This window comes from Rhodococcus sp. 14-2496-1d, assembly GCF_002259365.1.
Lineage (GTDB): Bacteria > Actinomycetota > Actinomycetes > Mycobacteriales > Mycobacteriaceae > Rhodococcoides.
This window is the reverse complement of the sequence record NZ_NPFV01000030.1, coordinates 57,672-115,342: the sequence shown is the minus strand read 5'-3', so window position 1 is coordinate 115,342 and position 57,671 is coordinate 57,672. Positions and strand designations below refer to the sequence as shown.

Genomic DNA, 57,671 nt, shown 5'->3' with positions numbered 1-57,671 from the left:
TGCGAACTCTGGATTCGGCAATGCCTGCTTGTCTAACTTGCCGTTGACCGTAAGCGGTAGGTCATCGACGATCATCACCACTGTGGGGACCATGTACTCCGGTAGGTGCGCGGCCACATCACCACGCACCACAGCACCATTTACTTTTGGACCGGTCTCCGCAGGTACGACGTAGCCGATCAGCTGCTTGCCCGAACTCGAAGACCTCACCACGACCGCGGCGCGCTCCACCCCCGCGACACGGGAAAGAGCAGCCTCGACCTCACCCGGTTCAACACGAAAACCACGGATCTTCACCTGGTCGTCCGAGCGGCCCACATACTCCAGCTCGCCCTCGCGGTTCCACCGCACTACGTCACCCGTCCGGTACATCCGCGAGCCCGGCGGGCCGAGCGGAGAAGCAACAAACCGCGACGCCGTCAGCCCCATGCGTTTCAAGTAGCCCAGGCCGACACCATGACCTGCCACATACAACTCTCCGACTACTCCTACCGGCACGCGGCGGAGACCGGTATTCAATACGAAGAAGGCAAGGTCAGCAAGCGGACCGCCCACGGGACTGACATGGCTGTCGAGGTCAGAAGAAACGATCCTCCGGAACGATGCGTGGACGGTGGTCTCTGTGGTGCCGTACATGTTGATCAGGTGCGGCCAGGAATCCAGCTGATCTAGCCAAGGTCGCAACTTCGACGGTTCGAGAGCTTCGCCTGCGAAGACAATCGCTTCTAGACCGCTCAGCCGAGACTCGCCCGGCCGGCGCATGTCGACTGCCTGCAGAGCATAAAATGCTGACGGTGTCTGACTCAGAACGGATACGTTCTGGTCTCGCAGTAGTTGATGAAAGTCGTTGGCGGACTGGGCAATTTCTCCAGGTACGACAACCAGTCGGCCACCGTGTAGCAGCGCGCCCCACATCTCCCATACCGACACATCGAACGCGTAGGAGTGGAAGAGTGACCACACCTGGTTTGAGGACGGCACGAACCCCGGAGCCGTCGAGCTGAACAATCGCGTGACGCTCGCCTGGGTAACGGCAACCCCTTTGGGGACACCGGTGGTACCGGAGGTGTAGATGATGTACGCGACTTGGCCGGCCTCTGGCGCAGGCAGAGCCGTAACCGGCTGCACGGCAATCGCGTCGTCGTCGACATCCACAACTTCGATACCAAAACAGTCTACCCGGCAAGTCAGTTCGGCAGTGGTCACGAGGGCAGCTGGAGCGGCATCGCCCAAGATGAACGCCACCCGCTCATCGGGGTGCTTGATGTCAATGGGTACATAGGTTGCGCCCAGTTTCAACACTGCCAGGATCGCGATTACTGTCTTGTTGGAACGCGGGAGCATGAGAGCAACAACTTCTCCTCCGCGTACCCCACGAACGGCTAGTAGATGTGCCAGTTGCGTGGAGGCCTCGTCAACTTCCCTGTAAGTCCATACCTGATCCTCGAAAACCATGGCGTGCGCTTCCGGCGCTCGATTCGCCTGTGCTGCAAACAGTTCGGCTATGGATATACTGGCGGCAGTCTGAGAGTGCGCAGAACGATTGCCCAGGCGGTCAAGATGAGTGTGTTCGTTTCTGTCTAGTACGTCGATCGAGATGACTGGCTGGTCGATCACGGCGATCATCTCGGCGATGATTCGCCCAAGCCTGACGATCATGGTCTCGACCGATGCAGCGTCGTAGACATCAGAGCGGTACTCGACCACTCCGTCGATTCCCTGCGGCTCGCCGAACTCGGAGTACCGCTCCCGGAGACTGAAGGTCAAGTCCATCCGGGCCTGTCGAGAAATGGTGGGTACCGCCTCTGCCAGCACCCCCGGCAAGTCCAACTCCGTGGAGATCTGGTTCTGCCATCCGAGCATGACCTGGACCAGTGGGTGATGCGATTGTGACCGAGCAGGTTTGACGAGATCCACCAGCGCGTCGAACGGGACATCCTGGTGGGCCAATGCGTCCAAAACCGCGTCCCGTACTTTTTGCAAGAGGCGACGGAACGTCGAACTGGCAGACACATCAACGCGGAGCACTACTGTGTTGGCGAAGAAACCGACCATCTCCGCAAGATCAGCGTCACGTCGGCCCGTAGTTGGAACACCGAAAGCGACATCGGAGGTGCCGCTTAGTTCGGACAACAGCACCGCCAGCGCCGTCGAAATCACCATGAAGCCGGTAGAACGATGCTCCCGGGCCAACTGTCGCACCTGCTCTTGCATCGACACGGGCCATTCGATGGGGATTCGATTGCCTCGATAGTCGGCCACGACCGGATAAGGGCGGTCGGTTGGGAGCTCAAGCCGCCCCTCGTATCCGGCTAGCGTGTTCTTCCAGTAAAGGAGGTGCCGGCTCAGCGCACTGTCGGGGTCGGACTCGTCGCCGAGCGACTCACGCTGACGGAGCGTGTAATCCCGATATCGCAATGGCAACGGCACCCAGGCAGGCACCTCTACGCCCACATGGGCCCTGTACGCCAGCCCGACGTCGCGTACGAGGGGCGTGAGGGACTGGCCGTCTGACGCGATGTGATGCATCAGGAGCACCAATACATGCTGATCGGCCGATAGTCTGAAGAGCTGCGCTCGGAACGGAATCTCAAAGCTGAGGTCGAATTTGTATCCCACTGCCTGTGCGACTGCATCGTTCAACGCGTCTGTCGACCACCCTGACGCTTCGACTACGTCCCAGCCGAAGTCTGCGTCGGCCGAGCCAAGAACACGCTGCTCCGGCACACCCTCATGGGAGGGGAAAACAGTCCGCAAACTTTCGTGTCGACTCACGACATCGCCGATTGCCCTGCCCAGCGAATGAACACTGAGCTCACCAGTCAGGCGTAAGACCAGAGGAATATTGTAAGTTGACGACAATCCCTCCAACTGGTGGATAAACCACAGCCTACGCTGCGCAAAAGACAACGGGATCAATGCTCAACCCTTTCAGCGCCCAGCAAAACACTTCCTTGCGAACCACTCGGGTGACCACCCTCAGCGTTAGATTCAGACCCGAAATATTTCATCAGCAAGCTACAACAAGTCGACGAGCTCGGCCGACATAAATTCGCGCATCCCGATGGCCCCCGAAACCAAACCGAAGTACCGAGATGTAAGTTCGGGCGAATTGGCAATGGCATGCAGCATGCGCAACCGGGACTTCGTCGGTTGAAGCTTCGCCAGGGCGAGAGTACTCATGTACGGCTCCTCTAGAACAGCTCCTGTCGACAGTGCAAAGTGCACCATCGCCTCATCTACTGCGACCGAGTTCCCGACATCCACCCCGGAAATAGAATCGGTGAGCAGGTCGGCTTGAATCAGCGCATTGGTGATGCCGCGGGCGCTGATCGAGTCAAGGTGGTGAGCCGCATCCCCCGTCAATGCCCAGCCCGGACCGTGCGATTTACGGAAATAGTTGCGTTGGTCCCCCGTACCCCACCACCGATCCACTCGGTCGAGTGCCATAATTTGTTCGTATAAATCCGGCGCTGTCGATTCGATCGCGGACAAGTACGCCCTCTGCGGGTCCCGCCGAACGACCGAGAATTCGCTCTGCGGCAGGTAAGCTGCCACAATTGTCAGGTCGTCATGTGTTGGAATACGGGCTATCCAGCGGCCGACTCGCTCATGGAATCCGAATCCTGTTCGCAAGCCTTGCCAGAAGGTGTAGTACACGCAGCTTGCTATGGGTGCCGATCGGAGGATCGGTGCCTGAACAAGTTCCGCGACCTTTGATCGCATACCGTCGGCCCCAATAACCAATCGAGCAGACACCGATGTGGTCGAATTTCCACTCCGGAGGCGAACTCCGGCGACGCGTTCGTCGTGCCAAATCAATTCTAGGACCGACGTCCGATCCGAGAACTCCGCGCCCGCTGACACGGCAGCTCGAATGAGTAGATCGTCGAGTATGTACCGCCGTGGTGCGTAAGCGGCATTAACACCGTCCTTCGCCGGGGTAGCAGCGATCAGACTCAGTCCATCCACATCGTGACTAATAGTGCCCAAAGGCGGACAACCGGAGGCCACAACATCATCGAGCATCCCCCACTGTGCGAGTCTCACGACCCCAGGGTGCTGGATATACAACGTGGACATGGTGTCCGCCGGAAAGGAGGCCCTATCGACCAGCAGAACACTTCGCCCCTGTCTGGCTAACAGCAGTGCCACCGAAGCGCCGGCACATCGCGCCCCAACAACAACAACGTCGTAATCCATTACCAACCTTCTGGCTTTCTCTGGCGATGACACCGACTTGGTCACGTTCGCCGGTCGGCTCTTTTGCCGGATTTTGGTCCGGAAGCAATCCCCCGGAATCCCAACTTCATTCCGAAGGTAGAACGATTGACCTGCTCGACGAGTCGGAATGGCGGCGGACAAGGTGCGTGAGAGCAGTAGCACAATTTATAAACTCCGCTTGCATCCGTAAACCGATGAACAGACCAGGCCGAAATGGCTGAGCCGGTGCGAAATTGAAGGTTTACAAATGGCGGGCACGGAATGCTCTTTTGGCGCAAAAGGCTCCCGGGCCGTGGGTTCCGTCGGTGCGTCCGACATGTCCCCATCAGAAGTTGTTGTAGTCACCATGGCTGTACTCCCGCATGAACGAAGCTAGTTCTTTGCCTCGCCCGGCGTGGTTCGCGCTGAAGTGGTCCGCCACCCGTCGCCTGGTCTCGAGGTTCTGCTCCTGGCTGAGCTTGAACATGCCATCCGCCGATTCCACCTCAAAACTGAATGCACCCACAGCCGGACCGATCCTTCGGTAGTGGTCCAGCGAACTGTCCATCTCCCACCCGCTGCCGAATTTCTGCTCGTACGTACTGACTGTCAATTGAACGACCTTGAGCGTCTCCTCGAAATCGGCAACAGGTTGCAGCTTTCCTCGGAGATGTACCGAGACGTAGTTCCAGGTCGGTGCTACAGAATCGCGTTGGTAGACACTTGGGGTGACATACCCATGAGGCCCGGTGAAAATAAGTTGGGCATCCGCACCGTCGACGAGCGAGTCCCAGTGGGGATTGGCCCGGTTCATGTGCCCAAACAGTGTCGATCCTTCTAAGTCCTCGCTCTCTGAAGGGGCGCAGGGAGCACAGATGACTGGCAAATGGGTGGCGTACGGGGCCTTGGGGCCGTTTGAGATCAGAGCCGCAAAAGGGTACTGCGCAACCACGCGGCGCAGCCATGTCCGATCACTTGCCTTGTAGATCCGGGGGACGTACATGGTCATCTCCTGAGAATGGATTGGGCGATTTCACCGGATCTGACTGCAGTGTTGGACAGGAGACCAGCAGAAAGTCCATGGCTGTGTTCGGTACTGGCACCGTGCACATAGATACCGGCGCGCACCGCATCCGACGTCGTCACTCGGTAGTCGCGTCCCACGCTGAGCCGTCCCTGCTCGTCGTGCTTACATTCGCGCATCAGGCCCTGGAGTAGCGGTGCCGGGTCACTTGGCCGGTAGCCGGTGGCGTAGACGATCACGTCTGCTTCGATGGTATGGGTCAGACCGGTGGCCGAGGATGTGACCTCGACCCGTACGCCGTCTGTGTCCTCGTCGACGGATGTGACGCGCGAGGTGTTGATCATCCGTAACCGCTGTTTGCCCAGGACCTTCTCCTGGTAGCTCTTGAGATACAGCGACTGTGAAATATCGAGATCGACCACTGAGTAATTGGTGTTGGCGTGGTATTCGAGGAGCCTCTGCTTCTCGTCGGTCGGAGCGGAGAAGAACCGGTCAACTCCCTCCGGATCGAAAATTCCATTCGCATACGGGCTGTCATCGGCGACGCTGTAGCCGTAGCGGGACAGGACGGTGTGCACATTGGCGCGAGGGAAAGTCCGATGAAGGTAGTCAGCAACTTCGGCGGCACTTTGGCCAGAGCCCACGACGACAAAATTTTGAGGGACGTATGTAACTGCGGCTGCTCTGCCCAGCAGTTGGGAGCTGTGCCAGATCCGCTCAGATCTGTTGACACCATCGGGAAGTCGAGGCGTCAAACCCATTCCGATCACGATGTTCCGCGCCCGCTGAACAACGTCATCTGGGCCGACTACATCGACGTACTCCACCACGCCATTCTCGACTACTGGTCGGATGTCTTTGATCTCGGACCCGTACGAGACGTTTGACTGAAATTGGCTAGCTGCCCACTCCAGGTAGTCATGAAACTCCACCCGCAGTGGGTAGAGAGTTTTGCTGTTGATGAACTCAGCAATTCTCTCTTTCTCTCGGAGGTAGGACACAAACGTATACCGACTCATCGGATTGCGCATGGTGGCAAGGTCTTTGAGAAAAGAGACCTGCATGGTCGCATCCTCCATGAGCATCCCACGGTGCCAGCCGAAACGAGGCTGGAGCTCGTAGAACTTCATGCTGAACTTTGCCGGCACCGGTCCGGGCTGGATGGACTCTTGAAGAGCTATCGCGAGAGCGAGGTTGGAGGGTCCAAAACCGACCCCAACAACGTCCGCGACGGACGAGCCTGACTGTGCTCCCATCGAGCTACGACCTAATTTCGTTGTGGTAGGCATCGGCTGGGATGCCCTCAACCGAATTGGTCGTTCCCGGCCGCATAGTTGGTCCGACATTAGTTGTCTGGCTGCGGTTTTCGGCCTGAGCAATGGCGAGTGACTTGGGGCGCAAATCGGTCCAGTGGGTGTCGACGTACTCCAGACAAGCAGTCCGCTTGGCCTCGCCGAACACTCTTGACCAACCGGCCGGGACGTCGATAAAGACCGGCCAGAGAGAGTGCTGCCCCTCCTCGTTGGTGAGAACGAAATAGCTGCCGTCTTCATCGTCGAACGGATTGCTCATGGTCCTCGCTTACTCGGAGAGTTGCAGTACGCCTGCTGTGCATTTCGGTACCAGTCGAGTCTGCCTAGCAGCGAATACGTTGGTCCCCTTTGTGGCACGAAGGGAGTAGGTAATACCTCAGAAAACTACAACTTTGGATGTAGTTTTAGCGAAGACAAGTCCGGGCAGAAACCTTCGTGCACTGCGACAGCTAGGCTCCGGCTGTGTCAGATGGGTGGTCGTATCGGTGTGAGTCGGTCAAGCACGGCACACAGGTAGGTCGTCCTGGGGGCGCGTCGAGTCCCGCAAGAAATGCATGGTTGTGCTTCGTGGAGGCCAGACCGCAGGTCCAAGGTGTCTATCTGCTTCGATTCGCGGTTGGAATTGCCGGCGTATCAGCGACTGCAGGGCCTGTCGGTGTCGGACAATTAGCGGCCGGCGCGTTGACCTGGTGGGCCGTCGTGATATCGACGTACTTGTTCAATGGTGTGACTGACGTCCTTGAGGATGTGGCAAACGCGTCGCAGCGACCGATTGCGCGGGGGGAACTGGCAGTCCGTACAGCCCGGTGGGTCAGCGTGGCTACGGCGATCACAGCCCTGCTGATGGCTGCAGTTGCGGGGCGCGAGATGTGGTGCTGGACCTTCGCCTTCCTGACGCTTGGGTGGGTGTACTCGGCACCGCCACTGGCTGCCAAGCGTTGGAGTTTGTCTTCTTCTGTAGTGATATTCGGCCTCGGCTGGGCAAGTTATGCTGCCGGAGCGGCCGCCGGCGGCGGAGGATTTGGGCGTACGGAACAAGTCTTCTGCGCATCGATGGCAACATGGATGGCGTTGGTGGGAGCGGTCGTGAAGGACCTATCCGATGCCCACGGGGACGCCATTGGTGGGAGGCGCACTCTGGCAGCGCAACGTGGACTCAGCTCTGCACGGCGGCTGGCCATATTCGGAACGACTGTCGTTGGAGTATGCGCACCGATCGCCTCACTGCTATGGGCACCGCTCGCACTGTTCGGAACATTGCCGTTGACTGCTGGAGCTCTCTGGGTGATGGCGCTATGCGCGCGGGCGAACGACTATGACCTGAAGGCACGGCGCTGCGGGTACCGCGCTTTCATGGCCACCCAGTACGCAGCAAACCTCGCGATGCTCGGCACCCTCCTGGTGCGCGCGGTATGAAATTGCGGGCCGCTAGATGCGGCTGCCGAATAGCCTGTGCAACGCGTCCATACGGGACGACGCCCCAAGTTTCAGATAGGCGTTGGACAGATGCCGCTTGACTGTGAGCTCTGAAATATTCAGAGTGCGAGCGATCTGCCGGTTGGTCATCGCGAACGCCACAGCCTCCAAGACTTCAAGCTCCCGGTTGGTCAAAGATGCGTCTGACGCGGCCTCAAGCACTCGAAGTTGCCTGTCCCTCAAATGGCCTCGGGTCTCCTCGTAGCTGAGCATGCCCGTGTGAAGGCGGCCACCGGCAGCAAGGCGAAAAGCGGCGTTGATGCGTCTCCAGACCCCAGGTCGGTGTGTCAAGGGTGCCTCTTTGGCGGCCAGCTCTATTGCAGGCTCAAGGGATGACCACAGAATCTCCACAGCTCGCACGGACTCCGAAGCCGGTATTGCCTGTAGGGCTCGATGCGAGCCGAGCAACCGGGTGTACTCGTCTGGAATCGCCGACCGAGTAGTCGAAGACGTGGGAAGGCCTAATGCATCTACGCACTCGTTGAGGATTGCCAGTGCTTGGCGGCGGCACTGTGACCACACCCCCGGATTGATCCCGAGGGGACTATTCTCGCGTAGCAAAGTGGTTCTGTACGCCGTCACTACCTCTGGAATCGCGGCCCGTAGCGACGCCGCAGCCATTGCGTAAGGCATATGTTCCCCGAACTCCTGTTCCCTAGCCCAGGATACAAGACCATATGGTCCGTTGCCGTGCAATAGCGAGCCATGGATGCGTTGAGGGTTCGACCTACTGTTTCGTGTAGATGAATGTCAGGCTTCGTGAAGGTCTTGACGTCACCGGGTGGGTAGGCGGAGCAGAGCGGTCACTGCTTCCGGAGCAGAATCTATCGTGTTGGCCAATCGTTGCTGTACTGCTCAGAGACCGTCTCGTGGTCACGATAGAGCTGTTTACGTTTGCGCTTCGAGAGGCGGTCGCCGAAAACGATACCGTTGATGTGATCGGTTTCGTGTTGGAAACAACGCCCGAGCGTGCCGCCTGCGTTGAGTTCGATCTGGTTACCGTACTGGTCCTGTCCTCGACAGATAGAGAACTCTGGCCGTGCGAGGTCGGTGTATGCGCCGGGGAGGGACAAGCATCCTTCACCGAAATCGATGAGGTGTCGATCGTTTCCTTCGGCGAGTTCGACTACCGGATTGCAGACGACACCAGTTCGCCGTGTCCCGGTCTCGTCACTGCAATCGTAGATGAACACCGCAAGGTCGATGCCTACCTGCTGAGCGGCGAGGCCGGCACCGTCCGCAGCAGTATTGGTCGCGAACATATCGGCAAGCAGACTTTGCAGATCAGGACCGAAGTCGGTCACCGGTCGAGCCGATGTGTGCAGGACAGGGTCGCCCCATCGGACGATTGGTCGAGCATTGCCGAGGCGCAGAAGTTCAGAGACAGGCATGACTCGTATGCTCCACCCTGGCTACGTTAGAAGCAACCGATGAGGTTTGTTTTGGGCGCGTATCACGTTTTGTGGCCGTCATCATGGTGCGGAGTGGCTCGACGAGAGCATCCGATCGCGCAGGGCCCATGACAAGTGACCGTCTCTATTCCGATTCTTCGCCGGTGTCGATGGCTCCGTCGATGGGTCCGGTCTGGGGGTCTTCGGCTTGGACGGCGCGAAAGTCGGCGCGCGGCATGATGTCTGGATGAAATTGCCATGGTGCGCGGCGTTCTCGTCGGTGTGGTGGCGGTGAGGCCTTTTCGGTGGGCATGTCTGTTTGTTCCTTTCGCTGATGGTCAGTCCGTGTCGATGTCTTCGAGTTGCACGACGAGCCTTTCCCTGACCCTCTGACCTGGTCGCTCGTAGGGGACGAAGTGCGAGTTGACGACTCGGTAGCGGGTGCCCCGTGGGAGGAGGTGGCTCGTGTCGTCGCCCTTGTCCGATGCTCCGAGGTACAGCCCTCGTGTTGTTTGGATCTCGAATACGGCGTCCGTCGGATGGCTGTGTGCGTCGAGTTCGTGGATCGAGTGGCGGGCGCCGGTGAAGCGGTCGAAAGCTATGACCGAGCCGGGTGAGAGGGTCTCGGGTAGCTCGGATGGATGGATGACGGCGTGGGGCAAGCTCACAACGGTGTAGACCAGGTGTCCACGTCCGGACTCACGCTCGTATCGCTGGATTGCGCGGTCGACTCTCTGGATGTGGCGGCGCTGGTCGTCGTCGAGCCGAACTGCATCACCGTTGACATCGGACAATGCGTCGTTGGTGCGTTTCCAATTTTCTGGATCTCCGATCAGTGTGCTCATCGCACGGTGCTGGGCTCGGGGAACGCTCTGCTCGACAGTCCTTTTGGTGGCTGATCGCGCATTGCGCTGGCGGGCGCTGAGGCTTCGACGGAGTTCGATCGCGGCCGGCAGCGAACGTCTTTTTCGTTCGTTCGTGATCGGCGCGGCGGTGTTGCGGGGGAAGGCGCGTTCGAGGTCGCGGCGCGCGCGTGTCAGACCGGGCAGTCCTTCGATGTCGGTATCGAGGCCGCGGGCATGCTCGCGATTCGCGGCTCGGTCGGCGAAGGATGCGTGCGGGAGCACCACCCCTTGCTTCTTCTCCAGCTCTCCGCTGGATCCTCGATCGGGGTCGAACGCGCCCCCGTCTGGGGTGACGCGGTTACGACTACGGCGCGCGGAGGACATCGGACCTCACCCGGAGGGGGTCTTGCGGTCCCGGATACAGAGTCGGTACTGCGGCCCCGCGGGGGGCGGCGGTACCGACTCGACCTGCAGCGCCGCCGAAGTATTCGACAGCGCTGCAGCAAGTGCACGCTCGGCGGACGCCTCCACCGAGCAGTGCGACAGCTTGGGTCATCGTCCCGGCCGGCCGGGCAGGTCGGTTCCGGTTCCTATCGTCCATGCGACATCGACGACGTCGGACAGGGTCCGGCTCAGGTGGCCACAACTCGTGCATACGCCGGGCAGCTTCTGTGAAATCAGATCGAAGAAGTGCTCGTCGCACGCGAGGTGGGCCATGAGCTGTCCGCCGGCGCAGCAATCTTTCATGGCCACCGCCCACCATGCGCCCCGCGGTCCCGCTCCCCCGTCCCTGGGTTCCAGCGCGCAGACGTCGCAGGCCAGCTCGATATGGGTGATCGCGTCGGTTCGGTCGGTGCTCATCGCACAGCCCCCTCTGGTTGTCGACGGGATGTCATGTCAGCTCGCCATGGCGTCGTGCTCGCCGTGCTCGTTGTGGTGATCACTCCGGTGTTCCTCCGACGCCGGTGCGGCATGGTTCTGCTGCCCACTGTCGTGCCCGTGGGGTTCGCCGCCGGTGGCGGCGGTTTCTGCCGGCGGGGTCTGCGTGGGTTCTTTCTTGCTGGTGGCCGGTTTTGCGACTCCCTTCAGTGATGGCCGGACGTAGCCGCCCTTCTTCAGTTGGGCGGTGGTGAAGCCTGCAGCTTTGGCGGCGTCGTAGGCCACGATGAATTCGGCGGTCGAGTCGACATGTTCGGCCTGCGCTTTGGCGACTGCTTCGGCCTTCTGCCGGCTGTTCTCGGCTGCTTCGACAAGGTTGCGCATTGCGGTGAACTGCGGGCCGAGGATCTCGCGGGTGGTTGCATCGGCCTGGTCGGCGGTCTTGGGCATGAGATTCCTTCTTTCATGTTGTGTGCGAGGGACTTTCATTTCCTCTTGGGGAGGAGATTTGTGTGGCCGATCGTGTGGTCAGTTCGCCGGTTCGGTCTCGCCCGCAGTTGTCACCGCGGTGTTGCCGAGACCGCAGAGTTGCGTGGCCGCGACAGCATCACCGCGGGTGATGGGCAAGGCGTATGTCTGCGCCACACGAAGATATTTCGCCGCAAATGCACATGCGAGGTCGTCGTTGCTCGGATGCCACTGAGAAAGCCCACGTTGGGCTCGATGTTCAACTGCCTGCGCGCTGGCGACGATGATGTTGGTCTGTACGTCGCTGACAAAGCGTTGCTGCTGTTCGGGTGCCCATGCAGCAGCACCCAACGCCCACGCCGCGTCCAGCGGGTAGACGTAATCGCTTGCTGCAGCATCTTTCTCAGATGCTGCATCGAATTCGACGGTGACACCGGTGTATGGATCATTCAACACGCCCTGTGCCACAACGCAATTGTCCGTTCCGGCAGCGAATGTGACGGCCTCGAGCTCCGCTGCCAATGCGATGTTCCTGGTGTCGCATCCGTGATCGCTGCCTGGCGGCCGCACGAGAAGTTCCGCCAAGCGCTGACCGTCGGGCCACCTGGCCGTGCTGTCGATATCGTCGACGACGGGCAGGGCGTCGAGAAGGCTCGCAACGGTGATGACGTCGTGGAAGACCTGGGGTGGTGGTGGCGCAGTGTCGGCCTCGTGGTGATCCGTCGTGATCACCACGGCAGCCGCGGCCGCCACAGCGACCATCACGGCTGCGGCAATGGCTGTCCATGCGGTCTGATGTGTCTTCGCCATGATGGCAATCACCTCTTCGGGAGCTGTCGAGTTCGGGGAGGGAAGAAAAAGCAGGACGCAACTGCGCGCAGGCGGATCAGGATGCGACGAGAGTGAGCGCGGTGCCGAGTGCGAGGTACGGGCCCAGCGCGATATGCGACCGTGCAGGCTCGGATCTGATCGCTCGAAGGACCCGCACGACTATCACTCCGACGAAAGCCGTCAGGATCGAGAACACCAGCGCCGCACCGAGGGATGTCCAGCCGACGTAGCCTAGGACCATCGCGAGCGAGACCACCAGTCGCGCATCGCCGATACCGATTCCGCCGCGCAGAAGCACTGCAAGCGCGAAGAACAATATGCCGGCGGCCAGGCCGGCCAGAAGGGCGCGACCGACCGCGCCCCAGGTGCCGTGAACGACACCGGTGAGCAAGATCATTGCTGCAGTTCCGCTGGCGGCCAGATACGCAAGAGCAGTCGGAATCCGTTGCACGCGTTGGTCGATCCACGCAATCCAGGGCACTACCAGAGCCAAGAACAGCATTGCCGCCGGCGGCGCACTCGTCGGAGTACTGACGAAAGCGGAGATGACGCCCCACACGACACCGGAGACGATGACGGGAATTTTCGTCCCCAGCGCCGCCTCGTCGACGGAGATCTCGACCCGTGCACACACCGCGATGACGGTGGTCCGCAGCGCGGCCGACAGAGCTACCCCGACGATCACTGCTATCGCGACAATCGAGACGCGGCCGACAGTCGCAGCAGTTGATGCCTGAGTGCTGGCCCAGGATGCCGACGACGCCTCGATCAAGGCCCATAGGACGCCTGCCGCCAGAGCGACCACGACACTTCTGACGTAGTCGCTACGCAACATCGGCTTCTCGTTCACCATCGGAGCGAGCGGCGTGCACGGCCATCCGGGCACGGTAGCGGACCTTCTTTTTCACCGCTGAGTCGAGATCGATTCCGAGTACGTCGGCCAGGTGCTCGGTTGACCACCGCCGACGGAGCGAAATTCCTACGATCTCGGCTTGCTCTGCAAGAGTGAGCGGCAGTCTCCATTCGCCGCACAGGCGACGGTAGACGGCCGCCTCGTCCACGCCGCGGATGCCTCGGGGCGAATGTGGACGTGCTCGGGGGTCGTCGATTTCGTCATCGTCCCAAGCAAGAGGCGTCGCCCATCCCTGCTCACGGGCTGCATTCCGGACCTGCTCGTCGGGGCCGGGTGTCATGGAGATCTGGTCGTAGACGTCGTTGATGACGGACCAGAGTTCACTGGGGACAACTTGATCCGATGGCAACGTCGAAAGCTTGGGCACCGACAGCCCGGTCAGTTCGGACAGCGCTTGCACCGAGTAGCCCATCGCGACGAGGGCCCGGATCCGTCGCTGAGCTCCGACACCTAAGGTCATCGCCCGTCCCCGGGTGGGGTGGAAGGTGACGTCGAGAATAGCTTTCGAGATGCTTGCGGTGGTCTCGAAGCATTTGTGGTTGGCGACTGTCTCCACATCACTGAGGCTGAGCTTCGTGAGATCGAGGATCATTTGGTCGGGCATACCGCCGAGCCGCAACGACAGCAGGTGGCGGCGGGCGGGTCCGGAGGGTACCGACGAGGCACTCCCGCGGCGGGATGTTCTGTTAGATCCCGCCGCGGGAGTGGAGCGACGTCGCGCACGCGCAGCGTCACTGCCGTCGCTCGTCGGGCCGAAGGAACCACCCCTCGACGTCGTCGAGCGACTCCATGAACCGGTATTCCGGTCAGGATTCATTGTATTGCTATCGGGCACTGCATCACACAGTGCGGGGGAAAGATTGTTTTGCGTACGCGAAACCACGTCGACGTCAGTCATGGTGCATCCCTTTTCAGTTGATGCGGTTGGTCAGACCGCACATCAGATGTTGGGGACACTACCTCGCGGGAGTGCATCGCGTCCAGACCGTCGGGTCGTTTTTCTTCGGTGATGAGAGTTCCTCGGTCGTACAGTCCGCCTGCCGCGACGCCGGTATAGCTATCTGCCTCGGCTCTTGTGCGGCATGCGACGAAGGCCGCGAGCGGGCAGGTCTCGCACGATTCGAGGAGATGCGCTGCAGCGACGGTTGCTTTCCGGCGCCGTTCGAGACGTGGGATCCGTGACTGCAGCAGCTCTGCGACCGCCGTTTCGCGGGCGGCCCAGTTGCTGTCTCGGACACACTGACCGAGCGGCATCGTGAACGATTCTCTGCTCGCGATCGCGCGTAGTTCTGCGCGGCGACCACTGGTGGCTTTCGTTCTCATCCCCGGTCTCCTCGGTGCAGTCGAGCCTGTCGGGCTGAGTAGGCCGAGCGGCCGGCGCTGATCGCGACGGCACCGAGGGCGACGACGACGGCGAGAGCGATGATCAGTCGTCGACCGTCGAGCCCGGCACCGTCCGATGCTGGGATCTGCACCATCGGGGATGCCTCGCTGGCGATCAGAATGGAGTGCTCGACCAGCCAGGCGATTGCCGTCGACCACCACAGGCCTGCGGATCCGAGAGCCATGGTGGCTGCGAGTGGGGCGATCCAGATCAGCGCCATCTGATCGTCGTCGGAGAGGGCTTTGCTGTTGTTGCCGTGTTGGGACATGTGGTTGTTCCTCTTCTGATCGTGTGTGTCGCAGAGTGATTCAGGTGGCGAGGGCAAGGGGGCGACGAACTTGAACAGTCGCGTCGAGAGGAATGTCGAGCACCCCCTCGTCGTCGCCGTCGCCACGCCAGGTCAGCCCGACCATGTCGTCACCCGACTCGTCTCCGTAGATGTCGGGTTCGTTGTCGACGACGACCCAGATCCCGGCGTCCTCGTCGAGGAGAACTAGGTCGCCGGCAACGAGGTCGACCGGAGCAGTGTCTTCGGATTCGCCGTAGCCCTCCCAGTCGTCGACGTCGGTACCGGCGTCGGGGACCACCTGCAGGTGCGGGCGGTCCTTGTGCATCGGAGAGCCCGGGACGCCGGACACGGCTTTTTCTTTCGGCGTCTGCGCGTCGGGCTTGGGCTGGCGAACGGTGGGGGTGTCGAGATTGAGCATTGCCATCGGCGACGATGCGCGACGAGCTGAATCACTGTCCGCGCGCGTCTTTCGCCTGGCGACGGGATCGAGATTGGGATGGTCCGACGCGCGCGCCCAGGGCGCGCCGGAGACGTGATGGAAACGGATCTCTTCGTCGCCGTCCACGGTGCCGCCGGGATCCGGGTCGAGGATCACCAACCGCTCGTGCCGCACTTCGAGAGGACGCAGGCGGTCCAGCACCGCTGCGTCGTCGGCCCCGGGCTCAGTCTTGCGGGGGTCGGGAGTGAAGTAGGTCTGAATTTCGACCGCTTGGTTGTGGTCGTTGACACTGGTCGCCCGCCCACGACATCCGCGCGGGATACCGACTCCAGTGGTTGCCGATTCCCACATCATCAACGCGCCCTGCGGACTCAGACGGCCCATCGATACGCGCTGGCGAAAGTTGTCTCGCATGTCGCCGCCGAAGTACTCGGCATCGGGTCGCTGCGTTCCCAGCACCATGTGGCACTTCGCTGTGCGGCCTTTTCGTCCGATCGACGCCACTTCCTGGAGGGTCTTCGGCTTGGTGGGATCACCCTTACCTTTGATGCTCGAGTACCAGTTGAGCAGGTTGCCTCGGAAGTCGGCGTACTCGTCGATGAACAGAACGACGGGCTCAAAGTCGGCCTCGGTAGCTTCTCCGTTGACGATCAGCGAGTACCGGGTTTCCATGAGATTCCAGAACCGATAGATGACCGCGACCTGGTGCTCCATGTGGCTGGCGACGATCTGTACATTCGGCCAGTCCTGGAAGCCCAAGAACTCGACCCCTTTTCCGTCGACGACCCATACCGGCCAACCGTGCGCGGTGAGCTGTGTCAGCAGGGTGTGTGCGGTGACGGTCTTTCCGGTTCCGGATGCACCGACGAGCATGAAGTGTGGGTCGATCGCCGGCCGCCACACCATGGGGTTGCCGTCCTCGTCCTCGCCGTACGAAATCGCGACCGAGTCGTAGTCGGAGTGCGCGAGGTCGCCGAGATCGGTCGTGGATTCCGCGTCGCCGAGGCCGGCCGGGTTGTAGAGCTTCTTCGGAAAGGTCGGGCGCACCTCGAAACGCACCCAGTCCGTTTCGAGGTTCCAGCGAGCACGCCACCGACCGGGCAGATTGACGCTCACTACTCGTTGTACTCGGGCCCGATAGCCCTCGGACTCGAGTCGATGTCCGACCTCATGGGTGGCTTCGACAGCTACAAGATCCCCGGTGCTCGGGTCCGTCTCGTGTCTGGTGATCTTTCCGGTCGGCCCTAGCAGCGCGAGAATCGTGCGCGTGGCTTTGACGAGTTCGGGCGAGACATGCGTCTCGGAGACGGACCGTGTGTCCGGGACGAGAACGAGACGGCGTTTGCGTGTGTTGTGCTTCTGGATCCGGTACCGGCCCCAGCTCTGCTGGGAGAGCAATTCGACGACGCGGGGCTCCCACTGTTCGTCGAGAAGGAGCGCGGCCGACTGGTAGCGGACGGTGATTCTGCCCGGACGGCCGGGCCACTGGCCGCTCCACCGAGTCGCCGTCAGGACATCACGGGTCGGCGGTGACGCGGTCAGCCGGCAGAGCTGCTCGATCGCACGATCGGTCTCTTCGGCTCGGATCGTGGCGCGATAGCCGTTGTAGCTGACGGCCGCGCCCGCGCCGACGCCGAGTGCTGCTCCACCCCATGCGATCGCTGTGTCGAGGTTCAGGATCGGGCCCAGTGCTGCCGACACGACTCCACCGGCAACGTAGAGCACACAGTTGCGGATCCACGGATTGTTCTGGGGGTCGAGCGAGGGTGCATCACGTAGCGACCGGTATCCGTCGCGGGGTGCCTGAGTCGGGTTGGGTAGCGCGCACATCATGCATCCCGGGTGATCGTGATCAGGATCCCGTCACCGGAAGTTGGGCGCATCGTTGCGGTCAAGGCCACGCTGCGTCGGCCGACTTCGTTGTTGAGATGGGTCGGGTTGTAGTCGAGGGTGAAACGGCACGCGGCGTGAGGCTGGCAGTGCGCAGCGCGGAGAGCCGCATCGACAAGTCTGATCAATCGTTCGTCTTCGGTGTCGACGAGCAGGTTGCTCGAATTCCACTCGACGACGAGCGACCAGACCTCGTCGGTGGTTGCGAGGGTCACGATCCGGTTGGTGGGATCGTCGAGCCTGAGGGTCTCGATCCGAGCGAAGTTCGGCAGCGCTCCTCGATCGATGACAGGACTCAGGGGGCCGGCCGTAGATCGACTGCTCCTCGAACGTGCCCTCGCTACGTGTAGTCGTGTCGGTGCGCTCATGGGGACTCCCTGTCTCGTCGTGCCTTCTCGAGAACAGGTAGATCCAGGTGCGTCGACTTCTGTGACAGCCGCGGTGAATCTTTTTCCGACAACCTTTCATCTCGCGCTGCAGCGCATGCGTTCATGGCCCCATCAGTGGCGCACCGATCGGTCACCAGTGCTCTATCGGTGAGGGTGCGATTGGGGACGGGCAAGTCGCGTTCCGTGTTGCGACTGACCGTCGCGGGAACAGCTATGTGCGCTCGACACCCCTTGACATGGGGGGTACGCTGCAAACGGCGATGCGAAGCGAGTAAGGCTTGCAGCGACCTTCCCACATCCGGGGCATATAACCACCAATTCGCGGCAGCATCGGCGCCTCATCAACTGCTCATCGGATGCGGTTCGATTCCTCTCTTACGCACCCTCGGGCAACGTCCATCCGCCAACCCCAGCGTCGGCGTGACTGCCACGAGATTCGGTATACGCAAGCCACCCCGACCGGCCTGGGGTGGGGCTCCTCCTCGCGGATCCGCGAGCTAAGGGCCGACGGAAGCCGGTTGTCACGTAGCGCGACAGGGCTATGAACGGCGGCACCGATCACGGGAAATAGTGCGTTCCATGTTGCCTGTACAGGGCGATCGGTTCAGTGGCCGGCGACCCTCTCCGGGTCATGTGCGGCGAGGGTCAGAAATCGAGAGTGTCCACACTCCACCCGGCTGCGGTCGGCACTGCCGATACCCACACGGTCGTGGTGGAGTCGACGGGGACCGTGGCATCCGAGGTGACGGCCGATTGCGTTATCTCCGCGACTCGATAGATGCGCTCGGCGGTATCTGCCGGGCATCCGGAGCAGCCGATCGAGACGGTTGCGGTGATTTCGGCGTCTTCTTTCTTCCACTGTTCCCACTGGGCACCGGGGCCTCGCTCGGTCGTTGCAGGGGTGGAGAGTTTTGCAGCGAGGTTGTCGGTGAACCATCGGCGGGCGCGTAGAAACGCGTCGGTCGAGCTCGTGTCGGTGCTGGGGTACCAGGTGAAGGCGGTCGTCAGTGCTTGACGGATTGCGGTCTCCGCGTCTGTGGCGGCGCTGCTGATCGGAGCGGGTACAGCGGTTGTCTCGGTTGGCTGTGTGTTGATTTCGGGTAGCGACGGCGCGGTTGGCGCGCTCGTTGTCTCCGGTGCCGATTCCGGCTCATCGGTGGCGGGTGAGCTGCAGGACCAGGCGATGGTCACCACGGCTACAACGACGAGGAGGACGGCTATAAGACGTCGGCCGGCAAGGGACATCAGATCCTCCGGGCTTTCATTCCAGCCATGAGTGGAGCTTGTTTGACGACGTCTCCGGTGGTGGGGGCGTGGATCATCTGACCGCCGCCGATGTAGATACCGACGTGCCCAGGGCCGTTCGCCTCGAATGATCCGAAGACGAGATCACCGGGCATCGCTTGATCGATCGGGATCTCCGAACCCACTCCCCATTGGGCCTCGGATGTGCGGGGCAGGGTGATGTGCTTGCCCGCGAAGTAGGCGAAACTGGTCAGTCCTGAGCAGTCGAATCCTCCTCGGGAGGGGCCGTTGATATCTCCGCCGCCCCAGACGTAGGGGGTTCCGAGGTACTGGCGTGCAGCCTCGACGACATTGTCTCCGTCAGCTCCGGTCGGCACGAACCGGCCTGTGGAACCTTCGGATGTGTACTGCGCTTGGCCGGCCAGAATCTTCGCCACATAGGGCTGTGTTTGTGTGGTGTAGTCACCGCCGGATGGCATTCCACCGGCTGCGAGCACCGCGGCGGGGCCCGCGTTGTAGGCGGCAATCGTCAGTGCAGTTGGGTCGCCCTTCACTTTTCTCGCGGCGATGGCTGCGGTGATATCTCCGTTGATGGCGCACATGAAGTGGGCTTGTGAGATCACTGCATCTCCGATGGAGTTCGGGTCGGCTCGCCCGTCTCCGTCGTAATCCTTGCCCCACGTTGCCCAGGTTCCCGGCATGAATTGTGCGGGCCCCAACGCTCCGGTGCTCGATACCGGAGCGGACGGGCCGTAGCGGAAACCGTTCTCGGCGGAGAGTTGGGATGCGATCAGGGGAGCACCCACGCCTGGGCACACGGCTCCTGCTTTGCGGATCCACGGCTCGAACTCCGGCGGCACGGATCCGGTTCGGAGATCTCCGCCGGCCGTGCCGAAGCCACAATCGACAGCGGTACCGGCGCCGGTCGGTGAATCAGCGCCGGACGATTGGGGGCTTCCCGCCTGACCGAGTTTGCTCATCGGGTCGATAGCGGTTCCGCCCTGTAAACGGCCGCCTTCCCAGTACTCGAAGTGCAGATGTGGTCCGGTGGAGCCGCCGGCGTTGCCGATGTCGGCGATGTGGTCGCCGACCTTGACCTGTTGTCCCTCCTTGACGAGGACGCCGTTGGGATACATGTGCCCGTACACGGTGGAGACCGGTTTTCCGTCGACGATCGAGTCGAGGACGATCCACATTCCGAAGCCTTGAGCGGGTCCGGCTTTGACCACAGTGCCGTCGAGGGCTGCGTAGATCGGGGTGCCGATCGGGCCCGCGAAGTCGACGCCTTGGTGCATCGTGCCCCACCGCTGCCCGAAGGGGGACGTCATCGTGGTCGTGCCATCGCGGGTCGGCTTGCCGATGGGACCGGACGGGGTCAACGGCGATGCATCATCACCACCGGTACCGGACGAGACCGTGGGGGCACAACCGCTGGAACCTGACGATGTGACGAGTACGACGACCATCAATGGAATGACGACGAGTACACCGAGAGCGGCGATACCGACCGCCAGGGCGAGTTTCCACCATCGACGTGGCGCTTTCGAGTTCGGCGACACCGCTGTCTCAGGCGGGGCCACCAAGGTCATCGCCGTGCGCCTGACGCAGCTCGATGGAGGATTTCCGTCGGATTCGTGGTGGCACCTGGTTGGACGGTCGGTCGGGCACGACGCGGAGCACTCGACGGCCGCGTGGACCGGTCGGGAAGCAGAAGCGGCGAGCCCTCATCGGTGGAGTACTCACGGAATCGTCCGCCTCCAGGGCCGGTCACCGTGGCGCGGCTGGCCCGAACTTCTCGGTTTCCTGGAGTCGACAGTGCGGGAGCGGTGGCCACCGGCCGCTTGATACCGGGTGCGTTCGTTGTCTTGTCGCCGTGAGAGCGGACCGCCGATCGGTCTCCGACGGGGCTGGAGACCGGAGTGTGGGAGTGACCGGAGCCGACGACCGACTGCGTCGGGGGAAGGTCGATGTTGATCGGTTTGCGAAGGCTGGGGTGGGTTTCGGAAGCATTGGTGGTGTCGGTGGCCGCCTGGGTAGCTTTGGCGTCGCTCCGTCGACCGACGACCTTCTTGACGCCCGCGGTTGCAATCTTCCCGGCCGAGTAGACCACGGCAGCAGTTCCAAGTGTGGCTGCGCTGCTGGCGGCTGCCGTCCCGTCGACGAGAGCTTTACTCGCCTTGGCGGTTCGGGCCGTTGCATGGCTGGCTGTCTTGGCCAGTCCCTTTCCACCTTGATAGGCCTGGCGGGCCACTTGTCCGGCGTAGGCAGCTTGGGCGAGGGGGCTGGTCGGTGTCTTGGTCGATATCGCGGTGGGCGCGGCTCCTGGTCTGCTTCCGAGCTTGCGTGCGAGGGCGTCGGAAGCTTTGCGTAGTCCTTTCACTGCGCGGCGGTAGAGAATGATGCCCGCGATCAGAACGATGTCGGTCAGGATGAATTTCATCATCAGCGGAGAGTCGCCGTCTCCTCTGAACAACTGTCCGATCACGATCATGTATCCGACGAGGAACACCACCGCGAAGATAACGATGACCATCGACATCAGCACCGCGGCGAGGGTTTTCCACAATGCTCCGCGGCCGGATCCGGGCAGAATTCCAACGACGGTCACCACAATTCCCTTGACGGCCGATGCGAGGGCGGTGAGTACCGCGAGGATGAGGGTGAACGCCAGAATTGTGGCGAATCCGAGCAGGATGACACCGGCCAGTAGCATCGCGACCCCGGACCCGACCTGTCCCGGTCCGGGGTGATCGGCGAAGTCCTTCATCTGTTTTGCGCCTTCGCCGCCGCAGCCTTTGATGTTGTCTTTGAGGGTGTCTCGTGTGTTGCCGTCTGCTTTTTCGTGGCCGGCGTCCCAGGCTTGAGTGCAACGTTCTCCGTCGGGCGAGCCGTCGATGACTCGGCCGAAGTTCAGCAGTTGGGTGGGTTGCCTGATGAACGTGTCGGCCATCTGTTCCGAGATCTGGTCGATGAGTTCGTCGGAACTCGACGTCGTGTCTCCCTTGTTGGCCAGGCCTGCCGCAAGCTGCACGCCGGCGTCGCGCGCCTGCATGATCAGGCCGTCTTGTCCTGCGACCCGTTCGACTGGATTGGACAGGATCCCCACTGCCGCAGCGGCGATCGCTGCTGCCATCAGGAGTTCGTACACTCCCGTCGTCCACCGTCCGCGAATGACCCACCACGCTCCGATGCCTGCAGCAGCGGTGAGAAGAAGGCCCGTGAGCTGGAACTGATCGGTGACCGTTTGCATGGCATCGCCGATCGAACGGAACGGCGCAGTCAACAATTCGAGCCACTCGAACCGCAAGGCGTAGGTGACGAACCAAATCGCGAAGCCGGTCACCCCGCGGTACACCTCGTACTCGAGCATGATGAAGGTGGAGAACACGGTGTACATCGGGTGCCCGACCGAGCCTTCGTCGATGGACATGAAGTAGTCCCAGACCAGAATTCCGTGAGAGTCACGGACTTCCATCCAGCTGAATGTGCTGTTGGTGGGCAGGGTTTCACCCGGGTCGGCATGAGCCGGTGACGCCAGGGCGATCGCCAGCAGACCGATCATGTGCCAGACAGCGACACCTGTGACGATCGCGCGGCGGATTCGAGATGCCACTACCCACTTGAAGACAGGGCCGAGGAAGCGAGCGAGAACACTGCACCACGACCGCGGGATCCACGACCACAGCACGAGCTCGAGAACCATCTTGACGCCGCCGCCAATCGAACCTGGCCGGCGCACAACTCGTTTCGACATCACCATGTCGCCAACTCCGCAGCGCGCTCGGTAGTCGATTCTTTCGGAGTCGTACTCGCCGCTTGGTATCTCGCTTCCGATGCCGGAAGTAAGACCTTGATGCGGCCGACGTTGCCGGCGGGATCGCGCATGTAGCCCTCTCCGCGGCGATGCGGTGCGACGTATCCGTCTTTGCCTTCGACGGGCGATGTGTTCTCCATCAGCTCTTTGAGCAGTCCGAGATCGTCTTCCCCGACGCCGAGCCACTTCAACGATTTTTGCGCTAGTCGTCGATCCGTCTGCCGGAACACGAGCCGGGTGGGGATGAGCCCTCGCAGCGTCTCGGAGCCGAAGTCTGCTTCGGGGTCGTGCGATCCGAGCATCACCGCGGCGTCGTGTTTGCGGCCGTCTCGAATGAAGTCGATGATGATCTCGACACCTTCGCTCGAGCGCGTCAGGTGATGGCATTCGTCGAGCAGGAAGACCGCGAGGGTGTTGGGGTCCGCGAAGCAAATGCCGCGGGCGATCTGCGCGATGAGGGTGTACATCATTCGCCCTACCCGCTTCTGGAGCGACATCTGCTTGAACAGATGCTCGTTCTCCACTTCTCGCTCCGAGGGCAATTCCAGTGTGTGAGTGCGGAAGACGATGGCTCCTGCGCGTGGATTGAACGGCTCTAGGTCCGGCCGAAACAGCGCTGCTGCATAGGATTTGGTCGCGTAGACCTTCAACTTTCCGGCAAGCTCGGCAGCTCCGTCGAGGGTGCAGTCCTTCTCGAGGTGCGAAACCAGGCCTGGGGTAGTGAAATTGCCGAAGCGAGCGCGGTATTCCGGCTCGAGCACTTGAGACAGCAGTACCCCCAAACGGTCGTCGGGCTGAAGTTGCAACAGCGGCAACAGAATAGACACCGCAACTTCCCCTCCTCGTGCGGGCGAGAACAGCCGAAGAGGGTCCATCGTGACGTCCGGTGCTGCGGTATCGACGACCACCGCGTCGGTGATCGCTTCGGCCCACAGTGCGTATTCGCCCAGAGGGGTCCGGTCGACCACGATGACTTGGCCGCCGCGGTCGACGACCTGGTTACCGGTTGTTTTCAAGTAGCCGGACTTGCCTGATCCCAAGTTGCCACACACTCCCACCGAACCCGAAACGTCACGTGACGCTTTCTTGGCGATGTCGTGGTGCACGACGCCAGTGCGGGCCGAGGAAATGTTGAGTGCGATCAGCGGGCCGTCTCCGTCGCCGAGATCGTTGCGGGTGACCGGTACGTACGCGGCGAAATGTTCGGATGTGGTGATCTGCGCGAACTCGTTGCAGATCGCCGGCGTCGGCACGCCGGGTGTCATTGCCCAGAACAGCTCCTCCTGGAATCCGATCGGTGACTGCAACCTGTAGGTCGAACCCTCGAACTCCTTCGCCAGCTCGCGCTGATATGCGATGGCCGTCTCTTCGTCCGCGGCGGCGACACAGAAGACGGTGGTGGATTGCACTTCCATCTCCATTGCGTCCGCCTCCAGAAGCGCGTTGTATTCCGCGAGGGCGACGGCAGCGTCGTCGAGGACGCTGCCGGTGCTCAATTCGTCTTCTCGCTGGGTGTATTGATCGTTCATCTGCACCAAGGCGCGGCGGTTCTTCTTCAGAACCTCCGATGCAGCGGAGTTCTTGAACCGAATTGCCCAGTCGACATCGACGCCGCCCAGGTTGTCCGCGAGGGTCAGGTACTCCGAGCCTGGAAACAGCGTGCCGCCCGAAGGAGTGGCGGCGAGCACCAGGAAGCACTGATAGCTGGCCGGCGGTGGCGTTACCTCCCACGGCTGGTCGACTTTGAGCACACGCGACAAGGTCGGCGCCTTGGCCCGCCAGCCCGATTCGGGGCGATCGCTTTGAGCCCCTTCGTCGAGCCGCGCGGCAGTGAAGGATCCTCGAGCAGTGCCTGCCGGATGATCTAGAGCGGTGGGCATGTCGGTATCGAGGCCGAGGCCGCGCTGCAGAGCATGTTGGTGCAGCCACACCATCTGGGAGGGGGTTGCGGGGGTCGCATCGTAGAAGGCAGGGATGGCCGCGGCGATCTGCGCGGCCTGAGCTGCGCGGCGTTCTCTCTCCTCGACGGGAATCGACGAGGGCGGCATCCCCAGCAGATCGGCCACCGAGGACCATGCGGCGGACGTTGCGGCCTTGACGGTGTCACCGAAGCCGTGGTTGGCCAGGGGGATGGACAGCCAGTAGATTCGCTGGCCGGGTCGGATCTCCTCCAGGCGGTCGATCGTGGCGTCGCATTCGTCTGCCCACGCGGGATGGAGATCGAGATCGACACCCCGTTCCATGCGCTCGACGATGGTCATTGGGTCCAGACTGACCGCGACACTGAGCAGGAGAGATTCGCCAGGAAGAGCGCGCAGCAACATCTTGTGCATCGCCCGCGCGGTCTGTCGGTCTTCGATCGGCCGGTACCCGTACGGGATTCCGGTCAGGACGTAGTCCGCCCAGACGACTCCGGAGCGGGTCCAGCGCAAGTTCGAGGTGACGAGCCGGTTCGGTTGTTGCATTACGCCTTCTCTCGGGTCGGGGTGGGGGCCGCTGCAGCCATGGCAAGCAGCTGCTGAACGCTGCTCGCCGGTGCCAGGTTGGCGACGCCGAACGCTTCGGCCAGGGCTGGACTCTGCGAGCGCTGGCGTTCGCCGTCCGATCGCGGCCGGGCTGGCGCTGGTGCGATCTTTCGCTCCGGCCGCGGTTGGGTCAGAGGTCTGAATGCTGGTGCGGCCGGCGCTGCGTTGTCGTCGAGCTCCACCGGTGCCGCGGCGTTCTCTACTCGATCGCTGGATGCTCTGATGACTGCTGGTTCACTGATAGCAGCGTCGTGGCTTGGCGGGGTGTCGAGGATGATCACCGACCCCAGTACCGCGTGAGGGCGTTTGATCCGGATCGGCTCGCCATTGATCCTCGACGGTGACATCGCCCCGGTAGCCGCGCGCCCGACACCCCGGACTACTGAGATCGGATTCCGTGCTCCCTGCGGCAGCCTCCCCAACGCCCACAGGGTGCCGCCGGTGACACCGAGGAAGATGACACCGTTGGTGATGACACTGCCCTGCGCCCACAGCGACTGGGTCAGCCACAGCAGTCCGCCTGCAATACCCGCGCCGACGAACTGGGTCAGGGTGTAGGGGCCACCGGGGATCTTTCGGCCGTCTGGCGCTTTGCCGATCAGCTGCGGAAAATTGCGCGCTTTGGTGAACATCTTGACCACGCTCCGCGAGGAGGCCTGCTGTTCGGTCATGGTCGGTCACACTCCTGCGGGGGTCGTTGAATCGAGGTGTTCGTGAGTTGGCCGAGCAGTGTCAGATGAACGCCGCGATCGGATCGGGCACCACGACGACCTCGCTGCTTTGTGGCGAGGCGGAGCCGGGAAGCTCGTCGCCGACACTGTCTTTGACGGCGGTGATGTTCCACATCACCCAGATCAGTGCCCCGCCGACCACGATCGCCACCAGTGTTTTGGCAATGGCGAAGTGACTTTTGAAAGCAATCGCGGCGATGAACCCGGCGACGCCGACGCCCACGAGAGTGCGGATGAGGCCCTGCACCTCCGCACCTTTGTTGTTGGCCCATTCGATGATTCCTTCGGCGACGACGGTCGACGACGGATCGGCCAGGATCGAGGTAATGGTCATTGTTCGTACCTTTCGGATAGGGGGAGCAGAGCGTCAGTTCGGTTGAACGGGCGCTGCGGGAACGGAGGAGGTAGTGCTGGCACCAGTCGAGGTCGGCACCGCAATGGTTGGGGTTGCTGCGCTGAGTCCGGTCGAGTTCGCGAGCAACGGCATCGGGTCGAGCGCGGATACTTCCCACCGGCCACCCCGGGCGATCGCTGTCAGCGGGTATTGCACGGTCGAGGTCTGCGCTCGGTCCGTGGCTGTGACGGTCGCGGTGGCGAGCACCCGTACCGTCGCACCATCTGCCGGGGATCCGGACGCACCCGCCGAGAAGTCGGTGTCCGAGACGAGGTCGGTGATCTGGACACTGGTGTACGGCGCGGGGGTGACGGCACGGATCGGTGTGCCGGGTGAGGTGTAGCGAGAAATTTCTCCGGCACCGGCAACCATTGCCGAGAGGAACTGGCTGATCGACTGGGTGAGCGAGTGATCGAGGCCGACTCGGAATCGGTAGCCGAGTGTGAGGTCACCGCCGGTTGCCGGGGCCGCCACAGCAGCAGGGACTGCTGCAGCCCGCGCGTCGTCTCCCACGAACACGACAGGGACCGAGAAGTATCGACGTTCCGGCTTCGTCGCCGGGTCTGCCCCGATCGGAACCACCGAGACCGACACAACGATCGCGTAGTTCTGGCCGGCCGCCTGTAGCGGTCCTCCTTGCGATGTCGATCCTGTGGGACCCTGATTTCGCGCCGGCGGGTCGATTGCTTTCACGCTCGCGATTCGAGGTTCGGACGCGGTATAGCTCGCCTGAGCCGGAAGCGACATGCCGTCGGTGCGGACGAAGCGCGCGAGGGCTTTCTCGTCTCCTCGCTTGGATTGCAACCACGTCAACACGAAGTCCTGCGCGAGGTCGGTCGCTGCTGCTTCGCGGGCTGTGTCGATGACCGTCTGAGGGTTTGCCTTGCTCTGGATCGGCGTCGTGGACCCGACGCCGGCCAAGACGAGAACCAGTGCCACCACTCCGGAGCCGATCGCCGCGAACAGACCCCACTTCATCGCCTTGGTCGCGACCGCTTGCTTGCCGGCCCACTGATGAAGCTCGGTGGCCGGCGCAGCTTCTGTCGGCTTGTTCGAGCCCTTCTTACGGAGATGGATCTTCATGAGATCTCCTCGTGCCGAGACGGCTCGACCGTGGCGGGTACGAAGCCCTCGTCGACCAATCGCAGAGCGCCTCGACCCCGGGTCGCCATCATCCGTTCGAGCGCTGCCCGCGCCTGCTCGGCCGGCTCACCGAGCACGACCTCGCGGACGCGGCTGGCGATCTCTGCGCTGAGCGGATTGTCGCCGAGTTGCGCCGCGAGGCCGCGGATCTCTTCGGACACCGAGTGCACGCGAGCGGTGTCCGAGAGCAATGCGGCCGACGGATCGTGGTCGTCCATCCGGGGTCCTCCTGTCGGTAGCCCGCCGTGTACGGGCTTCTGAGAACAGGTAGATCCCTTCGCGGGCGGGTCTGTGACAGAGGCGACCGGAAATTTCTCGAACTTTTTTTCACCGCCCCGCTGCGATTCGTCGGGCTGTTATCACCGTCGCCGTGTAACCGCAGGTCACAGCGGTCTATGTCGAACGCGGGGCGCTGCCGTTTTCTGGTTCCGCCGGACCCGGCGGGTATAACAGCTCCGCCTTTTCGAGTAAGAATCCGCAGCTCAGCGGATATAAGGCGCTGTTTGTGTCAGAGGCGATCGAACTTCAGTTGCCTCTATCAGGAGCGCCCCAGTGACCTCGCCGCAGCCTTCCTCGCATTCCTCCACCCCACTCGGATACAGCACATCGCTGTTTACGACGATCAACGCCGAGTGGACCAATCTCTGTGTCGACGCTCTCGCAGGCCGCGAAGTCCGCACGTGGGCCGATCGACACCCCGCATGGTCGTCCGCTCGCTCCGTGGCCGACATCGCTGAGCTTGCCGCTCAGGACAGTGACGCCACCCTGTCCCTTCTGCTCACCGAGCACAGTGCAGGCAGCGCCCTCGCCGGCACAGTTTTGGTCCGGTTGATGCTCCCCAAGCTGGTCCGAATCCATCGCTACGCGCGGCTGGACGGAACCGATCACAGCCGCGAAGAACGTGCCTCGCGTACCATCGCCGCGTTCTACGAGGTGATCGCTTCGCACCGTCCCGGCGGCACTGGGATTGCCGGGGCACTCTCGCTTCGGACGCTGGGTCTGATCACCAAGACCTGCGAATCTGCGGTGGAAACGCCGGCCGAACCCGACCAGCTCCACCGGGTTGCCGACGGATCCGATGACCGCACGACCAGCAATCCGGGGGAGGTATCGGCACGGGAATTGCATTCGGTTCTTGCATGGGCAGTGCAGTCCAAGACCATCACTGCCGACGAGCACTCACTTCTGATCCGTGCATATCTCGTCACCGAAGGTGCCGATCTCGCATCGCTCGCCGTCGAGGAGAACTGCTCACCGGCAGCCCTTCGACAGCGCTTGAGCCGCGCTGTCGCGCGAGTCCGCGACGGAGTAGCAGCACGCACCGGCAACACTCCCTCGCCGGGAAAGCGGACGTTCTTCTACACCCGATCACACCATGAGTCCGCCTTGGCGAGCTGAAGTCCACCTGCACCAACCCCGCTCTCACCTACAAAGGACGCACATCATGACCGCATCTCGTACACGCAAGAGGATCGTTGTCAGCGCAGTCGGGCTCGCCGTCGCTGCCAGCATCGTCGTCATTCCCTCCGCCATTGCCGATCCGCAAGCCGGTGCTCCGGCATGCCCGGACAACATCTTGGTGGCCATACCCGGCACCACGGAAACCAACGAGCAGGCCGATCCGAATGTGCCGGTCGGAATGCTCCGCAACGTCGTGGACCCACTCGACTCCGAGTTCTCATCCCAGGAACTGCAGACATACACAGTTCCCTACGTCGCGACGATCGTGAACGACAAGGCCCAGACCTACGGAACCAGTAAGAAGGAAGCGATCGATCGCGCATCGCAACACATCTCCGAGAAGGCAGCCGAATGCCCGAGCACCAAGTTCGGGCTGACCGGCTTCTCCCAAGGGGCCGACGCCGCGGGAGATCTAGCCAGCAAGATCGGAAACGGCGAGGGCCCGGTGAGCGCCGATCGCATCTTTGCCGTGGGCCTGATGGCCGACCCCGGCCAGAGCCCGACCGCCGGCGTTCAACTCGGAACCAAGACCACCGGCAACGGCTTCGTCGGTGCGCGACCCAAGGGATTCGGAGCTCTCAACAACGTCACCGCCAGCGTGTGCGATCCCGACGACACGTACTGCAACACCCCCGACGACGCCATCGCCACACAGTTCATCGGGCAACTCGGATCGAAGATCGACGCCACCGATCCCGCGTCTTCGGTCGCCGGAGTCGTCACCACGCTTCTCGGTCTCGACGGCCAACCCCTGACCGACACGCTCGGCAAACTGAACACCGCAGTGACCACAGGCAACATGCTCACCGTGCCGCAGCTCGCACTCGACCTCGCCGGCAACGTCTCAACACTGAGCGCAAAGGTCGCAGAAATGACCATCCCCGGGGCAGACATCGCCCCGATGGCCACCACCGTCTCGCAGCTCACCGATGCAATCCACCGCGGTGACATGTTCGCCGTTCCGGCACTGCTGGCGACCCTCACACCCCAAGTCATCAGCTTCGCGAGCCAATTCAGTTCGATGATCGGGACCGTGGTGTCCAAGCTGCCTATCAACGAGTACATCGCGATCGGCACCACCGCAGCGCGGATCTCCACCAACGCCGCGGCCCAGAACTATGTGGCTCTACCGGCCGATCTCGGCAAACTCGTGGGCCAGGTCAACAACGCGGTCCGCAAGACCCTCCGCGCACTCCCCCTCGACGAGTTCCCCCTTTTGAACCGGCTGGCCGATAATCTCACCCCAGGCCGCGTGCTCGACGAGGTGCTCAACTACGCCACCTCGCTCGCCACCGATTCGCACAACTCCTACGCGAACGAACCGATGGCCGACAACGGTCGAACCGGAGCGGACGAGCTCACCAACCTCTTCCGCACCCGCATCACCAACCCCACGGCACAGATTGCTTCGTAGCCGACCCACCTCCCTACTCGAACACAAGGAACCGTCACGATGCTGACAGAGCTGGACGACCCCGACACCGACATCGCTGTCCGCATCGACGTGCACGACGCTGGGGGTACCAAAACGTGGCACCCCCAGCGCGACGGTCATCTCCTCCTGAACGCCGATCCCGCGGCGTCGACGCACCTCGCACACACCCTCGCCGACACCCTCAGCGGCCACTCTCCGCACGTATGGATGATCACTGGCCCGTCCAGAACCCCCACGTTCTCGACCACCGCGGACACCGACCCGGACCCTGTCGACATCATGGATTCCGTTTGGCGATTCACAACCCAACGCAAAACTCTGATCGACAACGGTCAAGCCACAACCCACGACTTCACCCCCGCATACCTCGTCATCGACTCCCTCGAAGGCGTCGTAGACACCCTCCGCCTCACCTGCAACCGCAGTCTCCAACTCCTGTCCGTCCTCGCTCACCGCGGACACCGCGCCAACGTCTACCTCGCCACGATCACCGATCTCAACGCCCCACGCATCTCCGAAGCGTTGCGGAATTTCGCTGAGCCTCGTCTGCGAGACCGGGACTGTCTGAATAACGGTTGATCCGCTGACCTTGCGTGGCGCGGCCTCACGGAACCGGTGCCTGGTCAATCACGCCACGGAACGAAGGTGGGATTCGAGCGTTCTGATCCGTTCCCGGCCTCGGCCGATGTCGTAGCGGGAAGCTCCGTGCGGCAAAGCAAACTCGATGTTCAGTCGACCGCCATACCCATGGACGATGTAAACAGGAAAGGAAAACCCAGCTGGCGCGGGCCGGCAGTCCTCGAGTTTGAGTCCTGCGGGCGATCGCAATGGTGGAACCGTGCCTCCATTGGTGCAACGAACCTCGTTGGGTTCAGGCAACAGCACTGCCATCTTCGCGGCTGTCAGGGCTTCACTTTGGAGGTGGCCGGCGGCGAGATCGATGTGCAATTCCTCATTTAAACTGCGAGCCAGATCCACGATTTCTACGGACTCGGCCGTAGCCCGATAGACGGGGAAGCCGACAATATTTGTTCCCGCGGTGGAATCCACTGCAGGTGTGACGTGAGGCCTGAGGTCCACAATAAAATGGTAGGCGATGTCGGCGAGCCGAACACTTCTCAGATCTGACTCGGTCCGCATGATAGCGGCAGATACTAGGCCGTTTACCGTAACTCCATGGTGACGTCCGAAGTCGATGAGCCCGGTCGTGACTCGCCTGCTCAAACGACAACGCAGTTGGGTCATCGCACGATGTGGCTCGGTATAGCCAGCCGTCGGCGGCCTGTTTAATGCCGACTCTAATGGTTCGTCATTGCCGACATCGGGTGTGTCGATTCCTCTCTCGGAGAACAGCTTTTCCAGCGACTCGGGATAGCCATGAACAACCGCGTCAGGGGTCTTTCCTTCCACAATGTCGGTGTAGAAAGACCACAGATCGCTGAGCAAATCTACAGAATGGCGACCGTCGGCTATGCAGTGGTGGGTTAGTAAAGTCACACTCGCGCAGGCGGAATCGCCGACGACGTGTAGCCCGGAAAGGGCGCGGCCCGCACTGAGGTTCACCCCGCTCAGCGGCTGACCGGGATCCCCTGTGTGCACGCTGAGGCCGGGCAGCGGACCGGATGGTTTGACGATCATATGGTCTCCATCGATCGTCTCCACGTGCGCAGCCAACACAGGATACGAGCGTCGCAATGTCGCAAATGCCGCCGAGAGCCCCGATATGTTCAAATCGCCGCGAGCCCGCACCGAATACCCGATGAAAACTCCCAAGTCGACGTAGAGCGCCTCACTGGGAGCGAGCCCCCGAATAGAGTAATCCACAGTCACCACAAATTCCTGTCACTTAAATTGCTGTTCGATAGGGGACGTGCAGCTCGATGATCACGAGCCCGGCACCACCAGGAGCGTTTCTGATCATGGGATGGCCTCGGGAGATGGCGCGAACGAGCACCAAAACTAGAACTCACGAAGGTTGTCACGTAGATACACCGACGAATATCCCACCCGCGTTCGCCCAATTCGTTGTAAAGCTGGCACGAGGCCGTCGGTAATCTCAGCGATGAATCGGCGGGTGAGCGAGTTCGACCCGGTATAAATCAAGAATCCGTCACCGCCTACCTCGTCGACGATCTCCCCCATGCGCTCCGCTACGTGATCAGGCGTCCCCACCAGTTCGATAGACGGAGCGAGGTAATCAATGGTCAGCTCGCGCAGAGTTTTACCGCTACCGTGCTGCAGGAAGCTCTCCAGTGATGACTGCTCGCCATTGGTTGTCAAGTCTTGCGGAGGTACTTCGTCGAGCGGAAACTGAGAGAAGTCGATGTCGGTGACGAAAGACAGTTGCAAAAGAATGTTTTCGATGGCCCGGTCGCTGGTCATTCTCCGTTTATTCGCGGCCTGAGCCTCATCCATAGTGGCACCGAGTACTGGCATCGCGATGAAGAGAACCTTGATGTCGTCAGGGTCTCGACCGTGTGCCTGCGCCCGGTTACGGACATCGTCACGAAACTCCCGCATCGTCTCCACGGTGTTGACGTTGGCAACAATCGAGTCGGCGTACTTCGCGGCGAAGTCGCGGCCCTTGGGGGATCCGCCAGCTTGGACGAAAACTGGTTGCCCATTGGGTGGGTGCACCGTGTTGAGCGGACCCGCCGAACGGAAATGCTCCCCAGTGTGGTTCACTGCCCGAACAGTGCCGGGCGCAACATAAGTCCCTGACTCGCGGTCACGGACGATGTTGTCTCGATCCCAGGAATTCCATAGATCTCGGACAAGGTCGACGTACTCATGTGCTACCTCGTAGCGCTTGTCGTGCGGCAGCAGACGATCCATGCCGAAGTTGCGCGCGGCCTGATCTTGACCGGTGGTGACGATGTTCCATCCAAAGCGCCCACCAGCGATGTGGTCGACCGTAGAGACAGTGCGTGCCAGCATGTATGGGGGATAGAAGGCCGTCGACATCGTAGCGATTACGCCTATGCGGTCGGTCGCGGCCGCGATCACCGACGCCAACGGCACTGGGTCGTGTTTCGGCACCCACAGGGCGTGTTTCAGGTACGCATCGAAGGATCGCCCGTATGCATCGGGTACCGACACCGTGTCCTCGAACATCATGTAGTCGAATCCTGCGCGCTCTAGCGACTTCGCCATCTCGACATAGAATCGGCCATCCCATGGCTCTTCAGGCGGCGAGAAGTCGCCGGTGAAATCGTTAGCAAAGAAACCGACAAACCAGCCTAGGTGAAATTTTCGTACAGACATCGACGTGCCTCCAAATTTCGTATACGGACGAACTGGGTGGAACGTGAGCGATATAGAATGCACCGAGGACGGAGCAGATCTACCGGCCAGGCAGAAGTCCCACTAATTAGGGTGAGCGAATGGCCGCGATAGCCCCCTCGATGTCTTTGCAGACGATTACGCGAGACCGGGTTGCGGGGGTGATAAATCCTTCGACGGCAGCGTGCTCGATGTAGGAGAGCAAGGGGCGGTAATACTCGTTGTCGTTCAGCAGTACACAGGGTTTATTGTGAAGCCCCAGGTGTGACCACGTAAGGACCTCGAAGAACTCTTCTGCGGTTCCGACACCGCCGGGGAGGGCAATGAATGCGTCACCGAGTTCGGCCATGAGAGCTTTGCGTTGGTGCATGTCATGGACGACGTGTAGTTCTGTCAGTCCATGATGCGCAGCCTCGGGTATCGCAGTGAAGCTCTCAGGGATCACGCCAACGACGGTTCCGCCGGAGTCCAAGGCCGCGTTCGCGAGGGTGCCCATGAGGCCGACTCGGGCGCCACCATAAACGAGGCGCAGCTTCGATCTAGCAATCGCACGCCCCATCCCCTCTGCGAGCTGTCCATATTTGGTCCCGCGCCCTGGCATAGCTCCGCAGAAGACCGTGACGCTCTTGGGGGTCGGGCGGGCCTGTGCCGAGACCGTAGTCGCGGGCATTGGTCGAAGGTTCATCAGTCGAATGACATTCTGTATCCAGGGGCGAGGATCCTGTATGGGTCGAAGCGACGCTTAGCCCGTGCGATGGCCTGCCATCGCGAACCGAAGTGCGTACACCAATCTCCCGGTGACATGGGGACAGCATTGACTGCGTAGGCCACCCCGCCTACATCCCGAGCCTGTTCATAGAGCAGGCGGTTGCTGGCAATCATTCGGGCTTCGGCCCCTGGGGATGCTGTTCGAAGTACGGCCAACATGAAGAATGTGTCGCAGTGAGGAATCGGAATGAACGGTGCGGTGATCGGTGTTGTTGGAATCGGGTAAACCATGATCAGCCCGGAGTTTCCTAGGTCATCCGTCAATGAGGAGCTGGTAGTTTCGATGAACTGCTCGATCTTGTCTGCCGGGATCAGCAGGCTGGCCCATGGATGTGGATAGAACCACTCACCTGTGTGCCGAAGATCAAGCTCCTGATCCGCCATACGGTTGATAAAGTCACCATAATCTACGTCCGAGTTGTATTCGGCGCACGAATCGTATTGGAGCGATGACAACAGCGCATCGTCGTCTGGCCTTCGTGGTGGGGTGAAGTACTTGGCTAGGTCCAGTCGATAACGTAAGTGGCCGTCGGCATCGACACGAATTCGTCCTTGTACATGGTCGAATAGTCTGTTGGACATGGCGCGGAGTTGGTCGCCAAGGAATACGCCGAGGTTGGAATACTGCAATTTGTACTGTCGAACCGACTCGTGAGCAGCGGTCAGACGGATTGTCGCGTTGACGATTACGCCGAATTGACCGAGGCCGCCGCGCACGGCGTCGAAAAGTTCACTGTTCGATACGGCGGAGCATTCCCGAAAATCTCCCGATCCGGTAACTACAGCAAGAGAGTCCACGTTGTCGGTTTGCAAGCCAAAGCCGTGACTCGATCCCCCGAAGCCGCCGACCGAAAGCGTTCCGCCGACGGTGGTCCCGAGATAGTCGGTGAGTACCGGAGGGGTTTGCTGGCGGCTGAGCGTGGCAGCGACCACGTCGCTCCATCGCACACCCGCATCGATCGTGGCCTGCCCCGATCGAACGTCGTGGACGGTGTTGAACCTTTTCATGTCCAGCACGACTCCGCCATCTGCCTGGCATTGCCCGTAAGTCGAGTGTCCGGATCCGCGCACCGCGAGCGATAGGTTCCGCGCCGCGGTGTAGCGCAGGGCTTCCTGCACGTCGGCCACGGTCCGTGGCACGACAACGACGGACGGTTTCGCATGGATGCAGTTTCCGAAATCAGCCCCGGCGGATGTCAGGTGCACGTCGTCGGTGTGCCAGATCCCGCTCATCTGGCGGTCACACCTGGGGCACCGAAGGTTCTTAAAAATATTTCCTGCTGAAGGACGCCGTGCTCGACATACCGGCCACCCATTGATGCCGCCAGTTCGTCGAGCACCTCCGTGGTGAGGTCTCGGTTGGCCAACTCCTCTGGTGTTACGGAATGCGTGGCGCACCAGTCGAGTACACAGTCCAGACCCGCAACCGAGGCTATGAAGTTGTGCTGATCGCCTAGAACCCACGCTTCCGCCAGTTCGGTGAGTAAATTCCTGCCCGTTGAATCTCCCCGTAACATTTGTCGTGCCCTTGCGCACTGCTGGGCAAAGTAGTGTTGCCTATCAGGAATAGGCATAACATTCACGACAGCTGGGAACGGTAGGTTGGATATCGTTTGCGCGAATCGAAGAATGAGCGATATCGAACCGCCCTCCATTACCACCGCTTCGCCGCGATCAACGTACGAGGTCAGTACTTTTATCAGCCGGTCAAAGGCCTCGTCCGGATCGAAGTTGCCCTGATGTATGGTCCGGTTGTCGAGCCAAACGCGGTTGAGCCCTTCCACTTTCGCGTCGAACGCTCGACCACTGGTGACCAGGAGATCGGAGTAACACTGGATACGGTCGGCAACAACAATCGGAGCCGAGTGACTCAATGCCAACTTGCTCGCTTCGGCGCTCTTTCCAATTCCGGTGGCACCGACGATTGCGTATACGCCGGGTTCCCATCGCACCCGATCAAACCTTGCTTGCGTCTGTGCCATGGTTGATTCCTTCATCCCGATTCCTTTCTCTCGCGGGTCGTGCTCAGCCGAGGAAGGAATTGATCGAATTACTCAGGGAACGGGCGTCAAGTCCGTGAATGTGGTCGTGGTCGTCGGGGGTTCCGTAGTGGCGATCTTCCATCTCACGTCGAACGCCCAGGGAGAGCAGCCGATGGGGATGGCTGACGAGACTGGACGAGACTTGGTGCGCCGAGGTGCCTGCCAGATAGGGCTCGACCAACACGACGTTCGGACGGTTCACGGCTTGCACCGCGGCACACAGGCCCGTGGCGTCGAAGGGGCGAATCGTCGCCGCGTAGAGGATGGTTACGTCGAGCATGGAGGTTGCCGACAGCACCGCATCTAAACAGGGCCCGACTGCGAGGACGACTCCGCGGGTGCCGTACTTGATAGGTGTGAACGATGTCCCTCGGACCGCATGGGGGTAACGGTTGACCTGACTCGACAGCCGTAGGTAGACCCGTCCATCGCCTGGTAGCGATTCGAGGAGAAGATCGGCGGCCTCCTGTGGATGGCCTGGCACGTGAACTGTCCAGTTGGGCATCGAATCGATGACGGTGATATCGCCCGGGGTGAAATGGGAGAAGGCGAACTCCGACAAGTCGTAGGAGGCTCCCCAACTGACCAGGACTGCGCCGACATCTTGCTGGGCGAAGTTCAGCTTTATTTGTTCAAGAGGCCGCTCGACGAGAAAGGCGGCGACTGTGTGTACCACGGGTCGCATGCCACACATGGCGAGCCCGCCGGCTACCCCCATCATCAGCTGTTCCCTGATCCCTACGTTGATCACGCGGTTGGGATCTGCGATCGCGGCCGCTTTGAAGAGGTGGGCTCCGATGTCGGCCAGCACAACTACGGCGCGGGGGTCTGTTTCCAATGCACCAGACATGGTCGTTCCGAATGCGGTCCACATGTCAGTGTGGTTGAAGGACTTTGGTTCTTGCGTGTCTGCGGAATTCATGGCGATTCATCTCTGCTGAATGGACGAACGGGCCGATTGCCGAGTCACGGTGGCGACCACCGCGAGCGGTCTGTCGTTGTGATCTCGATTCAGTGCCGCAGCGATCTCCTCATGGTCAGCACCGTTGATGTTGATTGTGTCCCAACCCTCACCGTCGAACCGTTTATCGATTCCATGCGGCCAACCCATACTTGCCGTGCCGTTGTCCAGGACGATGACCGTCAGTTGGTTCAAGCGCGCGCGTCCTGCAAAAGCCATCGCCTCGTGGTTGCTGCCCTCATCGAACTCTCCATCGCCGATGAGCACGAAGACTCTCGGTGCGTGACGATTTTGTATACGGAGTCCCATCGCGACGCCCACTGCGAGCGGCAAGCCATGGCCGAGCGAGCCACCCGACATTTCTACACCCGAGATTTTGGTTCGATCCGGCGCGAAGCCGAGTGGTGAGTTCTTTGTCGCCCAGGTATCGAGGAGCTCTGGTCGGAGGAACCCTTTGGCCGCAAGTACCGCGTAGTAGGCCATCGGGCCGTGACCTTTGGACAGCAAGAAGCGGTCCCTGTCGTCGTCGTCGGGGCTCTCGGGGGATACGTTGAGGATTTCGTCGTAGAGTACCCACAGCACGTCCATCGTCGATGAGGATGAGAACGAGTGCCTTTCGTCTCCCCGCATACGGGAGATCAGAGCAGGCAGATCGTCATAGCTGAATTCGGTTGGCTCTTGTCGCATCGCATTCTCTTCGAAGCGGATAGCAGTAGCTGGGCAGGAACGTGCAGCCGCGCGTACCAGCGAATGGTTGTCTGGGGAAGGTTTGTCCACGAGCAATGTGACTGTGCCGTCGTTACTCTGCTCGAAGACCTCGGGCGCGACGAGCACGCACTGACCGGAGCCGAAACACCTCCGCTCGTTCACGACGACTTTCATGACCGCTCGCTTCTCACCACGTCAGCTGTAGTTCTTCGAGGCCGAGAACAATGCTGGCGGAGCGGAGCCGAACGTCGTGCGAGGGTGAGAGGGCTAGGTCGGGAAAGCGCCTCAGTACCGCCGGCACGGCCGTGCGCAGGGTCATCCGAGCGAGTGAATGCCCAAGACAGAAATGGACGCCATGCCCGAAGGCGAGGTGACCGGCTACTCCCCTGGTGATATCGAGGTCGTCGGGTCTGTCCGTCAGATTGCTGTCGCGATTAGCGGCCAATAGGGACGGGATGACGAAAGATCCTGCCGGAATGGTCACCCCGGCGATTTGCACCTCGGTTACTGCCATGCGCGGTGGCTGCGAATGGGCGACCGACAACCACCGCAATAATTCCTCAATTCCGGAATTGACGCAGTTCGGGTCCTCGATCATCATGGCGGCTTGTTCCGGGTGATGCAAAAGGGCCAGTACACTGAGGCCGATCATGCTTGCTGTGGTCTCGTGTCCACCGAGCATGATCAGACTGATGATGCTGATAAGTTCGTCGGTGCTGAGGTTGTCGCCAATCTTGCGCGCCAGAATTCCCAACAAGTCGTCACCGGGTTGTTCCTGCGCACGGGTAACCAGGGTGGCCATGTATCGACGGTCTTCTCGCTGGGCAACCGCTCGTTGTTCTGCAGATGCCGACAGATCCAGGAGGCGTGCTGTTCGATCTCGCAATTCGTCGCGATCGGCATAGGGCACTCCCAACAGCTCACACAGTACGAGCAAAGAGACTGGTAGCGCGTAACGGTCCATAAGGTCGGCGGGTTGCCCGGCTTGCTCGAGACCATCCAATGCACTGTCCACTATCTCTGCGATGCGCGGCTGCAGGCGACTGAGCCGGTGCACTGAGAACTCCGCAGCAAGGATATGACGCAAGCGGGTGTGGTCGGGGGGATCGAGTCCGATGAGGTTACCGGCGCGCATGGCGGCTAGTTCATCTTCAATCACATCGCCGCCGCTGGGTATTGCGAACATTGGCGTGTGGGCGTTGCTGAACCGGTTTGAGTCTGCGAAGATTCGCCGGACGTCTTCGTAACGGCAGACGAGAAAAGCCGGGGCCCCGTAGAGTTCTCCTACTGGGATAACACCGTCGCGGTCACGGACCTGGGCGAGCTCTTCGGTCGGGTTCAGGCCGTTGCGTCGCATTTCTAAAGGTAAATCAGCCGTTCCGGCCATACCGGAATCCCTTCGATTGTTTGTAGAAGGACGAAGTGGCGCGCCGATGCCGAGGATCGCTGGCGCGTGGATAACTCGGATATCTCAGGCCACCGCTACAGACGCTCGCACGCGATAACCAAGTAGTCGATGCTGCGTTCGCGGAAGCCCTGGAGGAATGGTTCCTCGACACCTGTGCGCAACGCTGCCTGGTTGCGCAGGTCCCAGTACGGGATGGCTTCGTCGGTGTATCGCTGAACGTGATACGGCACCAGACCATTTGCTGCCAGAGTTTGGAAATAAGTACTGCGGGTGTGCATAGCGCACTGATATTCTTCGTCGATCAACCGTGATGCCTCGGAACGCTCAGCAACTACGTCGTTGCGGCACCAGGTGACTGCGACATAGCGGCCGCCGGGGCGCAGCAACCGGGCGAACTCGGTGAACGCCTCCCCTAGGTCGACACACATCGTGGTTTCGTTGGAGACGATGTAATCGAAGGTGTTGTCCTCGAAGGGGGCCTGAACCATGTTTGCGAAGTGGAATTGCACACGGTCCGAGCTCCCGCGTTCACGGGCCAACTTCTCTGCGAACTCGACATGGTGAGCGCAGTAGTTCACCCCGTCTACCCGGCAGCCGAATCGATCAGCGATTGTGAAGGTCGTTCCGCCTCGCCCCGATCCCGCGTCCATGACACGAGAGCTCGGTGAGACCTCCCCTAATGCATCGACGATAAGGTTGATTTCCAGCGACTCCATCCGGTGAAGTTCGCGCAGGATCAGTGACTCCCGCAGCTCCGCAGGTGCAGCGAGTACAGAGTGATCGTAGTCACCGATTCCGTAGTGGTGGTGGTACAAGCCGTCTTCAGTGCCCAGCAGCAGGTTGATATCGTCGGATTTTTTGGCATCCCAGTAGCGGCGCTGCTGTACGTCATGCTGGCCGAGGACTGCCACGTCGAGGTTCGGCATTTCAGGCTCCTTCAAGTTTGTGGTTTCCGGGTGGATGTCTCAGATGCGTTCGGCCGCAATCACTAGGTAGTTCAGTGAACCGTCGCTGTAGCCGCTGAGGAACGCATCCTCAACGCCGGTGCGGAGTTTGCTGTTGTTGCGTAGCTCCCAGTACGGCATAGCTTCGTGTGTGTACTGAGCCACGCGGTACGGAATCAGGCCGTTTGCCGCGAAGGCCTTGAAGTAAGTGCTTCGGCGGTGCATTCGGCATACGTAATGTTCATCGATCTGCCTTGTCGCGTCCGAGCGTGGGTCGACTGCGTCGTTGCGGCACCAGGTGGTCATTACGTAGCGACCGCCCCGTCGCAGTAGGCGGGAGAACTCGGCCATTGCTTCGTACGCGTCGGCGTACATCGTCGTCTCGTTTGAGACCACGAAATCGAAAGTGTGATCAGGAAATGGTGCCTGCAGCATGTTCCCGAGGTGGAATTGAACGCGGCTATCCCAACCGCGTTTGCGTGCGATCTGCTCGGCGAACGCGACGTGATGTTCGCAAAAATTGACGCCGTCGATTCGGCTCTCCGTCGCTCCAGCGAGACGAAAAGATGTTCCCCCGCGACCTGACCCGGCATCCATGCCGCGAGAGTTGGGCGGCAAAGGACCGAGGGCGTCGAGGATCAGTCCGACTTGATCATTCTCCATTCGATGCAACTCTCGCAAAATCGCGTTCTCTCGCTCCTCACCTACGGAATCCAGAATAGAGCGGTCGAAATCGCCAATCGCGTAGTGATGGTGGTAAAGATCATCATCAGCGCCCAGTAGGAGATTGATGTCATCGGTTGTTTTAGCGTCCCAGTGAGCTTTCAACTCACGTTCATAGCTATCGCGCGCATATTGATCTGCCGAGATCATCACAGTCTCCTTCTTCGGTTCTCCCCATCATTTCTGTATCTCAAGTCGACATGTCGAATGAACCATTGCGACCTGCAAGGTCGGCGACTTGATGATGTCTTCGACGCTACTTATCGAAATTAATTGCGGAAATACCTCCACAGCTCTTCGTCGCGAAGCGACAAAACTTTGGCACCGTGCGACAAGTGGGGTCGAAGTCCCCTACGGGGTCCAGTGCAGGTAGGCACCCATCTGCGCCGGCCGTGAGGAGACCATGGAAGCCGCAACCGGCCAACGATCAAGTCCTCGGAGTCGGGCCCTCCAAAGTCGACAACGACTACAGCCACGTCTACCGCGAGAACCCGCAGATCAATCGTCTTATGCCGTGAAGGCGATGCCCCGATCGGCGCGAGTGCGCGCGGACGTGACGGAGTTGCGTGGTAGCTACCGTGGACGGATAGCCGGACCGTCACTACCTCGAGCAAGGTCAAGAATTTTGTCTTGATGAATCCGTCACCCGGTCGTGTACTTGTTGCCCAGCGAGTTCGATCACGTCGACGCGGCGCGCCGGTACGAGAACCTTCGTTCCGGTCTTGACCACTCGGAATTGATCGGTGGATGTGTTCTCGAATTAGCTGGGTTCCGCGTAAAACCTTCTGAATTCCGAAGGCGAGCAACCCTTCAACTCGCGAAATAGCCGAGAAAGTCTCGACTGGTCACTAAGCCCCCACCGCGCACTGATGTCGCCTATCGGTATCTGTTGTAAGCTTGGGTCGATCAAATCGGCAGCGCACCTTTCAATGCGCTCATATGCTATATAAGCGGACAGAGTTCGCTCCTCTCGCTCGAAAGCGCGATGCAGCTGACGAACCGATACATGTAGTTTGCGCGCGAGTAGGTCGGGATTGAGCGTGGGATCAGAAAGATTCTTCTCGATCATCAAGCGCGCCGTCGCTACGAGGCCGGATTGCTGGTCAGGCGGTGCGTGGCCATGGGGCGGGTGCATTCCTTCCCACGCCAGTAATCGAACGGCTGAGATGACATTATGAGCCGTGAACGTGTTCAGCATTCCAATTTCTCTCGAAGTAGAATGTAAAGTATCTGAGAGTATTTTCCCCGTACCTTCAGCGTTTGGCACAACGCGAAGACCTCGACCCGAGGCGGCGTCGAAGTCTTCTCTTGAGCCCACCCTCTGCCGTAACGTGACTACCGCTAAACAGCTGGCACGGGTTACAGTCATTGTATAACTGTAATCGCTATAGTATAGGCCAATGCCTCCACTCTTCAGCGATATTTGGACGCCGTTCTGCGACAGAATTACTTCGCCCGATAAGACGTATTGAATCCTCACGGAGAATCGTGGATCGGCTTCGAGATCAACCTGTCGACGAGTAATTTCTCCTGGTCCGCACCGAATCGACGCTAAGCTGTCCCCATCGACTATTCGCGCAGTGAGTCGTGTCATACACTGTCGTTCAGGCGCGTGACACGCGGTTCCGTACACGGTGTACAGCTCGTGACTACGCTCTTCGCTAGATGCGTGGTCGGAAGTTTTGATCAGAGTTGTGGCATTGCGGTCGTTATGGGCATTGTCTCGGAACCTTTTTGAAGGTTCTCTATCGGTTGCAGCCATTTTCGCCCCCCGGCGCGAATCGTGTTCGGTCTTTAATTTGCTCATGTCCAGAGTCCGGCAGAACCGGCAACATCAACGGCCACAGGCGACGTGCTGTAACGGCTTCGACAGGTCGAGGCGTCGAGGCCGGATGCCCACTCCACGTTACTGCGGCCTGTTGGTGAAGTGATTGGAGTGATCTCTATGTGGTGTAGTCCGCGTTTATTCGAATGTATTCATCGGTGAGGTCGCAACCGAACACTCTCCAGGTGTCGGTGCCGATTCCGAGGTCTACGTTGATCTCGACGGTGGCAGTTGCAAGGTGTTCACGAACCACCTCGACGGTGTCGTGCTGGTCGAGTGACGAGCTCGGATACACATCGATGTCCGCGAATGCGACTCGGATTCTGTCGGGTTCTATGTCCACCTCGTTGCTACATTTTCCGATAGCCATGAGAACTCGACCCCAGTTGGGGTCTTCACCGTGGATCATCGTCTTGACCAAGGGAGAGTTGATGATCGACTTCCCGACCACGCGCGCTTGGCGCTCGCTCGATGCACCCGAGACCGTAGTGACGATCAGCTTGGTCGCACCTTCGCCGTCGCTGGCAATCATTTTCACCAGATCCGTGCACACTTCCTCGAGAGCCTGCTCGAACTCGGTATCGGGTACCGGGCCGGCGGCACCATTGGCGAAGACCGCCGCTGTGTCGCTGGTGGAGGTGTCGGTGTCGATCGAGACCGAGTTGTAGGTGCGGTCGACAACGTCACGAAAGATTCGGTTGAGCGTGTCCTGGGGGACGTCGGCGTCGGTGAAGACAAACGACAGCATGGTCGCCATGTCCGGTTCTATCATCCCGACGCCCTTCGCGATTCCAACGATGGTGCTGGTGCCGACGGCTCGTTCGGAGACCTTGGCGCGGGTGTCGGTGGTCATGATCGCTCGGGCCACCGCGTGCGCGTCGAGTGGTGTTCCCTGGCCGAGCCCGTCGAGTCCGGCGCGGATGGTGTCCATCGGATATTGCACTCCGATGACTCCGGTGGAGGCCATTATCAGGGCATCGGGTTCGATTCCTACGGTTCGTGCGACGGATGCGCGTATCTCGCTGGCGTTGCGGAGCCCTTCCGCGCCGGTCGCGACGTTGGCGTTCTTCGCCAACACGAGGACCCCGCGCGGACTGGTCTGCTCGATCGAGGTCTTGCTCAAGGTGACGCAGGGGCCCGCGAACAGTGACTTCGTGAAAACGACCGACGAGGTGCACGGCCTGTCGGAGATGACCATGGAGAAGTCGTCTTTACCTTCGTCTGCCAGTCCTAAATGGGTTGTCCAGCAGTGAAACCCTTGTGGGGACGCGGCGCTCATGTCTGCCCTTTCTGATCCGTGTGATGTCGAACTCAGGACGCTCTGCACCATGCCAGCAATGCGCGCCGGTCGGGCTTGCCGACAGACGTTTTCGGCCAGTCGGACATCAGAGTGATCTTTCCGATGAGACCGCAGCTGTTCATCACTTCGGTGACGCGAAGGTGGATTCGTCCGAGGTCTGCCCCGGTGGGTGCCAGGCGGCACAGTACTGTCGTCGGTGTGTCTGCTCCTGTGGCCGTTGGGGCGAAGACGACGACCTCGTCGACCTCGTCGAGTGCGGTGATCTCGTCGACCAGGACGCCTGCCGAACAGAGTTGACCGTGGTTGTTTGTCCATACGTCATCGATGCGGCCCAGGACGTTGATGGCACCGTTGTCGTGGACCATCACCGCGTCCCCGCTTCGATACCAGCCGTCCGTGAATGCGCTCTGTGTACGGTCCGGGTGTCCCCAGTAGCCTTCGGCTCGGTGCGCTCGGCGGAATTCGGGCTCGCCCACTCGATAGGTATCTGCGTCGATTCCGTGGATGGGGCGCACTCGCATCTCCACCCCGGGTAGGGGCCGCAGTTCGGCCGCGCTCTGCAACTGTGGCCGCAGATCTGCGCACATGATGCCGCACTCGGTGGCCCCGTAGAGCCTGCGTAGGTGGACCCCGCACCGCTGGTGGATCAGTCGCGCAGTGGTCGGCGTCAGGAGAGCCCCGCCCGTCAGTGCGGTGGTCAGGTGTTCACCCATTCGCTCCGATGCCGCCGGTGACGCTGCGATCGCGTCGTAGTGCGAGGGAAGGGCGCTCATATAGGTACCGTTCCAGTCGCAAATCGCTCTCGCGTGGGCAGAGGCCGGGAGACCGGCGTCGAGGTGCACCGTGGGTGCTCCCGAGAGCAAGCCCGCGAGAACGTGAACGTCCATCCCGTGCGCGAAATCGAGGGGGTGGATGTTGATGATCACATCGTCGGCTGTCAGACCGAGCTGCTGGCACCAGTCGGTGCGGTCGGCGAACAGCGATTCCTCGGTCCAGTACACCCATTTCGGCTCACCACTCGATCCGGATGTTTCGAGGATTCTTCCTCGCACGGTGTCGTGCTCGGTCACGTCGCATTGACGCGTTGGGTTGCAGTATCGGAGCTTTCGGGTTGCTGCATCGAACACGGAGGCCAGTTCGGGCAGGTCGGGGTCGATGTCGTGGTCGGTAATGGCGTGCCAGCGGCGGCCCAGTGCGCTCAGTCGGTCCCATGCTGGATGCCGCGTCCGGCTCGCCAGGTGCACGCCGCCGGCGGCCATCGTTCCCAGTAGTGCTGCAACGAAGTCTGCGGCCCCGGGGTGATGATCGACGACGACCACGTCGCCTTCGTCGATCACCGGTGCCAGTGCATCACGCCATGCCATCGCCGCGGCCGACAGCTCCCCGAACGTCGTATGGCGTCGTCCCTGGTGAAGTGCGTCCTGATCCTGTTGGGGCATGCTGTTCAGTGCGGCGAGGAACCCTCGCGCGTCAGACATTGATCTGTCCTCGGAACAAGTGTCTGACGCTGCCCGGTTCGATCGTTGTCCGCCCGTGCAGAACCTGTTCGTTGTCGAGGACGAGAAGATCACCCGGGGCCCAGTCGTGCGAGTAGAAGCTGGTACTGCCCCGCAGGTAGGAGTCGAGCCGTGCGAAGACGGCCCGGCTGTCTTCTTCGGTCGAGCCCGCCAGACGGACCGACCATCCTGCGGGGGTGGTCCGTTCCTCGGTGAACGGGAGTGCCACGTTCAACCGCGTTGTCCCCGTTGCTGATCGCACTGCAGGTGGAATCGACAGCCAGCGGTGCGCGACGTCGGGAAAGTGGGATTGGTCGGTGACGTAGTACTCCCAATCCACGTCGGTCACCGTGCTCAGGTCCGGTGGGAGTGTTGCATCGAGTAGATCCGATTGCAGACAGAGTTCTGTGCGTCCGGATCCTGTGGGCTGATCGACTGCATTGCAATACAGCGCAATGTATTTGGGACAGGTCCCGACAAGTGTGCCGTCGGTGTGCAGAGGCAGGGCACTGCGCCCGGTGACGACGCGGTCCGGTAGCGGGCTTGCGTCGAGATCGAGCAGACCTGCGCTTCCGGTGCCGAACCGATGTGTGGCGAGAGTCCCGAGCCCCTGCACGAAGACCTCGAAGTCGCTTCTGCCGAAGTCGACGTCGCCGACCAGAGCGAATCCATCCCGGGTGGCCACTGCCGCGAGATCTCCGGGATCGGTGGCCGTCACCGCTGCTCACCGCCGACCGCAACATCGTGGTTTCCCAGAGGGACCTCATCGAGGGTCTGTGCCCGGATTTGGGCACAGACGGCAGCCAGTTGTTCTCCGAGCGCGCCGTCCAACCCTGCTGACAAACCCGCCCCTTGGTGGATTGCGACTTTTCTCCCGAACGCAGTCTCACGGGGCAGTTGGTAGGCCGCGAGCTCGCGGAGGTAGTACTTTTCGATGCCGTCGACGGTCTTCAGCTGAGCGGGGACACTCTGTTGAAGGTGCAGTAGAGCAGGACTCCAGTACGGGTGGTACATGCGCGGCCCTGGGGTGAATTGGCCGGTCACCATCATTCCTGATGCGCTGGCGTCGTCGATACGTTCGTTCAGATCGCCGGCGACTGCGCCCATACCGAAATCGCTTCCGGCGTTGAGCAGATCGCTGCCGAGTCCGGTCACGAGGTCGGCACCACATGCTCGCGCCAACTCGAAGGCCACTGTCACCAGCAGATGCACGGTGATGACTTCTGCATCATCGGATTGAGTGTGCTGCATGCACGGGTAGATCGCCGCTGTCGATTCCTGTGCGGTGACGTCGATGACGTCGAGCGGCAGACCGACGTGGCGCGCTGTTCGAGAGGCACCGTCGATTTCGTCACCCCAGGGTGTGCGGAGGGTCAGTGCACGGACGTCGGCACCGGCCCTCCACAAGTAGGAGGCGAGGAGTCCGGAGTCGACACCACCGGAGAGCAGTAAGCGAATGGGACGACCCGACGATGCGATTTCCGTTGCTGCAGTGCGTAATCCATGGTCGAGCCACCCCATGGCCTGTTCGAGCGAACACCCTGGGACACCGCCCGACGGCGACGATCGGGGGACAGCGCGGTGCACCGACAACTCTCCGTCGGCGGAGCAGACCAGAGTCGTCCCGGGGCGAAGTGCCGTGGTGGTTCCTGCGCGGTGACCGACACTCGCGGCGGTCGCCGCGAATTGCGCTCCCACCGCCCATGTCCGTGCATCATCGGTGCGGGAGAGAAAGACTCGGCATTCGCCGTGCAGCGGCGTCGTGATCATGACTGTTCCGTCGTTGCGGTTCAGAACGGGGCCGGTATGTCCGCCAACACGGCGGATGCGGCCGCTGTGCGAAAAGACGACCCACCCATGATCGGTTGGGGTCATGGGTTGTCTCCGACAATTGTGCGCATCTTCTGTTGGGCCGCATCGCCTGCAGCGAACCCCGCTCGGTGGCCGGCTATTGCTGCAATACGGGCTCGTTCCATGTCGAGCAGCAGATCGTGGTTGACGAACGCCTTGGTGCGGGCAAACGGCACCGATTGGTACTCGGCCAGTGCCTGTGCTCGGGTGCATCCTGCAGCGAGCGGGTCACTATGGGCTGCAACGAGTTCATCGAGGAGGCCGTCGGAGAGTGCGGTGGTACCGAGCCATCGATCGCACCCGATGATCATTCGATTCGCCACGGCAGGCCCTACTCGGCGTTGCAGGAGCGGAGCTCCGAGTATGCAGGAGATACCCAACTTGAGCTCGGGCATACGGAGGTCCGACGTCGACGTTCCGATGCGCCAGTCGGCGCACAGTGCCAACTGAAGACCGATGCCGATGCAGTATTTGTCGATGACTGCCACGGTCGGTTTCGAGATCGACAGAACTGCTCGATACATGTCCACGCAGGCGTCGATCCATCGGTTGACCTCGGAGCCTCCCGTGAAGTCCTTGACTTCGTTGAAGTCACCGCCGACACCGAAGGATCGACCGTCTCCCCCGTACAGAACCAGCCCCTCGACATCCGGGGTGTCCCCTAGCTGCCAGACCAACTCGGTGATGCCGCGCATCTTGTCTGTGGAGAACGTGTTGTGTCCTTCACCGTCGAATTCGATGATCGCCAAGGGGCCGTTGCGAACTGCAGTACCGCCATGGGCTTCGGGCGACCTGGGCCGATCGTGGGGCTCGTGGGTGGCGGAGGGTGAGTGCAGTGTTCTCACGCTTCGACCAGCTCCCCACGCTTTCGGCGGTCTGCGTCGAGGGCGCGGCGTGTGTAGAGACGTTGTCCCCATTGTTCGCTGTGATCGGCGCTGATAGCGGTGCCGTTGCATATTGTGGTGACGATTCGATGGAATTGAGCCAGTGCGGCGGCGGCGGTGCGTTCGCTCAAGCTCGTCTCGGATTCGCCTGGGACGATGTCGAATCGGTCGACTGCGATGATCGGACCGCCATCTACCTTCGGGGTGATGATGTGGCAGGTGGCCCCGAATTGCGTCTGGTTGTCGTCGATCGCGTAGCGATATCCGCCGATCCCTCGGTAGTTCGGGGTCGCCGGGTGGAAGTTCACGGCCAGTTCCCGCACTCGATCGAGTGTGGCCTCGGACAGGATGAAGTCCGATTTGAAGGACAGAAGCAGGTCGCACCCGTGCCACTGATCGAACGATCGAGTTACTGGATCGCCGTAGTCCCAGGCAAACCAGTCGACGTCGGCGAATCTGCGGCGGAGAAAGTCGTGGGCGAGTTCGCCCCACCGTGATCCGTCGGAGATGAGCAGAACAGAGCGGGTGTCTTTCATCGAGTGACAACTCCTTCGGTGAGTGGGAGAGCCCAGCAGTACGCGAATCCGGCACCTGCTTCGTGTAGAAAGGTGTCTGCCTCTTCGTAATCGGCCAGAGCCGAGCTGTATCGGCCGTATTTCGGGGACGTCCGGCCGATGCATCGAGCGGAGCCCTTGTACAGCTCGACGGTCACTGTGCCCGTCACGCGGTGAGCCAGACGGGCGCAGTAAGCATCGAGTGCTGCACGCAGATCGGTGAACCAGTAGCCGTAGTAGACCAACTCTGCGTACTGGTCGGCGATGGACCGCTTGTGGTGGAGCGTCTCTCGGTCCAGTACGAGTGCTTCGAGATCGGTTCGTGCAGCGAGAAGAACTGTTGCAGCGGGTGCTTCGTAGATTCCGCGGCTCTTGAATCCGACGATGCGGCTCTCGAGAATTTCGGTACGCCCGATACCGTTCGCGGCCGCTGTGTCCCCGAGTTCGCTGACCAGGTCGATCAGGTCGAGCTTGCGGCCGTCGAGAGCGACGGGGATGCCTGCTTCGAACTCGATCGTGATCGTTGTTGGACGATCCGGTGCCTGCACCGGCGCGGTCGTGATCTGCCATGCATCGGGCGGTGGAGCGTGGTCGATGAGGTCGAGATCCCCGCACTCGATGCTGGTGCCCCAGATATTGGTGTCGATGCTGTACGGCGTCGTCTTGCTGACACCCACATCGATACCGTGACGATCGGCGTAGGCAATTTCGCTACCGCGGGAGGTCATTTCCCAATCGATGACAGGTGCGAGGATGTCGAGCTCGGGAGCCAACGCCCGCACGGAGGTGTAGAACCGGACCTGATCGTTTCCCTTGCCCGTGGCACCGTGAGCGACTGCGGATGCACCGCGTTCGCGAGCGATGCTGACCAGCCGCTCGGCGATCAACGGTCGAGACAACGGTGCAGCCAGAAGATATTTTCCCTCGTATGCAGCGCCGGCGGCGAGAGCCGGGATTGCATAGTCGTGGAGGAACAGGTCTCGGACGTCTTCGACGATAACTTCCGACGCGCCGGCCGCGGTTGCGCGCTTCGAGACGGCCTCGAGGTCCTCGATTTGGCCGAGGTTCGCGCAGTACGCGATGACCTCGGTCTGATAGCGCTCTTTGAGCCAGTGCACGGCAACGGATGTGTCCAATCCGCCGGAATATGCCAGGACGATGCTCATACCCCGACCTCCATCGCGAGTTCGGGCACGCTCACGCCGCCGACGACGGATCGCGCTGCTCGTAGGCATTCCGCCTTCGCCTCCCAGAGGCGGGTTCTGGCTTGCCGGATTTCGGCGAGTCTGTCGGTCACGTCGGCCAGGCCTTGCTCCTGCTGTTCGGAGACCCGCGTCGGTCCGGTGGATCCGGCAGAGATGTAGCTGCGCAGTGTGTGGAGCGGATCGCATATCTGCTTCATGTCGACCTCACTGATGTCGATGTCGTGTTCCTCGCGGAGGAAAGTGGTGGTGAACGCGACGTTGCGCAGGGTGTGACCGGCTGCGAGGGCGGCGTTGACGAGGTCACCGGTGATGCGGTGGGCTGTGCGGAAAGGAACGTCGAACCGAGAGACCAAGATGTTGGCGATCTCTGTCGCGGTCGAGAAGTTGTCCCAGCACAGGGCTCTGCCGCGAGCACCGTCGAACGCGGTGTGCAGGTTCTGGCGTCGGCACAGGCGAATGGTGTCGAGGTACGTATCGAGGGCGCCCCAGTAAACCGGTTTGTCCTCCTGCAGGTCGCAGCTGTACCCGAGACCGACCGACTTCTCCATCACCAGCAGTTGCACCAGCGCACCCACCGCGCGACCGGACTTCCCTCGCGCCAGTTCTGCAACCACCGGATTCTTCTTCTGCGGCATGATCGAGCTACCGGTCGCGAACGAATCGTGCACTTCGGCGAGAGCGTATTCGTTCGAGCTCCAGGTGACGATCTCTTCCTGCATGCGAGATAGATTCACAGCACCGCTGGCAGCTGCGCCCGCTACTTCGACTGTCCAGTCCCTCGTCGACGTCGCATCGAGCGCATTGACCATCGGTGCATCGAACCCGAGAAGCCGGGAGGTGTAATCGCGGTCCAGGGCGAATGTAGTTCCGGCGAGCGCACACGCGCCGAGCGGATTGATGTTGATGCGCTTCCAGGCATCCATCAGTCGGGAGGCATCACGCAGCAAGGCCTGTGCGTGCGCAGCCTTCCAAAATGCTACCGAAATCGGTTGCGCTGCCTGCGAATGCGTGTAGCCGGGTAGAACTGCTTCTCGTTCCGACTCGGGGCACCCGAGCAGATCCTGCACGAACATGAGCAGTTCTTCGCTGGCATCGAGCAGCCACTCGCGGGTGACCATGCGTGCGTCGGTCTGCACCTGATCGTTTCGGGACCGTGCGGTGTGCATGCGGCCGCCGACGGGTCCGATCCGTTCGATGAGCATGAATTCGGTGTTGAGGTGCACATCTTCTTGTCGGACGTCGAGCTGCAATCCACCGTCGGCTCGGCTGCTCTCCATGTCGAGCAGCCCAGCGAGAAGCGCTTTGGTGTCGGGTTCGGTGTTGATTCCCGCGCGACCGAGCATCAGAACATGAGCGATGTTCTGCCACAGGTCGTGTTCGAGCATTCTGCTGTCTACCGATGCTGTCTCTGTGTAGCGAAGTACATCGTCGGTGATATCGGTGGAGAATCTTCCACCCCAGAGCTTTTCGCTCATTGATCGGTACCCCTCTGTGTGCGTGATGGTTCGGTTTCGGTACAGGAAAGTTCGGGTTAGGGCACGGCAAAGCCAAGACCTGGCGGGATTGGACGGCCCGGGGCGCGGACCCGGGCCAAGGCGTCGTTACACAATCAAGTCAGGTCGGGCTCGGGTCGAGTAGTTGAAAGAGCGAAGGGAGAAGGGCTCGGACGGCGGGGGTGTTTACTCGAAGGCCAGCCGGACGCCGAATCCCACCAGAACAACACCCAGTCCACGCTCGAGCCACGCCCCCAAGCGGCCCTTCTCCAAGAACCGGCGAGCGGACGAGGCAAGAAGTGCGTACGAGGACAGACATATCAGCGCCACCACGAACTCGATCGACATGAGCAGCATGGACCAAACGAAAACGTTCCCGTCGCGCGGAATGAACTGCGGCAGCACCGCCAGGTAGAACGCACCCATTTTCGGATTCAACAGGTCCGCGACGAAACCGGTCATGAACGCTCGCGACCACTTCGGCTGGTGCGCGTTGTAAGTCGCGGCATCGACGTCGGTGAAGCTGCCCTTGCGCTGCCAGATACTCTGAATTCCTAGAAACACCAGGTAGGCGGCACCTGCGATACGTACCGCGTCGAATGCCCCGGGGACGCTGGTGAGCAAGGACGCCAACCCCACGGCCGCAGCGATGCCCCAGGCCATCGACCCCGTCGCCGCACCCAAAGCTACGGCGATGCCGTGACGCACACCGCCGGTAAGCGAGTGCTTGACCGCCAACATGACGTCAGGACCTGGGATTATTCCGAAGACGATAGCGACGGGGAGATAGGCCAGAACGGGGTTGTTCACGGCAAGAACGGTACGACCGCTCCAGCATCGATGCACGTTTCCTAAGTATCGCTGATCTAGGTTTAGTATTTGTGGATGTACAACCACGATCAGCTCGCCACACTTGCCGCGATCTGCGATTCAGGGTCGTTCGAGGGAGCTGCAACGGCGTTGCACATCTCGTCTTCTGCAGTCAGCCAACGCATTACCGCGCTCGAACGAGCGTCGGGGGCCGCGCTGCTACAGCGAACCAGGCCGGTACTACCCACCAGAAACGGGCAAGCCCTGCTCCGACTCGCGCGGCAGATCGAAGTCCTCACCGTCGACGCCGACGCTGAGCTACGCGGCGGCTCAACGACAACGAATACTGCTGCACCGCTGCGCTTTTCACTTGCTATCAATGCCGATTCGGTCTCGACGTGGTTCCAACCGGTGATGAAAGCGATAGCCGTCGACCGACGGATACTGCTGGACCTCCACATCGAAGATCAGGACCATACAGACGCTCTACTGCGTCAAGGCGCGGTCATGGCCGCCGTGACGACCTCACGCACCGCAGCACCTGGCTGTACGGTCGAACCGCTCGGAGCCATGGTCTATTGGCCCGCGTGCGCACCCTCACTCATTCGCGACGCCGACTCCGACGGTTGCGATCCCAGCCGCCTCCCGATGCTGCGATTCGACAAAAAGGACGACCTGCAACACGCCTATCTACGCAAGATCAAGGCGCACCGTGAGCCCCCGATCCACTACCTCCCATCGAACCGCGAATTCCTGACTGCAGCTCGACTCGGACTCGGGTGGGGCGTGCTACCGGAAGGACAAATCGCACGCGACCTCGCCGACGGGACACTCGTTCACCTCGACCCCGACCACAACGTCACCATTCCCCTGTATTGGCAACGATGGCACCTGCCATCCGAAACCCTCGACAGAATCACAGGCTGGGTACGCGATGCTGCACATAACGCATTGATCGACACACCCAAAGAACGAAAAACAGCGAACCGTCCCCCAGGTCATGCGGTGACCGGCGCGGCAACACCGGAACCTGCGTGAGTCCGGCGGTCATCGGTCCAGCTGTGACGGCTAATTGCACACCCTGATTGGACCAAAGTTGCGGCGATGCACGCCGGTCGCATGGTCCGCCGCCGGGTGCGCGCCTAAGGTCGCCGATCGCTGACCGAGCATACGACGCGGGGCGTTGAGCCTCGACCGAATGCTCCACCACGCATCGAAGTATCGATCGGCGCGGATCCCATAGTGTACGAAAAGCAGTGATTGCTGGCAGCACAACTGAAAAACGTCAAAACAGCTACTGCTGCAGCTTTTTTCAGACTGGGAGTACGCACGGCCTGCGGCGGCGCGGGTCTCTGTTCCGTCAGGGTGAGGCGAGTGCCTCGGACAGGTAACGAATCAGTGCCGCCTTGAGCTCGGTCACGAGCTGGTCCTTCTTGTTAGTTTTTTCTGCGGCGATGACGGGCATCATTCCGCGGGTGATCTGCAAGGCCACCAGCGCGTGGAGGTCGATGCGTTCGCTGGACAGGGTCGGTGCGAGTGCGGCCAAGGTCTGGGCGACCCTCTGGGAGAGTTCGCTCTGCAATGGTACGACTGCGGTATACAGGGCAGGCTGGGTATCTGCTCGCGAGAACAGTTGCAGGAAAGCCGGATTGGCCGCATTGAAGGCGACCATATTGTCGACGGCCCGGTCGATGAACTGCGGTAGAGATTCCACGAAGCCGTCCGGTCGCGGATCGACCGCGGCCGATTGGGCGTCGGTCAACTCCACGACGTAGCGTTCCGCCAATGCTGCGGCGATGTCTTCCTTGTTTCTGAAGAACTGGTACAGCGAACCCGGTGACATGCCCGATTTGCTGGCGATAGCGTTCGTGGTCGCTGCGTCGAACCCGACTTCTCCGAACAACTCCTCCGCACCGTCGAGGATCGCAGCGATGCGCTTGAGTCCGCGATCCTGACGCTTGGGTGCAGGAGAGGTAGTTGGCGTCGAGGTATTCGGCATGTGAACTCCAGGCTTTCCGGTAGACAAGACGAGCTTTCGCTCGTATTCTCGCAAATCACGAGCAATCGCTCGTATCCACGGTAGCAGGGGGACCCGCGATGCCCACCCGATTCGCCACAACTCGACCCGGCCTCACCCTCGTAGTGGCCGGCGTCCTCTTCCTCGTGCTCGCAGCAGTCGCTGCCGGTGCGATGAATGCACTGTCCCTGAACAGGTTCGAGGCGACCAACGCCCCGTCTGCGGCAGCCGAGGCGCTGCTCAACGACACCTTTCAGACCGGCACACCCAACATCACCATCCTCGTCACCGCGAAGACCGGCGACGTCGACAGCTCGGCCGTCGCCGCGGACGGGTTACGTCTGACCGAGTTCGTCGACACCTTCCCCGGCATCGACGACACATGGTCCTACTGGACCGAAGAGGTTCCGACCCTCGCCGCCGGGGACGGCAGCTCGGCGCTGATCCAGGCGTGGGCACCGGGCGACGCCACCGAAATCCGGCAACAGGTCCTTCCCGCTCTCGACGAGGCACTCAGCCGGTCGGCTACCTCGAACATCGACATCGCTCTCGGCGGCAGCGACGAGGTGTTCCGCTCCGTCGCAGAACAATCCAGGACCGACTTTCTCCGAGCAGAGCTGATCATCGCCCCGCTGGTGATCGCACTGTTGTGGGCCGTCCTACGGCGGCTCCGTCTCGCCGCAGTGGTCTTCGCAACCGGACTGTTCTCCGTCGTCGGCACCCTGGCCATCATGCGCGTGGTGGCAGCCTTCACCGAAGTATCGACCTTCGCGGCGAACATCGCGCTGGTGATGGGCATTGCACTCGGCGTCGATTACGGACTGTTCCTGATCTACCGCTTCCGAGAGGAAGCCCGCCGCACCGCTGACCTGACGTTGGCCGTGCAGCGAGCAGCGCAGGCAGCCGGACGCACCATCATGTTCTCCGGCGCCACCGTCGCCGCGTCACTGGCCGTTCTGCTGGTCTTCCCGTTCCCGTTCCTGGCCTCGTTCGCCTACGCCGGGATAGCCGTCGTCGCCACCGCCGTGCTCGCCGCTACGGTCGTACTCCCGGCCGCATTGGTGCTGCTCGGGCACCGCGCCTTACGGCGCAAGGAACCGGACACCGACGGAAGTACCGTGTGGCGGCGGATCACCGTGGCCACGACCGGCCGACCTGCAGTGTTCGCGATCGCCGGTGTGGTGATCTTGATACTGCTCGGAGCGCCGGTACTAGGCGTTCGGTTCGGCGCACCGGACGATCGCATCCTGCCGCAGTCGGTTCCGGTCCGCGCCCTGTACGACACCATCCGCGACGACTACGCCAGCGAGGATGCAGACGCAATTCTGCTCGTCGCACCGACCATCGCACCGGACGGCCTCGCTCGGTACGCCTCCGATCTCGCAGCACTGCCCCAGGTGCTACGAGTGGACAGCGCACTGGGCACCGTCGAACCCGACAGGGCGCTCACTGCTCCACCGAACGGCGCCGTCCGTTTCACTCCCGACACCGCAGGCAGCTACCTCTCGGTGGTACCGACTCGCGAATCACTGGACGACAGAGCCGGATTCGTCTCCGCGGTACGGTCGGTGGAGCCTCCCGGCCAGGTACTCGTCGGCGGCTCACCCGCGATGCTCGACGACTACACCGACGGCGTCACCGCCCGGCTCCCGCTCGTGGCCGTGCTCATTGCACTGATCACCTTCGCCATTCTGTTCGTGATGACCGGATCGATCATCGCCCCCATCAAAGCCACCATTCTGAATCTGCTGTCACTGACGGTCATGTTCGGTGTCCTGGTGTGGGGTTTTCAGAACGGCAATCTTGCTGGGCTGCTGGGTTTCACCCCTACCGGTGCCATCGAGCCGAGCATCCCCATCCTGATGTTCTGCATCGCCTACGGCCTGTCGATGGACTACGAAGTCTTCCTGCTCTCGCGCATCAAAGAAGAATTCGACCGTACCGGAGACAATCGCCAATCCATCATCGATGGCATCTCACGCTCCGCACCCGTCGTCACCGCAGCAGCTCTCATCCTGGCCGCATCCTTCGCCACCTACGCCACTTCCGGGGTGACCTTCCTTCAGCAACTCGGAATCGGCATGGCACTGGCGGTCCTGATCGACGCCACCGTCATCCGAGCGATCCTCGTCCCCTCCATCATGGCCCTGACCGGCCGCTGGAACTGGTGGGCACCGCGCCCACTGGCACGCCTGCACCAGCTCATCGGCATCACCGATGCTCCACGCGTCGATACACCTGGTACCGAAGTCGACCCTGGAAGACCCAAAACCCCTGTATGAGCACTGCACTCGCACGCTCCCAGCCACCACATCCCCGCCCCGATCGGAGTACCCCATGCTCGACAGCCGCCATCACCCCCTCTCACGGCTCCTCGCCGCGATTGCGATAACCGTCGCGTCGACCGCCATCTTTCTCGGTGGAACGGCCATCGCCTCCGCGCAGCCGACCCGATCGGACGTGATCGACGTACCGGTGTCCTTCACAGTCCGCAACACCAACGACACAGCCGTCCCGTGCACCGCCGACGGCGGAACCTACACCATCCGTGGCCATCTCACCGCTCCCGCAGAGGGTTTCGGCAACGCCATCACCCTCTACGAACACGGCATCGCAGCCGGCGAATGGTACTGGCGTCTTCCAGTCGAGGGATACCACCACACCTACGAAATGGCCGCTCGCGGACAGACCTCACTGACGATCGACAGACTCGGATACGACACGAGCGACGCTCCGGCAGGCGGGGCCATGTGCGTGGGGTCCCAAGCAACGATGGCCCATCAGATCGTCCAAGCGCTGCGTACCGGCACCTATCAATGGGATGCATCCGGAACGGCCCCCACCTTCGGGCACATCACCCTCGCCGGCCAGTCGAACGGCGGGCAGATCGTCCAGATCGAGGCCTACACCTTCGACGA

53 protein-coding genes (2 of these 53 cut by a window edge) are annotated in these 57,671 nt (G+C 61.4%); 7 read left to right on the top strand and 46 right to left on the bottom strand.

Annotated features, from left to right (window positions below; all coding sequences use genetic code 11):
- From CH296_RS26060 to CH296_RS26040, 5 genes are all read right to left on the bottom strand, one after another.
- Positions 1-2,910 carry the 5' end (the start) of a non-ribosomal peptide synthetase gene (locus tag CH296_RS26060; RefSeq protein ID WP_256980577.1) on the bottom strand. 8,703 nt of this gene lie to the left of the window's left edge, so 2,910 of the gene's 11,613 nt are visible here — the first part of the coding sequence; it begins with the start codon at positions 2,908-2,910; its stop codon lies beyond the left edge, outside the window.
- Positions 2,911-3,018: 108 nt separating this feature from the next.
- Positions 3,019-4,203, bottom strand: coding sequence for an NAD(P)/FAD-dependent oxidoreductase (locus CH296_RS26055; RefSeq protein ID WP_015586168.1), 1,185 nt, complete (start codon positions 4,201-4,203; stop codon positions 3,019-3,021).
- A gap of 346 nt (positions 4,204-4,549) precedes the next feature.
- The gene (locus CH296_RS26050; protein WP_202902192.1) at positions 4,550-5,212 is read right to left on the bottom strand and encodes an FMN-binding negative transcriptional regulator; all 663 of its coding nucleotides are present in this window, start codon (positions 5,210-5,212) and stop codon (positions 4,550-4,552) included.
- Complete coding sequence (locus CH296_RS26045; RefSeq protein WP_015586166.1) at positions 5,209-6,483, bottom strand: lysine N(6)-hydroxylase/L-ornithine N(5)-oxygenase family protein; 1,275 nt, start codon at positions 6,481-6,483, stop codon at positions 5,209-5,211. Before CH296_RS26045 ends, CH296_RS26050 begins: the two co-directional genes overlap by 4 nt.
- Positions 6,484-6,487: 4 nt before the next feature.
- A complete protein-coding gene (locus CH296_RS26040; RefSeq protein WP_015586165.1) occupies positions 6,488-6,799 on the bottom strand; it encodes an MbtH family protein in 312 nt (103 codons plus the stop codon).
- A 203-nt stretch (positions 6,800-7,002) separates the two neighbouring features.
- Between CH296_RS26040 and CH296_RS26035 the strand changes: the two genes are divergently transcribed.
- Positions 7,003-7,956 (top strand): UbiA family prenyltransferase, encoded by a 954-nt coding sequence (locus CH296_RS26035; RefSeq protein ID WP_080730065.1) that lies wholly within the window; start codon positions 7,003-7,005, stop codon positions 7,954-7,956.
- 12 nt (positions 7,957-7,968) lie between these two features.
- Here the strand turns inward: CH296_RS26035 and CH296_RS29680 are convergent, their stop codons facing one another.
- The 20 genes from CH296_RS29680 to CH296_RS25935 form a co-directional block, all read right to left on the bottom strand.
- Positions 7,969-8,229, bottom strand: coding sequence for a helix-turn-helix transcriptional regulator (locus tag CH296_RS29680; protein WP_080730074.1), 261 nt, complete (start codon positions 8,227-8,229; stop codon positions 7,969-7,971).
- A gap of 611 nt (positions 8,230-8,840) precedes the next feature.
- The gene (def, locus tag CH296_RS26025) at positions 8,841-9,407 is read right to left on the bottom strand and encodes a peptide deformylase (protein ID WP_015586162.1); all 567 of its coding nucleotides are present in this window, start codon (positions 9,405-9,407) and stop codon (positions 8,841-8,843) included.
- Between the two features lie 145 nt (positions 9,408-9,552).
- Positions 9,553-9,720: a hypothetical protein gene (locus tag CH296_RS29105; RefSeq protein ID WP_155289036.1), complete on the bottom strand. Its 168-nt coding sequence runs from the start codon at positions 9,718-9,720 to the stop codon at positions 9,553-9,555.
- Positions 9,721-9,745: 25 nt separating this feature from the next.
- Positions 9,746-10,636, bottom strand: coding sequence for a hypothetical protein (locus CH296_RS26020; protein ID WP_015586160.1), 891 nt, complete (start codon positions 10,634-10,636; stop codon positions 9,746-9,748).
- Between the two features lie 168 nt (positions 10,637-10,804).
- The gene (locus tag CH296_RS26015; RefSeq protein WP_015586159.1) at positions 10,805-11,113 is read right to left on the bottom strand and encodes a hypothetical protein; all 309 of its coding nucleotides are present in this window, start codon (positions 11,111-11,113) and stop codon (positions 10,805-10,807) included.
- 36 nt (positions 11,114-11,149) lie between these two features.
- A complete protein-coding gene (locus tag CH296_RS26010; RefSeq protein WP_015586158.1) occupies positions 11,150-11,581 on the bottom strand; it encodes a hypothetical protein in 432 nt (143 codons plus the stop codon).
- Between the two features lie 78 nt (positions 11,582-11,659).
- Complete coding sequence (locus CH296_RS26005) at positions 11,660-12,409, bottom strand: hypothetical protein (RefSeq protein WP_015586157.1); 750 nt, start codon at positions 12,407-12,409, stop codon at positions 11,660-11,662.
- 76 nt (positions 12,410-12,485) lie between these two features.
- Positions 12,486-13,265, bottom strand: a complete 780-nt coding sequence (locus CH296_RS26000) for a hypothetical protein (protein ID WP_015586156.1) — start codon at positions 13,263-13,265, stop codon at positions 12,486-12,488.
- Positions 13,255-13,947: a hypothetical protein gene (locus CH296_RS25995; protein ID WP_052047787.1), complete on the bottom strand. Its 693-nt coding sequence runs from the start codon at positions 13,945-13,947 to the stop codon at positions 13,255-13,257. The genes CH296_RS26000 and CH296_RS25995 overlap by 11 nt, the downstream gene beginning before the upstream one ends.
- A 715-nt stretch (positions 13,948-14,662) precedes the next feature.
- Positions 14,663-14,995, bottom strand: coding sequence for a hypothetical protein (locus tag CH296_RS25985; protein WP_015586153.1), 333 nt, complete (start codon positions 14,993-14,995; stop codon positions 14,663-14,665).
- Positions 14,996-15,035: 40 nt separating this feature from the next.
- Complete coding sequence (locus tag CH296_RS25980; RefSeq protein ID WP_094685985.1) at positions 15,036-17,288, bottom strand: FtsK/SpoIIIE domain-containing protein; 2,253 nt, start codon at positions 17,286-17,288, stop codon at positions 15,036-15,038.
- Positions 17,285-17,713: a hypothetical protein gene (locus CH296_RS25975; RefSeq protein WP_015586151.1), complete on the bottom strand. Its 429-nt coding sequence runs from the start codon at positions 17,711-17,713 to the stop codon at positions 17,285-17,287. Before CH296_RS25975 ends, CH296_RS25980 begins: the two co-directional genes overlap by 4 nt.
- Positions 17,714-18,379: 666 nt before the next feature.
- Positions 18,380-18,979, bottom strand: a complete 600-nt coding sequence (locus CH296_RS29675; RefSeq protein ID WP_015586149.1) for a hypothetical protein — start codon at positions 18,977-18,979, stop codon at positions 18,380-18,382.
- Positions 18,979-20,445, bottom strand: coding sequence for a peptidoglycan DD-metalloendopeptidase family protein (locus tag CH296_RS25965; protein WP_072692242.1), 1,467 nt, complete (start codon positions 20,443-20,445; stop codon positions 18,979-18,981). Before CH296_RS25965 ends, CH296_RS29675 begins: the two co-directional genes overlap by 1 nt.
- A gap of 119 nt (positions 20,446-20,564) precedes the next feature.
- A complete protein-coding gene (locus CH296_RS25960) occupies positions 20,565-22,682 on the bottom strand; it encodes a hypothetical protein (RefSeq protein ID WP_141214634.1) in 2,118 nt (705 codons plus the stop codon).
- A gap of 50 nt (positions 22,683-22,732) precedes the next feature.
- Positions 22,733-25,258 carry an ATP-binding protein gene (locus tag CH296_RS25955; RefSeq protein ID WP_015586146.1) on the bottom strand — a complete coding sequence of 842 codons (2,526 nt, stop codon included), beginning with the start codon at positions 25,256-25,258 and terminating at the stop codon, positions 22,733-22,735.
- Positions 25,258-25,989, bottom strand: a complete 732-nt coding sequence (locus tag CH296_RS25950) for a hypothetical protein (RefSeq protein WP_015586145.1) — start codon at positions 25,987-25,989, stop codon at positions 25,258-25,260. The genes CH296_RS25955 and CH296_RS25950 overlap by 1 nt, the downstream gene beginning before the upstream one ends.
- A gap of 61 nt (positions 25,990-26,050) precedes the next feature.
- Positions 26,051-26,383 carry a hypothetical protein gene (locus tag CH296_RS25945; RefSeq protein ID WP_015586144.1) on the bottom strand — a complete coding sequence of 111 codons (333 nt, stop codon included), beginning with the start codon at positions 26,381-26,383 and terminating at the stop codon, positions 26,051-26,053.
- Positions 26,384-26,416: 33 nt separating this feature from the next.
- Entirely contained in the window at positions 26,417-27,526 is a 1,110-nt protein-coding gene (locus tag CH296_RS25940) for a conjugal transfer protein (protein WP_015586143.1), read from the bottom strand.
- Positions 27,523-27,804: a hypothetical protein gene (locus CH296_RS25935; RefSeq protein WP_015586142.1), complete on the bottom strand. Its 282-nt coding sequence runs from the start codon at positions 27,802-27,804 to the stop codon at positions 27,523-27,525. The genes CH296_RS25940 and CH296_RS25935 overlap by 4 nt, the downstream gene beginning before the upstream one ends.
- A gap of 334 nt (positions 27,805-28,138) precedes the next feature.
- Here CH296_RS25935 and CH296_RS25930 point away from each other — a divergent pair, with 334 nt between their 5' ends.
- From CH296_RS25930 to CH296_RS25920, 3 genes are read left to right on the top strand one after another with little or no spacing between them, the layout of a single operon-like run.
- A complete protein-coding gene (locus tag CH296_RS25930; protein ID WP_015586141.1) occupies positions 28,139-28,984 on the top strand; it encodes a hypothetical protein in 846 nt (281 codons plus the stop codon).
- Between the two features lie 46 nt (positions 28,985-29,030).
- Complete coding sequence (locus CH296_RS25925; protein WP_015586140.1) at positions 29,031-30,461, top strand: cutinase family protein; 1,431 nt, start codon at positions 29,031-29,033, stop codon at positions 30,459-30,461.
- A 39-nt stretch (positions 30,462-30,500) separates the two neighbouring features.
- Positions 30,501-31,061, top strand: coding sequence for a hypothetical protein (locus CH296_RS25920; RefSeq protein ID WP_015586139.1), 561 nt, complete (start codon positions 30,501-30,503; stop codon positions 31,059-31,061).
- Positions 31,062-31,109: 48 nt separating this feature from the next.
- On the opposite strand, the gene CH296_RS25915 is transcribed toward CH296_RS25920, so the two are convergent.
- The 20 genes from CH296_RS25915 to CH296_RS25820 form a co-directional block, all read right to left on the bottom strand.
- A complete protein-coding gene (locus CH296_RS25915; protein ID WP_032365006.1) occupies positions 31,110-32,312 on the bottom strand; it encodes a hypothetical protein in 1,203 nt (400 codons plus the stop codon).
- Positions 32,313-32,441: 129 nt separating this feature from the next.
- Positions 32,442-33,746, bottom strand: coding sequence for an NtaA/DmoA family FMN-dependent monooxygenase (locus CH296_RS25910; RefSeq protein ID WP_015586137.1), 1,305 nt, complete (start codon positions 33,744-33,746; stop codon positions 32,442-32,444).
- 106 nt (positions 33,747-33,852) lie between these two features.
- Positions 33,853-34,434, bottom strand: coding sequence for a TIGR00730 family Rossman fold protein (locus CH296_RS25905; protein ID WP_202902193.1), 582 nt, complete (start codon positions 34,432-34,434; stop codon positions 33,853-33,855).
- 14 nt (positions 34,435-34,448) lie between these two features.
- Positions 34,449-35,765 (bottom strand): FAD-binding protein, encoded by a 1,317-nt coding sequence (locus CH296_RS25900; RefSeq protein WP_032365005.1) that lies wholly within the window; start codon positions 35,763-35,765, stop codon positions 34,449-34,451.
- The gene (gene fas4 / locus CH296_RS25895) at positions 35,762-36,529 is read right to left on the bottom strand and encodes an adenylate dimethylallyltransferase Fas4 (RefSeq protein WP_015586134.1); all 768 of its coding nucleotides are present in this window, start codon (positions 36,527-36,529) and stop codon (positions 35,762-35,764) included. The genes CH296_RS25900 and fas4 overlap by 4 nt, the downstream gene beginning before the upstream one ends.
- A 28-nt stretch (positions 36,530-36,557) precedes the next feature.
- Positions 36,558-37,496, bottom strand: coding sequence for a transketolase family protein (locus CH296_RS25890; RefSeq protein ID WP_015586133.1), 939 nt, complete (start codon positions 37,494-37,496; stop codon positions 36,558-36,560).
- A 6-nt stretch (positions 37,497-37,502) separates the two neighbouring features.
- On the bottom strand, positions 37,503-38,417 hold the full coding sequence (locus CH296_RS25885; RefSeq protein WP_080730063.1) for a 4Fe-4S domain-containing protein: 915 nt from the start codon (positions 38,415-38,417) through the stop codon (positions 37,503-37,505).
- Positions 38,418-38,430: 13 nt separating this feature from the next.
- Positions 38,431-39,630, bottom strand: coding sequence for a cytochrome P450 (locus CH296_RS25880; protein ID WP_015586131.1), 1,200 nt, complete (start codon positions 39,628-39,630; stop codon positions 38,431-38,433).
- Positions 39,631-39,725: 95 nt separating this feature from the next.
- Positions 39,726-40,577 carry a cyclopropane-fatty-acyl-phospholipid synthase family protein gene (locus CH296_RS25875; protein ID WP_032365004.1) on the bottom strand — a complete coding sequence of 284 codons (852 nt, stop codon included), beginning with the start codon at positions 40,575-40,577 and terminating at the stop codon, positions 39,726-39,728.
- 39 nt (positions 40,578-40,616) lie between these two features.
- Positions 40,617-41,468 carry a cyclopropane-fatty-acyl-phospholipid synthase family protein gene (locus CH296_RS25870; RefSeq protein ID WP_015586129.1) on the bottom strand — a complete coding sequence of 284 codons (852 nt, stop codon included), beginning with the start codon at positions 41,466-41,468 and terminating at the stop codon, positions 40,617-40,619.
- A 610-nt stretch (positions 41,469-42,078) separates the two neighbouring features.
- Positions 42,079-42,387, bottom strand: a complete 309-nt coding sequence (locus CH296_RS29925; RefSeq protein ID WP_368665489.1) for a helix-turn-helix transcriptional regulator — start codon at positions 42,385-42,387, stop codon at positions 42,079-42,081.
- A gap of 874 nt (positions 42,388-43,261) precedes the next feature.
- A complete protein-coding gene (argJ, locus tag CH296_RS25860; protein WP_032365003.1) occupies positions 43,262-44,422 on the bottom strand; it encodes a bifunctional glutamate N-acetyltransferase/amino-acid acetyltransferase ArgJ in 1,161 nt (386 codons plus the stop codon).
- Between the two features lie 32 nt (positions 44,423-44,454).
- Positions 44,455-45,921, bottom strand: coding sequence for a class I adenylate-forming enzyme family protein (locus CH296_RS25855; protein ID WP_032365002.1), 1,467 nt, complete (start codon positions 45,919-45,921; stop codon positions 44,455-44,457).
- Positions 45,914-46,657, bottom strand: a complete 744-nt coding sequence (locus CH296_RS25850) for a TauD/TfdA family dioxygenase (protein WP_015586125.1) — start codon at positions 46,655-46,657, stop codon at positions 45,914-45,916. Before CH296_RS25850 ends, CH296_RS25855 begins: the two co-directional genes overlap by 8 nt.
- Positions 46,654-47,709, bottom strand: coding sequence for an asparagine synthase C-terminal domain-containing protein (locus CH296_RS25845; RefSeq protein ID WP_033188359.1), 1,056 nt, complete (start codon positions 47,707-47,709; stop codon positions 46,654-46,656). The genes CH296_RS25850 and CH296_RS25845 overlap by 4 nt, the downstream gene beginning before the upstream one ends.
- Positions 47,710-47,810: 101 nt before the next feature.
- Entirely contained in the window at positions 47,811-48,635 is an 825-nt protein-coding gene (locus tag CH296_RS25840; RefSeq protein WP_052047791.1) for an enoyl-CoA hydratase/isomerase family protein, read from the bottom strand.
- Entirely contained in the window at positions 48,632-49,210 is a 579-nt protein-coding gene (locus tag CH296_RS25835) for a formyltransferase family protein (protein ID WP_032364999.1), read from the bottom strand. Before CH296_RS25835 ends, CH296_RS25840 begins: the two co-directional genes overlap by 4 nt.
- Positions 49,207-50,394: an argininosuccinate synthase gene (locus CH296_RS25830; RefSeq protein WP_015586121.1), complete on the bottom strand. Its 1,188-nt coding sequence runs from the start codon at positions 50,392-50,394 to the stop codon at positions 49,207-49,209. The genes CH296_RS25835 and CH296_RS25830 overlap by 4 nt, the downstream gene beginning before the upstream one ends.
- The gene (argH, locus tag CH296_RS25825) at positions 50,391-51,908 is read right to left on the bottom strand and encodes an argininosuccinate lyase (RefSeq protein WP_052047792.1); all 1,518 of its coding nucleotides are present in this window, start codon (positions 51,906-51,908) and stop codon (positions 50,391-50,393) included. The genes CH296_RS25830 and argH overlap by 4 nt, the downstream gene beginning before the upstream one ends.
- Before the next feature lie 204 nt (positions 51,909-52,112).
- Positions 52,113-52,736 carry a LysE family translocator gene (locus CH296_RS25820; RefSeq protein WP_032364998.1) on the bottom strand — a complete coding sequence of 208 codons (624 nt, stop codon included), beginning with the start codon at positions 52,734-52,736 and terminating at the stop codon, positions 52,113-52,115.
- Positions 52,737-52,811: 75 nt separating this feature from the next.
- On the opposite strand from CH296_RS25820, the gene CH296_RS25815 reads away from it, so the two are divergent.
- Positions 52,812-53,774: a LysR family transcriptional regulator ArgP gene (locus CH296_RS25815; protein ID WP_015586118.1), complete on the top strand. Its 963-nt coding sequence runs from the start codon at positions 52,812-52,814 to the stop codon at positions 53,772-53,774.
- A gap of 322 nt (positions 53,775-54,096) precedes the next feature.
- Here CH296_RS25815 and CH296_RS25810 read toward each other — a convergent pair whose 3' ends face one another.
- Positions 54,097-54,735, bottom strand: a complete 639-nt coding sequence (locus CH296_RS25810) for a TetR/AcrR family transcriptional regulator (RefSeq protein WP_015586117.1) — start codon at positions 54,733-54,735, stop codon at positions 54,097-54,099.
- A 98-nt stretch (positions 54,736-54,833) separates the two neighbouring features.
- Between CH296_RS25810 and CH296_RS25805 the strand changes: the two genes are divergently transcribed.
- Together CH296_RS25805 and CH296_RS25800 are read left to right on the top strand one after the other, a co-directional pair.
- On the top strand, positions 54,834-57,035 hold the full coding sequence (locus CH296_RS25805; protein WP_052069823.1) for an MMPL family transporter: 2,202 nt from the start codon (positions 54,834-54,836) through the stop codon (positions 57,033-57,035).
- 55 nt (positions 57,036-57,090) lie between these two features.
- A protein-coding gene (locus tag CH296_RS25800) for an alpha/beta hydrolase (RefSeq protein WP_015586115.1) crosses the window boundary here: on the top strand, positions 57,091-57,671 show its 5' portion. The gene runs 502 nt beyond the window's last position; the window shows 581 of its 1,083 coding nt (coding positions 1-581); the start codon lies at positions 57,091-57,093; its stop codon lies off the right edge, out of view.

Bases quoted from the DNA above. Each gene is read 5' to 3' on its own strand.
- CH296_RS26055 (WP_015586168.1), bottom strand. From the start codon at position 4,203: ATGGATTACGACGTTGTTGTTGTTGGGGCGCGATGTGCCGGCGCTTCG.
- CH296_RS26050 (WP_202902192.1), bottom strand. From the start codon at position 5,212: ATGACCATGTACGTCCCCCGGATCTACAAGGCAAGTGATCGGACATGG.
- CH296_RS26045 (WP_015586166.1), bottom strand. From the start codon at position 6,483: ATGGGAGCACAGTCAGGCTCGTCCGTCGCGGACGTTGTTGGGGTCGGT.
- CH296_RS26040 (WP_015586165.1), bottom strand. From the start codon at position 6,799: ATGAGCAATCCGTTCGACGATGAAGACGGCAGCTATTTCGTTCTCACC.
- CH296_RS29680 (WP_080730074.1), bottom strand. From the start codon at position 8,229: ATGCTCAGCTACGAGGAGACCCGAGGCCATTTGAGGGACAGGCAACTT.
- def (WP_015586162.1), bottom strand. From the start codon at position 9,407: ATGCCTGTCTCTGAACTTCTGCGCCTCGGCAATGCTCGACCAATCGTC.
- CH296_RS29105 (WP_155289036.1), bottom strand. From the start codon at position 9,720: ATGCCCACCGAAAAGGCCTCACCGCCACCACACCGACGAGAACGCCGC.
- CH296_RS26020 (WP_015586160.1), bottom strand. From the start codon at position 10,636: ATGTCCTCCGCGCGCCGTAGTCGTAACCGCGTCACCCCAGACGGGGGC.
- CH296_RS26015 (WP_015586159.1), bottom strand. From the start codon at position 11,113: ATGAGCACCGACCGAACCGACGCGATCACCCATATCGAGCTGGCCTGC.
- CH296_RS26010 (WP_015586158.1), bottom strand. From the start codon at position 11,581: ATGCCCAAGACCGCCGACCAGGCCGATGCAACCACCCGCGAGATCCTC.
- CH296_RS26005 (WP_015586157.1), bottom strand. From the start codon at position 12,409: ATGGCGAAGACACATCAGACCGCATGGACAGCCATTGCCGCAGCCGTG.
- CH296_RS26000 (WP_015586156.1), bottom strand. From the start codon at position 13,265: ATGTTGCGTAGCGACTACGTCAGAAGTGTCGTGGTCGCTCTGGCGGCA.
- CH296_RS25995 (WP_052047787.1), bottom strand. From the start codon at position 13,947: ATGCCCGACCAAATGATCCTCGATCTCACGAAGCTCAGCCTCAGTGAT.
- CH296_RS25985 (WP_015586153.1), bottom strand. From the start codon at position 14,995: ATGTCCCAACACGGCAACAACAGCAAAGCCCTCTCCGACGACGATCAG.
- CH296_RS25980 (WP_094685985.1), bottom strand. From the start codon at position 17,288: ATGATGTGCGCGCTACCCAACCCGACTCAGGCACCCCGCGACGGATAC.
- CH296_RS25975 (WP_015586151.1), bottom strand. From the start codon at position 17,713: ATGAGCGCACCGACACGACTACACGTAGCGAGGGCACGTTCGAGGAGC.
- CH296_RS29675 (WP_015586149.1), bottom strand. From the start codon at position 18,979: ATGTCCCTTGCCGGCCGACGTCTTATAGCCGTCCTCCTCGTCGTTGTA.
- CH296_RS25965 (WP_072692242.1), bottom strand. From the start codon at position 20,445: ATGGTCGTCGTACTCGTCACATCGTCAGGTTCCAGCGGTTGTGCCCCC.
- CH296_RS25960 (WP_141214634.1), bottom strand. From the start codon at position 22,682: ATGGTTCTCGAGCTCGTGCTGTGGTCGTGGATCCCGCGGTCGTGGTGC.
- CH296_RS25955 (WP_015586146.1), bottom strand. From the start codon at position 25,258: ATGCAACAACCGAACCGGCTCGTCACCTCGAACTTGCGCTGGACCCGC.
- CH296_RS25950 (WP_015586145.1), bottom strand. From the start codon at position 25,989: ATGACCGAACAGCAGGCCTCCTCGCGGAGCGTGGTCAAGATGTTCACC.
- CH296_RS25945 (WP_015586144.1), bottom strand. From the start codon at position 26,383: ATGACCATTACCTCGATCCTGGCCGATCCGTCGTCGACCGTCGTCGCC.
- CH296_RS25940 (WP_015586143.1), bottom strand. From the start codon at position 27,526: ATGAAGATCCATCTCCGTAAGAAGGGCTCGAACAAGCCGACAGAAGCT.
- CH296_RS25935 (WP_015586142.1), bottom strand. From the start codon at position 27,804: ATGGACGACCACGATCCGTCGGCCGCATTGCTCTCGGACACCGCTCGC.
- CH296_RS25925 (WP_015586140.1), top strand. From the start codon at position 29,031: ATGACCGCATCTCGTACACGCAAGAGGATCGTTGTCAGCGCAGTCGGG.
- CH296_RS25920 (WP_015586139.1), top strand. From the start codon at position 30,501: ATGCTGACAGAGCTGGACGACCCCGACACCGACATCGCTGTCCGCATC.
- CH296_RS25910 (WP_015586137.1), bottom strand. From the start codon at position 33,746: ATGTCTGTACGAAAATTTCACCTAGGCTGGTTTGTCGGTTTCTTTGCT.
- CH296_RS25905 (WP_202902193.1), bottom strand. From the start codon at position 34,434: ATGCCCGCGACTACGGTCTCGGCACAGGCCCGCCCGACCCCCAAGAGC.
- CH296_RS25900 (WP_032365005.1), bottom strand. From the start codon at position 35,765: ATGAGCGGGATCTGGCACACCGACGACGTGCACCTGACATCCGCCGGG.
- fas4 (WP_015586134.1), bottom strand. From the start codon at position 36,529: ATGAAGGAATCAACCATGGCACAGACGCAAGCAAGGTTTGATCGGGTG.
- CH296_RS25890 (WP_015586133.1), bottom strand. From the start codon at position 37,496: ATGAATTCCGCAGACACGCAAGAACCAAAGTCCTTCAACCACACTGAC.
- CH296_RS25885 (WP_080730063.1), bottom strand. From the start codon at position 38,417: ATGAAAGTCGTCGTGAACGAGCGGAGGTGTTTCGGCTCCGGTCAGTGC.
- CH296_RS25880 (WP_015586131.1), bottom strand. From the start codon at position 39,630: ATGGCCGGAACGGCTGATTTACCTTTAGAAATGCGACGCAACGGCCTG.
- CH296_RS25875 (WP_032365004.1), bottom strand. From the start codon at position 40,577: ATGCCGAACCTCGACGTGGCAGTCCTCGGCCAGCATGACGTACAGCAG.
- CH296_RS25870 (WP_015586129.1), bottom strand. From the start codon at position 41,468: ATGATCTCGGCAGATCAATATGCGCGCGATAGCTATGAACGTGAGTTG.
- CH296_RS29925 (WP_368665489.1), bottom strand. From the start codon at position 42,387: ATGATCGAGAAGAATCTTTCTGATCCCACGCTCAATCCCGACCTACTC.
- argJ (WP_032365003.1), bottom strand. From the start codon at position 44,422: ATGAGCGCCGCGTCCCCACAAGGGTTTCACTGCTGGACAACCCATTTA.
- CH296_RS25855 (WP_032365002.1), bottom strand. From the start codon at position 45,921: ATGTCTGACGCGCGAGGGTTCCTCGCCGCACTGAACAGCATGCCCCAA.
- CH296_RS25845 (WP_033188359.1), bottom strand. From the start codon at position 47,709: ATGATCACGACGCCGCTGCACGGCGAATGCCGAGTCTTTCTCTCCCGC.
- CH296_RS25835 (WP_032364999.1), bottom strand. From the start codon at position 49,210: ATGAAAGACACCCGCTCTGTTCTGCTCATCTCCGACGGATCACGGTGG.
- CH296_RS25830 (WP_015586121.1), bottom strand. From the start codon at position 50,394: ATGAGCATCGTCCTGGCATATTCCGGCGGATTGGACACATCCGTTGCC.
- argH (WP_052047792.1), bottom strand. From the start codon at position 51,908: ATGAGCGAAAAGCTCTGGGGTGGAAGATTCTCCACCGATATCACCGAC.
- CH296_RS25815 (WP_015586118.1), top strand. From the start codon at position 52,812: ATGTACAACCACGATCAGCTCGCCACACTTGCCGCGATCTGCGATTCA.
- CH296_RS25810 (WP_015586117.1), bottom strand. From the start codon at position 54,735: ATGCCGAATACCTCGACGCCAACTACCTCTCCTGCACCCAAGCGTCAG.
- CH296_RS25805 (WP_052069823.1), top strand. From the start codon at position 54,834: ATGCCCACCCGATTCGCCACAACTCGACCCGGCCTCACCCTCGTAGTG.